47 protein-coding genes (1 of these 47 running past the window's edge) are annotated in these 57671 nt (G+C 48.6%); 4 read left to right on the forward strand and 43 right to left on the reverse strand.

All coding sequences use genetic code 11. The annotated features are described in order from the left end of the window. The 12 genes from BN1360_RS18600 to BN1360_RS18655 all read right to left on the reverse strand — a co-directional run. A protein-coding gene (locus BN1360_RS18600) for a GNAT family N-acetyltransferase (RefSeq protein WP_068781328.1) crosses the window boundary here: on the reverse strand, positions 1-182 show its beginning. The gene continues 289 nt to the left of window position 1, outside the view; only the first 182 of its 471 coding nucleotides appear in the window; its start codon is at positions 180-182; its stop codon lies beyond the left edge, outside the window. 157 nt (positions 183-339) lie between these two features. Then, complete coding sequence (locus BN1360_RS18605) at positions 340-936, reverse strand: C40 family peptidase (protein ID WP_082790118.1); 597 nt, start codon at positions 934-936, stop codon at positions 340-342. A 325-nt stretch (positions 937-1261) separates the two neighbouring features. Then, on the reverse strand, positions 1262-2254 hold the full coding sequence (locus BN1360_RS18610) for an iron-siderophore ABC transporter substrate-binding protein (RefSeq protein WP_068781329.1): 993 nt from the start codon (positions 2252-2254) through the stop codon (positions 1262-1264). 21 nt (positions 2255-2275) lie between these two features. Then, on the reverse strand, positions 2276-3328 hold the full coding sequence (locus tag BN1360_RS18615) for an NAD(P)/FAD-dependent oxidoreductase (RefSeq protein ID WP_068781330.1): 1053 nt from the start codon (positions 3326-3328) through the stop codon (positions 2276-2278). A 52-nt stretch (positions 3329-3380) separates the two neighbouring features. Beyond that, positions 3381-4694, reverse strand: a complete 1314-nt coding sequence (locus tag BN1360_RS18620; protein WP_148466610.1) for an NtaA/DmoA family FMN-dependent monooxygenase — start codon at positions 4692-4694, stop codon at positions 3381-3383. Between the two features lie 214 nt (positions 4695-4908). Continuing rightward, positions 4909-5763 carry an AraC family transcriptional regulator gene (locus BN1360_RS18625; protein WP_068781331.1) on the reverse strand — a complete coding sequence of 285 codons (855 nt, stop codon included), beginning with the start codon at positions 5761-5763 and terminating at the stop codon, positions 4909-4911. 204 nt (positions 5764-5967) lie between these two features. Then, positions 5968-8376, reverse strand: a complete 2409-nt coding sequence (locus tag BN1360_RS18630) for a cellulase family glycosylhydrolase (protein ID WP_068781332.1) — start codon at positions 8374-8376, stop codon at positions 5968-5970. Between the two features lie 174 nt (positions 8377-8550). Further along, complete coding sequence (locus BN1360_RS18635) at positions 8551-9681, reverse strand: NAD(P)/FAD-dependent oxidoreductase (RefSeq protein WP_068781333.1); 1131 nt, start codon at positions 9679-9681, stop codon at positions 8551-8553. A 14-nt stretch (positions 9682-9695) separates the two neighbouring features. Beyond that, the gene (locus tag BN1360_RS18640; RefSeq protein ID WP_068781334.1) at positions 9696-9992 is read right to left on the reverse strand and encodes a hypothetical protein; all 297 of its coding nucleotides are present in this window, start codon (positions 9990-9992) and stop codon (positions 9696-9698) included. A gap of 402 nt (positions 9993-10394) precedes the next feature. Further along, positions 10395-11336: a lipoate--protein ligase gene (locus BN1360_RS18645; protein ID WP_068781335.1), complete on the reverse strand. Its 942-nt coding sequence runs from the start codon at positions 11334-11336 to the stop codon at positions 10395-10397. Then, positions 11329-13035 (reverse strand): dihydrolipoyl dehydrogenase, encoded by a 1707-nt coding sequence (lpdA, locus tag BN1360_RS18650; protein WP_068781336.1) that lies wholly within the window; start codon positions 13033-13035, stop codon positions 11329-11331. Before lpdA ends, BN1360_RS18645 begins: the two co-directional genes overlap by 8 nt. Before the next feature lie 98 nt (positions 13036-13133). Further along, a complete protein-coding gene (locus tag BN1360_RS18655; protein WP_068781337.1) occupies positions 13134-13487 on the reverse strand; it encodes a carboxymuconolactone decarboxylase family protein in 354 nt (117 codons plus the stop codon). Positions 13488-13675: 188 nt separating this feature from the next. Here BN1360_RS18655 and BN1360_RS18660 point away from each other — a divergent pair, with 188 nt between their 5' ends. Beyond that, the gene (locus BN1360_RS18660; protein WP_068781338.1) at positions 13676-15031 is read left to right on the forward strand and encodes a sodium-dependent transporter; all 1356 of its coding nucleotides are present in this window, start codon (positions 13676-13678) and stop codon (positions 15029-15031) included. Positions 15032-15099: 68 nt separating this feature from the next. Here BN1360_RS18660 and BN1360_RS18665 read toward each other — a convergent pair whose 3' ends face one another. Together BN1360_RS18665 and BN1360_RS18670 are read right to left on the reverse strand one after the other, a co-directional pair. Next, positions 15100-15531: a MarR family winged helix-turn-helix transcriptional regulator gene (locus BN1360_RS18665; RefSeq protein ID WP_068781505.1), complete on the reverse strand. Its 432-nt coding sequence runs from the start codon at positions 15529-15531 to the stop codon at positions 15100-15102. A gap of 77 nt (positions 15532-15608) precedes the next feature. After that, a complete protein-coding gene (locus BN1360_RS18670; protein ID WP_420707909.1) occupies positions 15609-16847 on the reverse strand; it encodes an aminopeptidase in 1239 nt (412 codons plus the stop codon). Between the two features lie 1280 nt (positions 16848-18127). Here BN1360_RS18670 and BN1360_RS18675 point away from each other — a divergent pair. Next, entirely contained in the window at positions 18128-18679 is a 552-nt protein-coding gene (locus BN1360_RS18675) for a DUF3658 domain-containing protein (protein ID WP_229521044.1), read from the forward strand. A 47-nt stretch (positions 18680-18726) separates the two neighbouring features. On the opposite strand, the gene BN1360_RS18680 is transcribed toward BN1360_RS18675, so the two are convergent. The 10 genes from BN1360_RS18680 to BN1360_RS18725 all read right to left on the reverse strand — a co-directional run bounded on the left by BN1360_RS18680 (position 18727) and on the right by BN1360_RS18725 (position 31091). Then, complete coding sequence (locus tag BN1360_RS18680; RefSeq protein ID WP_195714279.1) at positions 18727-19725, reverse strand: alpha/beta hydrolase; 999 nt, start codon at positions 19723-19725, stop codon at positions 18727-18729. 172 nt (positions 19726-19897) lie between these two features. Then, complete coding sequence (locus BN1360_RS18685) at positions 19898-21265, reverse strand: sensor histidine kinase (RefSeq protein ID WP_068781341.1); 1368 nt, start codon at positions 21263-21265, stop codon at positions 19898-19900. Beyond that, positions 21262-21936: a response regulator transcription factor gene (locus BN1360_RS18690; RefSeq protein ID WP_068781342.1), complete on the reverse strand. Its 675-nt coding sequence runs from the start codon at positions 21934-21936 to the stop codon at positions 21262-21264. Before BN1360_RS18690 ends, BN1360_RS18685 begins: the two co-directional genes overlap by 4 nt. A gap of 95 nt (positions 21937-22031) precedes the next feature. Then, positions 22032-23168 (reverse strand): glycoside hydrolase family 18 protein, encoded by a 1137-nt coding sequence (locus BN1360_RS18695; RefSeq protein WP_068781343.1) that lies wholly within the window; start codon positions 23166-23168, stop codon positions 22032-22034. Positions 23169-23172: 4 nt separating this feature from the next. After that, entirely contained in the window at positions 23173-24273 is a 1101-nt protein-coding gene (locus BN1360_RS18700; protein WP_068781344.1) for an acyltransferase, read from the reverse strand. Between the two features lie 13 nt (positions 24274-24286). Then, positions 24287-25645: a glycosyltransferase family 2 protein gene (locus tag BN1360_RS18705; RefSeq protein WP_068781345.1), complete on the reverse strand. Its 1359-nt coding sequence runs from the start codon at positions 25643-25645 to the stop codon at positions 24287-24289. A gap of 384 nt (positions 25646-26029) precedes the next feature. Continuing rightward, entirely contained in the window at positions 26030-27340 is a 1311-nt protein-coding gene (locus tag BN1360_RS18710) for an MBL fold metallo-hydrolase (RefSeq protein WP_068781346.1), read from the reverse strand. Beyond that, positions 27340-29019: an ABC transporter permease gene (locus BN1360_RS18715; protein ID WP_068781347.1), complete on the reverse strand. Its 1680-nt coding sequence runs from the start codon at positions 29017-29019 to the stop codon at positions 27340-27342. The genes BN1360_RS18710 and BN1360_RS18715 overlap by 1 nt, the downstream gene beginning before the upstream one ends. 1 nt (position 29020) lies before the next feature. After that, on the reverse strand, positions 29021-30082 hold the full coding sequence (locus BN1360_RS18720) for an ABC transporter substrate-binding protein (RefSeq protein ID WP_420707910.1): 1062 nt from the start codon (positions 30080-30082) through the stop codon (positions 29021-29023). A gap of 37 nt (positions 30083-30119) precedes the next feature. Then, positions 30120-31091: an ABC transporter ATP-binding protein gene (locus BN1360_RS18725; protein ID WP_068781348.1), complete on the reverse strand. Its 972-nt coding sequence runs from the start codon at positions 31089-31091 to the stop codon at positions 30120-30122. Between the two features lie 202 nt (positions 31092-31293). Between BN1360_RS18725 and BN1360_RS18730 the strand changes: the two genes are divergently transcribed. Both BN1360_RS18730 and BN1360_RS18735 read left to right on the forward strand, forming a co-directional pair. Next, on the forward strand, positions 31294-32220 hold the full coding sequence (locus tag BN1360_RS18730; RefSeq protein ID WP_068781508.1) for a LysR family transcriptional regulator: 927 nt from the start codon (positions 31294-31296) through the stop codon (positions 32218-32220). Between the two features lie 115 nt (positions 32221-32335). Continuing rightward, positions 32336-33199 (forward strand): CYTH domain-containing protein, encoded by an 864-nt coding sequence (locus tag BN1360_RS18735; RefSeq protein WP_068781349.1) that lies wholly within the window; start codon positions 32336-32338, stop codon positions 33197-33199. A 137-nt stretch (positions 33200-33336) separates the two neighbouring features. Here the strand turns inward: BN1360_RS18735 and BN1360_RS18740 are convergent, their stop codons facing one another. The 19 genes from BN1360_RS18740 to ptsP all read right to left on the reverse strand — a co-directional run bounded on the left by BN1360_RS18740 (position 33337) and on the right by ptsP (position 57668). Further along, on the reverse strand, positions 33337-35313 hold the full coding sequence (locus tag BN1360_RS18740) for a methyl-accepting chemotaxis protein (RefSeq protein WP_068781350.1): 1977 nt from the start codon (positions 35311-35313) through the stop codon (positions 33337-33339). 164 nt (positions 35314-35477) lie between these two features. Then, entirely contained in the window at positions 35478-36422 is a 945-nt protein-coding gene (locus BN1360_RS18745; protein ID WP_068781509.1) for a VanW family protein, read from the reverse strand. Positions 36423-36628: 206 nt separating this feature from the next. After that, positions 36629-37357 (reverse strand): amino acid ABC transporter ATP-binding protein, encoded by a 729-nt coding sequence (locus BN1360_RS18750; protein WP_068781351.1) that lies wholly within the window; start codon positions 37355-37357, stop codon positions 36629-36631. Continuing rightward, complete coding sequence (locus tag BN1360_RS18755) at positions 37350-38798, reverse strand: amino acid ABC transporter substrate-binding protein/permease (RefSeq protein ID WP_068781352.1); 1449 nt, start codon at positions 38796-38798, stop codon at positions 37350-37352. Before BN1360_RS18755 ends, BN1360_RS18750 begins: the two co-directional genes overlap by 8 nt. Positions 38799-39164: 366 nt before the next feature. Next, positions 39165-41003 carry an ABC transporter ATP-binding protein gene (locus BN1360_RS18760; RefSeq protein WP_229521045.1) on the reverse strand — a complete coding sequence of 613 codons (1839 nt, stop codon included), beginning with the start codon at positions 41001-41003 and terminating at the stop codon, positions 39165-39167. Beyond that, positions 40984-42732, reverse strand: coding sequence for an ABC transporter ATP-binding protein (locus tag BN1360_RS18765; protein WP_068781353.1), 1749 nt, complete (start codon positions 42730-42732; stop codon positions 40984-40986). The genes BN1360_RS18760 and BN1360_RS18765 overlap by 20 nt, the downstream gene beginning before the upstream one ends. After that, on the reverse strand, positions 42719-43093 hold the full coding sequence (locus BN1360_RS18770) for a hypothetical protein (protein WP_068781354.1): 375 nt from the start codon (positions 43091-43093) through the stop codon (positions 42719-42721). Before BN1360_RS18770 ends, BN1360_RS18765 begins: the two co-directional genes overlap by 14 nt. 173 nt (positions 43094-43266) lie before the next feature. Further along, positions 43267-43647 carry a hypothetical protein gene (locus tag BN1360_RS18775; protein ID WP_229521046.1) on the reverse strand — a complete coding sequence of 127 codons (381 nt, stop codon included), beginning with the start codon at positions 43645-43647 and terminating at the stop codon, positions 43267-43269. Positions 43648-43781: 134 nt separating this feature from the next. Beyond that, complete coding sequence (locus BN1360_RS18780; RefSeq protein WP_068781356.1) at positions 43782-44789, reverse strand: ABC transporter substrate-binding protein; 1008 nt, start codon at positions 44787-44789, stop codon at positions 43782-43784. Between the two features lie 61 nt (positions 44790-44850). Beyond that, positions 44851-46566, reverse strand: coding sequence for an ABC transporter ATP-binding protein (locus BN1360_RS18785; protein ID WP_068781511.1), 1716 nt, complete (start codon positions 46564-46566; stop codon positions 44851-44853). 60 nt (positions 46567-46626) lie between these two features. Further along, positions 46627-47685, reverse strand: a complete 1059-nt coding sequence (locus tag BN1360_RS18790) for a FecCD family ABC transporter permease (RefSeq protein ID WP_229521047.1) — start codon at positions 47683-47685, stop codon at positions 46627-46629. Beyond that, positions 47685-48749, reverse strand: a complete 1065-nt coding sequence (locus BN1360_RS18795; RefSeq protein ID WP_068781357.1) for a FecCD family ABC transporter permease — start codon at positions 48747-48749, stop codon at positions 47685-47687. The genes BN1360_RS18790 and BN1360_RS18795 overlap by 1 nt, the downstream gene beginning before the upstream one ends. A gap of 92 nt (positions 48750-48841) precedes the next feature. After that, on the reverse strand, positions 48842-49924 hold the full coding sequence (locus tag BN1360_RS18800; RefSeq protein ID WP_068781358.1) for an ABC transporter substrate-binding protein: 1083 nt from the start codon (positions 49922-49924) through the stop codon (positions 48842-48844). 102 nt (positions 49925-50026) lie between these two features. Next, positions 50027-51622, reverse strand: coding sequence for an AraC family transcriptional regulator (locus BN1360_RS18805; protein WP_068781359.1), 1596 nt, complete (start codon positions 51620-51622; stop codon positions 50027-50029). Between the two features lies 1 nt (position 51623). Then, positions 51624-52631, reverse strand: a complete 1008-nt coding sequence (locus BN1360_RS18810; protein WP_068781360.1) for an iron-hydroxamate ABC transporter substrate-binding protein — start codon at positions 52629-52631, stop codon at positions 51624-51626. A 98-nt stretch (positions 52632-52729) separates the two neighbouring features. Continuing rightward, on the reverse strand, positions 52730-54316 hold the full coding sequence (locus BN1360_RS18815; RefSeq protein ID WP_195714280.1) for an AraC family transcriptional regulator: 1587 nt from the start codon (positions 54314-54316) through the stop codon (positions 52730-52732). Between the two features lie 153 nt (positions 54317-54469). Further along, on the reverse strand, positions 54470-55474 hold the full coding sequence (locus tag BN1360_RS18820) for an ABC transporter substrate-binding protein (RefSeq protein ID WP_068781361.1): 1005 nt from the start codon (positions 55472-55474) through the stop codon (positions 54470-54472). A 203-nt stretch (positions 55475-55677) separates the two neighbouring features. Next, positions 55678-55941 carry an HPr family phosphocarrier protein gene (locus BN1360_RS18825; protein ID WP_068781362.1) on the reverse strand — a complete coding sequence of 88 codons (264 nt, stop codon included), beginning with the start codon at positions 55939-55941 and terminating at the stop codon, positions 55678-55680. Between the two features lie 2 nt (positions 55942-55943). Beyond that, a complete protein-coding gene (ptsP, locus tag BN1360_RS18830; protein ID WP_068781363.1) occupies positions 55944-57668 on the reverse strand; it encodes a phosphoenolpyruvate--protein phosphotransferase in 1725 nt (574 codons plus the stop codon). Positions 57669-57671: the final 3 nt, after the last annotated feature.

Raw genomic sequence — 57671 nt, forward strand, 5'->3', positions numbered from 1 at the left:
CGGTCATCTAGCTCAACGACCCAATACTTGCATCCCTCTGTACTATACAGATGATAGAAATCTCCTAAATTGGGGTCGGCCCACGCTGTGCCCGGTTTATTTGCGCCAAATTCTATCAGACAGGTTCTTATGAGCTGCTCAACCTGCTTATTATCTGTTTCCTCAATTTCTCTTATTAGCATGTATGATTCTCCTCCCCTCAAGAAATAATATAACATGAACTTTATTAATTCATGTAGTGAATAACTTATATGTTTAATAAAAGGATATGCGCAACAAAAAAAGCCGCATTCCTGCGGCTTATCTAAGGTATCGACCAGGACGGTCCGGTTCATATTTCTATTTCAATACGCTGCCTCCATATAGGAAGCGATTTTGCCAGGAGGATGAAAAATCAGTCACAACCACACCGCCCGCTTTTTGCGAGTACGTGTGCAGAAGCTGTCCATCTCCCAGATACATAGCTACGTGAGTAATCCGCTGCTGCGATTTATCGATTCCACTATAGGCGGAGCTGCTCGAGCCTTTATAGCTCATAAAGAACACGATATCTCCACGTTTGAGCTTGTCTATGCTATAGACAGGTGTACTGTTCTCCTTAATCCATGTCCCCTGCTTTCTTGAATCGGTAGGGAGAACTATGCCCGCACCTTCTTTAAAGATTTGCCGAATGAAGTCGGAGCAATCAAATGTTGTCGTCGTGCTGCGGTTAGAGCCAAACTCATAAGGGGTACCCAAATATTTCATTCCCGTTTGAATTACTTTTTCAATCGTAGAACTGGCTGTGGCCTGACTCTGAACATTTTCTGTTGTGGTATAGGATGATGCCATGTCTTTGGCAGATGCTGCATGCGATGGAGTTGGAAGAGTAACGACCGCCGAGACTACTGCAGTAACCACCAGGCTGCCGATCAAGCTTTTCTTAAAATTAATCATATGTTGTTCCTCCTCTGAGATGACAATTTTGTAACCTATAGGGTATGCTCTGCCAAGCAGAAACGAATATCCTAATCTGTGATTCTATTATCTCAGGGTGGAAGCGATAACACAAAGCACTATTTATGCCATTAGAGGATTAATTTAGGGGATTTTAGCGAAAATATACTTTTTATTTCTAATTCATAAAGAATTTGGATGGTAACACATTTGTAATAAAGGGCCATTCCTTACTGCAGCTTTTGCTACAGAGAAATGGCCTTGTGTATATAACCGGCTGCTCGCTATTTGCTTTTGTATACTGTTGGGTCTAAGTTCTGTTGGATTACTGCCCGGCCAACTTCATGAAATTTTCCGCTGCCAGACGAATAGCCAGAATGCTCCCACTGTTCAGAGAATTATCAAAGAATAGAACGTGATTTTCCTTAACCGCTGTGAGCGATTTCCATACGTCCATAGCTTCCTTCTCTTGAACCGCTGCCTGAGCCGTCTTAAGATCATGCTGGATAATAATATAATCGGGATTCATCGCCGACAATGCCTCCAGCGATAGCACTTGCCCTTCTTCGGGATATCCCTCCGGCTTCAACAGGCCAAATCCCGTGACATCATTGTAATAGACTGTATTCTTGGCACCCTGAGCAGTAAAATTAGCTTTTCCGTCAACCCGCAGCAATGCAAAGCTCTTCCCCTTCACCCCGCTCATCTGTTCCTTCGTCTTCGCAATGGTTTCTTTAGTATCGTTGATAAGCTGTTCTGCCAATGATTCTTTGCCTATAACTTGGGCACAGAGCATCGTGGCATTCTCCCAAGTATCTCCATAGTCAATTTGCACAACAGGAGCAATCTTGCTTAGCTCATCATAATTCGCGTCAACATGTCCTTTAAAAGTTACAATCACATCCGGGTTCGCCGCGATCACCGCTTCCAGATTCAAGTCTCTGCCGCTGCCCAAATCAGCGATTTCAACCGTTCCTCGGTATGGCTCCAGGGTTGCAAATTCCTCCAACGCGCTTTTGGCATTACCCGAAGCGACCGGAGGCGTATCCAGCGCCAAGAAGTAATCCAAGTACAGGGGATGAAGCACAACAACGCGCTCCGGCCGTTCCTGGAGTACAATCTCATGACCGACAGCGTCCGTGATCGTTCTGGGCCATACGCCTGTATCCGTTGCTCCAGCTTCAGACGTATTGTTCACGTTCGACTGCCCGTTATTGCTATCGCTCACTGAAGGCGAAGCCGCTGGCGCAGCGGCGCACCCGGCCAACATCGCAGTCACAATCACCAACGCAGCTATACTACCTAACCATCTCTTCATATTGCTTCCTCCAGCCTGTCTTTAACTCTTAATATATAAATGCTGCATCAACTCACGATTCTTTTGCGTAAACAGATCATTGTGTGAGGACACCATTCCATGCTCATTCGCATCTGGTGAAATATACTGCTTGGCCTTGTTCGCCGCGTTCGCGGCATCTTGGAAAGCCCCGGCAATCAGGTGAAGCTTGCCCTCATGATGCAGAATATCACCGGCGGCATAAAGACCCGGCACCGATGTCTCACTCGACGGATTGCCTGCAATCCAGTAATCCTTCAGCTCGATTTGCACCTCGCTGTTGGCCAGCAATTCTTTATCGCGTTCATAGCCATGATTAATGATCATTTCATCGATTTCCAATTCAAACGCAGCGTCCGTCTCATTCGTTCTCAGCGCCACTGTCTCGATCCGCTGATGATCCTCCGACGCAATCAGCTTCTCGATCGATGTATTCAGTAAACATTCCACTGAGCTTCTCTCAAGACGTGAAACCTCTGCCTCATGTCCTTTTAACGTTTCTTTGCGGTATGTCAAATAAACCCGCTTGGCAATCGGCTCCAGTTCATTTGCCCAGTCGATGGCTGAATTGCCGCCGCCAGAGATTAGCACTGTCTTGTTCTTAAAGCGCTCCAGTGATTTTACGGTATAATGCAAATTCGTTACCTCGAACCGTTCCGCTCCCTCAATATCCAGCTTGATCGGCTTCAGAATCCCTCCCCCTATAGCCAAAATGACTGTCTTGGAGTAATGCTTCCGACCGGATGCGGTGTGCAACACGAAATGATCTTCATCATCCTTGGCGATGGACGTTATCTTCTCTCCTAGAACGACTTCCGGTTGAAAGGTCAAACCTTGAGCTACCATTTGTTCAATCAGCTGCGAGCCGGGAAGCGGCGTCAAACCGCCCACATCCCAGATCAGCTTCTCGGGATAGACATGTACTTTTCCGCCCAGGAAGGGCTGAAATTCAACAATTTTCGTCTTCATTTCACGTAACCCACTATAAAATGCGGAGAACAGCCCGGCAGGTCCACCGCCTACAATCGTGACATCAAACAGTTCCTTATTATGCATCTCTCAATCTCCTCGCTTTAATTGGCTATTTCACCGGATTCCTGGGTAGCAGCTAGCATCCACTAATCCCTAGATGCTCCTTCAAAGTTGAACCCGAATATTCACTTCTAAATAAGCCCAGCTCCACCAATCTTGGCATCAGCTGCTCGAAAAACAGCTCCATCGATTGTTCCGAGCCGCCTGGGAGAGCGATAAAACCATCGATGGCCCCTGCTTCATATCTCTGAATAATGTCATTCAATACGTCCTCCACCGTTCCAACCGATACCCAGTGCGCGGAGCCGAGAACTTCCGGTCTTGACAGCACCTCTGCCACGGTCGGCTGGTGGTTGATAATATAGCGGCGGAGCAGTTGGGCATGCGTTCGGCTGCGGACCGGCTGATCCGGATCAGGAAGCAAATCCTCAGTTACTCGATAATCCAGAGCAAAGCCGCTTAAATCCAGGCCCAGCACAGATTTTAACGATGCTAATCTCCGTTCGGTGCTTAAATGCGCATTGGCCGCCTCGAACAGCTCTTGGGCCGCCTCGCGCGTATCGGCCAGGAAGAAATAGAGGCCCGGCAATATTCGGATCGTATTCGGGTCCCGACCGAACTCCTCTGCTCTCCTCCTCAGGTCATGCCGCAACTCAACTCCAGACTCGACGTCCGGCATTGCCGCGAAGATGGCATCCGCAACAGAAGAAGCGAAATTCCGACCGATGTCCGATGCTCCTGCCTGGAACAGCGGGATATTTCCCGATGGATGAGCAGGCAAGGTGAGCGGTCCCTGGACCTTATAGAACTCTCCGGAATGATCGATCGGGGACACTTGCTTAGGGTCCGTAAATTGGCCTGATTCACGGTCAATCAGCACCGCTTCATGCGGGAAGCTGGCCCAGAGCTTAAGCACTATATCAGTAAATTCGCTCGCCCGCGCATATCTCTCTTCCGGGGATGGCATGGCAGCCATGCCAAAGTTCTCAGCTCCTTCGATCGAGGTTACAATATTCCAGCCCGCACGCCCGTTGCTAAGCCAATGCAGGGATTGCAGCTGTCTGGCAACAACATACGGCGGATTAAAAGTAGTGGAGATCGTGGTAACAAGTCCAATCCGCTCCGTCTCACGAGCGATCGCCGCGAATATCATCGTCGGATCAGGACTGCCAAAATTAGCGGAATCGCCCAGCATCTGCGGACTTACATATAGATAATCCGCTCTAAACAGAAAATCGAGCTTGGCCTTTTCCGCCAGCTTGGCTAATTCGATATAATAATCGATCGAACTCATTCTCTCTACGCCGCTATCCGGACGTCGCCAGCCATGTCCCTTCATCCAGGTTGCTGATAAAGAAAATCCGATACATAATTGCCGATGTGCATTCACTTTGCTTCTTCCACCCTTTCCCCACTCTGAAAATCGTCATTCGTTCAGAAATGGCACTAATCTCGAAATGCTTTCAAGAGAACAGAATAATCATTAACCCTTTCGTTATCAATGATTATCATTCTCAATTGATAGTGTAGCAAGGACTCTAGCAAATGCAAATACACAAATAGTAAATGCAGCATGCACAATTATTAAAATCGCTATCCCTGATCTATGAATCTTTTTGCTCGCATCCAGGTGAAACTTGAATGCAAGCTTGCCGCGCGTATACGGATGGGGACACTCCGAATCTTTTCTTAAACGCCCGGCTGAAATAAAGCGGATTAGCATAACCGACACTAACTGCAATATCACGAATCGGGAAATTGCCGACCCGCAGCAGCTCGCTTGCTCTCTCCATCCGATATTGGATAACAAAATCAATGGGACGGACACCTGTATGCTTATGAAAAAAATAAGAAAATTGCTTAGGGCTCATTGCATGTATTTCCGCCAGTTCTTCAAGTGTTAAGGGGTTCATATAATTTCTCTTAATATAGGCAACGGCTTCTTCTATGGCTGCAATGTCGGTCGAACCGCTGAGCTCCCGATTTTTATGCCCAACCAGCACTTGATGCATAATGCTTAGAAACAGCTCCTTCGCCCGAAGCTTTCCCAGCCCTCCAGGGGTATGGATATTCTGCTGAAGCATCAGCAATAATTCTATCACTCGCGGAATCACTCCGGATTCCAGTCTGAAATGAGCATTGCACTCATGATGGCTGTTCTCTGAATAGTACTTATCCAGATTATAGTAAACGGAATAGTACTCAAGCTCAGCTTCACTTGTAACCTGCGCTTCCATCTGCATGCCTGGGGCTGCGTGAAATACAGAGCCCGGCTGCAATTCATAGACGGTTCCGTTGACGTTTATTTGGTTGGATCCACGGGTTATAAAGAGAAATCCATACTTTAAAGTTCTGAACTCCCGCAACAGGCTCTTCGGCTGGATCACCAGACGATATACACTTTGTATCTCATAGGAATCATTAGCGAACACTTCCGCCAACCGCTCCACATTTATCATAGCTTCACACCTGCTCCTCATATCATTCTTGCCACTTGGACCCATTCAACGCTCCAAGTTATTGGCCTACACTTTAGTCTATTATATTTTGAATATAAAATCGTCGATTCTCAAGTCGGACTTTCTTTCTGATCTTCTATCCCCGGTTTTAAATACAAAAACAGCGGGCCGGAGCTTCAGCTCCGCCCGCTGTTTATTCTCGCTTTAATTCACTCCCGTAACCCAGAACGCCTCCCAAGCTCCCCCAATCGTATCACTGGAAGCAAACAGCTTGCCTCCGTTCTGTTGATCCGCCTTAATATATTTGCCGTTGGCAACCGCATAGATTGCATATTCATAATCCTTGATCTTCTCAAGGTAGAATTTCTCCCAGGTGCCAATGCTTGAACTGCGGGCCAGAAGCTGATTTTTCTCATCCACCACCGCGCAGACATATTTATTGTTGGCCATCGATTGGAAGGAGACCGTTCCATCCCCATTATTCACTAACTTGAAGGTTTCCCAGGCTCCACCATTGGAATTCCGATCGGCTACGAGCGGGTCCTTGCCTCCATTCTCCGCACTGACGACCTTCTTGTTTACGATCGCGGTCAACGTATAACCCCCCTCGTCAAAATTCCCGAGGGTTACTTGCTCGACCTTAATCGAAGAGGTCTTGTCATTGAAATCGCCAAGAGACGGCGCATCCGCCAGCAGGACCTTGGCTCCGCCTTTATAAAGATCATCCGCATACAAGGTAACCTTATAGCCTTGCGGAACCTTCAGCGATGAGATTGTATCGTTGCCGATGCCTTTAGAGACCAGATCGTTATAGGTGTATTCGCCCTTGCTCAATTTAATGGACTTGCCTTGATAGCTCGCATGTTCATAAAATTCTGCGGACTTATCGGTTAGAGAGCTGTCAAAGTCCAGTCCGGAAGAGTCGCCCATTTTTGTGATCTTGAAGGCTTCCCAAGCCCCTGCCACCTTATCCTGAGTCGCTTCCAGCCTGCCGCCCGAATTCAGATTCGCCTGGACGAATTTTCCATTGGCCAGCGCCTTGATTCCGTAATCGCCGTTCCCGGTACTAACTAGCTCAAACTTCTCCCAGGTGCCGATGGAGGCGCTGCGAGCCAATAGCTGATTACTCTCATCGATTACCGCACAGACATACTTTTGATTAGCCATCGATTTGAAGGAGACGGTCCCGTCACTGTTATTTTCCAGCCGCAGGGTCTCCCAAGCCCCTCCTACAGAGGCACGATTGGCTGCTAATGGCTCAGCCCCTCCATTCTCCGCGGAGACAACCCCGCCGTTGGCAACCGAGGTCAGATAATATTCCCCATCCGCGAATAACGATGAACCGCCACTGCCGGGATCTGTTGATCCTTGCAAATAAGGCTTGATCACATTGTAGATTTTGCTATTCACCGCACTGTAATTTGCGCCAACCTTGGACCATTTCTGACGGATCGTCTCTTGCGAATCACGGTAAATATCTACCGCTTCCGCATTGAGATTGTAAATGCCCCAAGAGTTGTTGCTGCCTGTGACTTTATAAGTCCAGGTGGTCCAATGCCAGCCCTCGCGATTAAATGTAGACAACGTATTCTTCCAGGCGTCCTCCACATCAAAGGATGTAAATTCCCCTACGAATGTCGGCACTCCATAATTATGGCTGCGGATATCCGCCACTTTGCTCGAAATATAAGCCGCTTGGCCGGGAGCACTGGTCACTGAATCCCACGGGTAATAATGATATTCGTAGACGACGTTAGTCCAGCCATATTCCTGCGGATACGGCAGGTTCGCAGCATCCCAGCAAGATTCCATCATGATGATATGATCACCATCTACTGCCCGAATCCGATTATAAATTTCGTTGTAGAAATCCCATTGCGTACGGCCTGTCGCCGCGGCTTTAATTCCCGGCTCATTCAGAATGTCATAAGCGGCTATAGCCGGATTCCCCTTAAAGTGTTCCGCTATTTTTTCCCATAGCCATAAGGTCTTCTGGCGGTTATTCGGATTTCCGTACAATTGATTGCCATCATTGATCTCTCCGGAATGGTCCATACCGTTCTGAGAACCAAATGCCCCATGCATGTCCAGAATGACATAAATCCCCCGCTGGCGGCTGTTCTCCACAAACCAATCCAGACGCGCCCATGCATCCGCTTTCAAATTTCCGGAATCGTCTACCAAATTCATGTACGTAAAAGGTAGACGGACAACAGTCATTCCCATCGCAGAAATATTATCAAAATCCTGTGTGGTCCAGTAATGGTCCTCATAGACAGAAATAAGCTCATCCCGTGCGGCGGCGCCGAAGCGGTCCTTGAATGTATTCATCATCGTCTTCTGATCCGGAGCGTTCGTTGGATTCATCCACGACTCCTGAACCAGCCAGCCTCCAGCATTTGTACCCCGCAGGTATACATTGCTTCCCGTTCCCTTGGATTTACGGATGGATGTACCGTTCGTCTTCAAAAAATCGCCATCCGACAAACTGCTCGCCGCATTTACCACATCTGTATGCCCCAGACTCCAATCTGCCACAAGGGCCCCCAGCAGCAAAATCGTTGATAGAAAAATTCGAAATCCCTTTTTATGAAATCGATTTCCTTTTACCATACAGTACCTCCGATTTTAAATAGTTATAAGCTTTGGTAAAGTCGCTTAGTTAGATTCACCTCCCACCGACCGGAATAAAAACGTTTTTATTCTCGGCCTAAGAGAAATATAACAGACCCCGATTGTCGAAGTCTGTCATATTTTGAAGTCTGTCGATTTTTTATTATCCCATAGTTATTGCTCTTCTATGGCTGCTCTTAAATCATAGTCATCAAGCTGAATATCCAACTCCATTCCCAAGGCCAGCTTGGCAAGCTGACCTCCGATATATGGACCCATGGTAAGTCCGGAGGCTCCGAGACCATTAGCCGTAATAAGTCCTTCCCAACCAGGGATTTGTCCGATCACCGGCAAAAATCCAGGGGTAAACGGCCGAAAGCCGACTCTAACCTCCTGGAAGGTACTGTCCGCCAAGCCTGGCGCTAATGTTAGCCCTTTGTTCAATATTTCCTGCATTCCACCTGGAGTTATTCTTGTATCATAGCCCTGAACCTCGTTCTCATGAGTCGCTCCAATCACGATCTTTTGGTGCTCGAACGCAAGTAAATATTGATCGGATGGCGGCATAATCACAGGCCAATTCCCTGTATCCTGGCTATGCTCAGCCCGTAAATGCATAATTTGTGCTTTCTGGAAGTGAACGTTAAAGTGAATGCCGAGAGGCTGAAGCAGCTCCCTGGCCCAGGCTCCCGCACAGACAACCGTCATGTCCGCAGTGTAAATGTCTGTACCCACCCGAACTCCTATAATCTGATTTCCCTGGAACTCCAGCACAGCATTTCCCTTAATCCGCTTCGCCCCATGTCTCTCTGCTGAACGCAGCAAGGCATCCCGTAGAGCACGTCCATCTATACGGGCTGCTCCGCTAATATGAACGGAATGATATCCTTCTTCCAATAATGGGAACCTGCGGTGGGTTTCTGTCTCATCGAATCGCGTGATCTCGCCAATCTCCGGCGCATCCGCTTTGCGCTGCCGGGCCCGTTCCTCCATCCTGATTACTTTCTCCAGATCATGGTGAATGCTAAGTGCGCCAACTCTAGCGTAACCTGTCTCTGTCTCCCCCTCGTTCACCAGCTCTTCGATGAATTTCGGATAGAAGCCCGCACCTGCTTTGGCCAGGCGATACCAGGCCTGATTGCGCCGCTGCGATAGCCAAGGGCAAATGATGCCGGCCGCTGCATCCGTGGCCTGTCCTTGTTCTTCACGATCTATAATAAGTACATCATCTGCTCCCATTTTAGATAATTGATAAGCCGTTGATGCCCCCAAAATCCCTGCTCCGATAACAATATACTTCTTCATGATGAGATCCCCTTCTATTTCAACACCTTCAGTGTCAGATCATCTACATATTGCTTGGCTTCCAGTAGCGACATTCCATACAAAGCTCTTGATTTCTTTATAGCTTCGATTTTCTTGCCCTCATGTATTAATCGAATAACTTCATCTTGCCCAGAGTACGAGATTGATCCCTCCGCTTGAGCTGTGGGAACTGCTTGGGTTCCCGGGAACGGCATCGCTTTGATCCGCGCCTCTAAGGCAGATACTTTGTTATACACACTTAGACATGCGATCAAGGCAATAAGGGAGATGAAGAGTGCTAAATATTCCATGAGCCATATCCTCCTTGTCTGTTACGTAAATCCATTATAGCTTATTTAGTCCTCTTCCTTCATTCCAGACGAATATCAGCAAACCCAATTGTTTGGATAGGCAGCCTTGTTGTGAGGGGACATTCGCGTATGATAATAAGCTTATAACGAATTAGTAGTCAAAAACGAGGTGCAAATATCCATGGACATATCCAGGTCTATTGTTGAAGGTCCTTTATTATTTTCAGGATTCTCAATCAGGCTGCAACATCCTGCTCCTCTTAGTCCCTTCGCATAACCGCGGCCTGGCTGTAAACATGGAAATTTCCAGCCTGCAATACGGTTACATACGTAAAACACCCTTGATCATCTATCGGAACCGTTCCGGTTAACCAATGATTACAAGGGTGTCTTCCACTTCTATTATGCTGAGGAGCCAGACTCAAACCAGTCTTCAATTGCAGCAAATAATTGCTCCTCGAAATGCAGGTCAAATACCTTGCCGGTAAATTGCTGTTCAACCTCTTCATAAGGCCCGATCCTAAGGCTGTCGGTATGGATTTTAATCCTCTGGATCAATCCGTTCTCCACATCCAGCAAAGCTTGGATCAACCCCTGCGAGGTTCTTCTCTCCAGTATTACGTCGTATTTCGGGCTCTCGCCGTAGAGCCACTTGGAATCCGCATACAAACTTAACTGCGCCGGAATGTAGTTTTCATTATTATATCTGAGCAGCTGCACCTCTCCATAGCTTTCTGCAAAGCTGGTAACCAGCAGGTCAATCAAATGATCGACTGTACAGGAAGGAGCAAGCTGCTGTAGATTAACGACCCTGCTCTTCACGGATGTGATTCCCTTGGCTTGCATTTTTAGCTTCGAGGGTCTAAGCACCCGCCCTAACTGGCTCAAATCTACATTTACCATCAGAGTTCCGTGATGAAATTCATGACCGTTCTCCGCATAGAAGGCATGTCCGGAAAATTTCTGTCCCTGGATGGTCAGATCATTTCTGCCAGAGCACTCAACCGCAACTCCCAGGGCTTCAACCGCTTTTTTAATCACATCCAACTGCCGTTCCAGATCTTTATGCTGCTCCAGATAAATGAAAGTAAAGTTCAGATTGCCCAGATCATGGTACACGGCGCCTCCGCCCGAGATCCGTCTGGCCAGCCGGACTCCGTTAGTCGCCAGTTGCAGTACATCGCATTCAAGATACGGATTCTGATTTCTGCCGATCACAACCGTCTTCTCATTTTGCCATAAATACAAGATGACCTCGTCCGAGTTAACGCCTCGCAGCAACGCTTCCTCCAACGCCAGGTTATAGTACGGGTTATGCTCTTCGGACAGGATAATCCTATTCATCGTAATGCAGAGCCCCTACTCCAAAGCCGAGTATCGCCTCATGAATCACTTCACCCGTCGTGGGATGTGCAAAAATGGTATGAGCGATCTCTTCCTCAGGAATGCCTGAGCCGATCATGATCGTCAATGTACTGATCAAAGCCGATGCTTCTGGCCCAATAATCGAAGCGCCAATCAGCTTGTTGCTGTCCAGATCCTTGACCAGCTTGATGAAGCCCCGTCCCTCTCTCATCGTTAATGCTTTGCCATTGGCCTGGAATGGGAATTTGCTCACTTGAATGTTCCTGCCCAGGAGTCTGGCCTGGTCTTCATTCAGACCCACCTCAGCGATTTCCGGTGAAGTAAATATTACATTAGGCACCATTTCATAATCCATATGAGCGGCCGTACCCAGAATATGATCCACAGCCGCTATTCCTTCATGGGAAGCGACATGGGCCAGTTGAATTCGGTTCGTGACGTCGCCAATCGCGTAGATATGAGCCAGCGAGGTTTGTAAATGCTCATTAACCGCAATCCCTTTTCGATTGTCGTTCAGCTTGACGCCTGTCTTCTCAAGCTCCAGCCCATCTATATTCGGCGTTCTGCCAATTGCAACCAGTACCTTCTCGCTCGTTATAAACTTTTCGACTCCGCCCTGTTCAAAGATAACGACGGCTTTGCCTGTCTGGTCCTTTTCGATCCGGGTCACCTTGGCTCCGTTAAATACGCCGATTCCCTGCTCGGCAGCAATATGAGCGATCTCTTCCGAGACGTCTTTGTCCACCATCGTCAGCAGCCTGTCGCAGAATTCTAAGACATTGACCTGAATGCCAAAGTTGGAATAGAGAAAAGCGAATTCCATACCGATGACGCCGCCGCCAATAATCGTAACCGAGCTGATATTTTTTCGATAGGCCAGAGCTGAAGTGCTGTTCATGACAAACTCATGATCGATTCCAGGCAGAGCAATATCTGCGATCTGAGATCCAGTGGCAATAATGGTATTGTCGGCTTCGATCGTATATTCATCTTTTCCATTCTTGACGAGCACCTGGTGATCATTTAGGAATGAAGCGTCGCCTTTAATGACGCGAACGTTATTTTTGCCAAGCAGATACTCAATCCCTGACACCAGGCTGCCCTTAATCTCATCCTTCTTATCGATCACCTTGGCCATATCCAGCTCAATTTCCTTCACAGAAAGACCAAAATCATCGGCCTGCATCATTTGGTGAAAAACTTCGGAGGATTTGATTAAGGCCTTGGTCGGAATACAGCCCACATTCAGGCATGTTCCTCCCATGGAATCCTTCTCCACCAGCACGGTTTGAATACCTTTCTTGGCTGCGTAGAGGGCAGCGACATAACCTCCCGGCCCCGCGCCGATAACCAGCAGATCAGTTCGTACATCCTCCTTCTTCCCTTTCAGAAGCCCGCCGAAATAATCCAGCTTCGGTTTTACTTCTGACGGCGCCGCGGCAGTCTCTTCGGCAGTCATCTCAAATAGGCTCTGACCAATTTCAATTTCCTGCCCCTCATCGACCAACACTTTCTCGATCTTGCCTTTATATTTAGAATGTACAGGTGAATTTCCTTTCTTACTCTCTAACTGAAGTAAAGGTTGACCAATTTCAATCTGATCTCCTTCGGCAACATTCAGCTTCCCGATTTTCGCCTGCTTGGCGTGTCCTGTGAGCTGTTCCAGCTTGATAATCATGATGTTCCCTCCGCTGATTCATTAGTGGTTGGCCTTACTTGAAGAAGCAACCTCCCGAACCAGTCAGAAGGTTGCCATGAATCACATCATTATAAGTTTTATTTAAAGTCCTTTTCGAACTCATCAATCGAATCCTTCAGCAAGGTAACAGAATAAGCCATGCTTGGTCCGCCGCCAAATGCCACGGCAACCATAGCCGCTTCAATAATCTGTTCACGGGTTGCTCCTGCTTCGAGCGCTTTATAGACGTGGAACACGATGCAATACTCGCAGCGGTTATAAGCGGCGATCCCTACGCTGATCAGTTCCTTGGTCTTCGTATCAATGGCCCCATCGGCATAGTTGGTTCCCAGCAAGTTCATAAACGCATTAACGCTCTCCCCATTCGTACCGGACAATTCCTGCAATCCACCTGTAAAATCATTCAGCATTTGTCTAACATCTTTCTTCATTTCTGTCAGCTCCTTATTTTTTGTGAAATAATTCACTTGTGATCTAATAATACTTTACACTGCATTAATTGCATTGTAAAGTATTTTGTCGAAAATAAGATTTTCTTTTTTGAAACAATTTTCCATGGTTTTCTTACAAAAATGCAATATAATAAGAAAATATTTATATTAATACTGGGGGAGCTTCTATGACTACACCGAAAAAAGGCCCAGAGATGTCAGGAAAGAACGATCGTTTTTCCTCGTCAGGGTTTATCTTGGCTGCTATTGGCAGTTCCGTCGGGCTCGGAAACATGTGGAAATTTCCGTACATTACCGGCGAAAATGGAGGGGCTGCCTTCTTCCTGCTCTTTATCGTCTGTCTGATCGTGATCGGTCTGCCGGTTCTGCTGGCCGAGCTGGCCATTGGCCGTGCGGGCAGGGGCAGCGCTGCTACTTCGTTTGTGAAGGCCGGCGGTTCGAAAGTATTCGGAAAACTCGGGATTCTGCAAGTTATAGCACCTTTTCTGATCCTGACCTTTTATATTATCGTTGCCGGATGGACGCTGAACTACGCTGTTCAATCCTTTAGCGGTCACTTGTTCAGCAGCTCTGATTACGAAGGACAATTCGCTTCCTTTATTGGCGGGTATATGCCGATTGTGTGGCAAGCGATAGCCATTCTGATTACTGCATTTGTAGTCATCAAAGGGATTTCGGGGGGAATTGAGAAATTTAATAAAGTACTCATTCCCGGGATGATCATTTTGCTCATCGGTCTGATGATCCGCTCCGTAACTCTTCCGGGCGCGGGAGAAGGAGTAGCCTTCTTCCTGCACCCTGATTTCTCCAAGCTGAGCCCTGAATCCGCATTGGTTGCTCTGGGACATGCCTTCTTCTCGCTATCGCTTGGCATGGGGATTCTGCTAACTTATGGCGCTTATGTGGACAAACGTCAATCGCTTGGAACGGCTACGCTCGCTATCGGAGCTGGCGATTTGATCTATGCCTTTGTTGCCGGGCTGATTATTTTCCCGACGACTGCCTCCTTTGGCATTGCTCCCGATTCCGGTCCAAGTCTTGTGTTCATGGCGCTTCCGGCCGCTTTTTCAGCAATGCCGTTCGGATCGCTTTTCGGAGGTTTGTTCTTCATCTTATTAGCCATTGCTGCCCTTACCTCGGCTGTATCGCTGCTGGAAGTACCGGTCTCCTTTACGATGGACCGCTGGGGCTGGAGCCGTACGAAGTCCGTAATCATTATCAGCGCTCTAGTTATGCTTATTGGACTTCCATCCGCACTGTCCTTCGGGATGGTGCCTGCCCTGTCCGATCTGGGCGGCAAGAACTTCTTTGACTGGCTTGACTTCATCACCTCGAATATAATGCTGCCTATCGGCGGACTCATTACGACTTTGTTCGCAGGCTACTTCTGGAAGGGCGCTGCGGAAGCAGCGGGCCTGAAATCGAAATGGTTCAAGATATGGCTGTTTATGCTTCGGTATATCGCGCCGGTTCTTGTTCTTCTGGTTCTTCTGCATACAACAGGTATCATTAAAATCGATTAGCACCAAAAAAGGCAATCTCGCGGCCGCTATAAACAGCGCCGTAGCGAGATTGCCTTTTTAATGATATTTCATTGTTCTTTGGTTACATTCGCAACCATTTTTTCCAGCACGTTCTTGAAAATCTCCAGGTCCCCCACAGGAATCCCATCCGTTGCATCTTCATGGAAGCTTTGTCCTAATGGCAGCAGCTCCGCTCTTAGTTGCGTTCCCTTGGAAGTCAGGTTGACTCTAATAATTCTGCGGTCCGCCGTATCTCTCTCCCTCACGCATAAGTCGTCTCTCTCCATCCGTTCCAATAACCTGGCTATAGAGGATTCGTTGGCGTTCATCTTTTGGGCCAGCTCTTTCTGAGAGATATTTTTCTCCTCACCGATGAAGAACAGAGCAATCCATTTTACTCGCGTAATATTGTTATCCCGCAAGCGTTCATTAAAAGCATCAACTATTTTCTTGGAAGCAGTATTCGTAATAAATCCGATACAATCCGTTAGATTAAACACAATAAACTCCCTTTCCTGGACATTCAGATAGATAGTATTATAAACCAAACCTATGCTTCAATTATCATATCATCCATCTAAAAAGCCCAGTTGCCGTTTCGGAAAATCGCTTCTGTCCGACCATCCTGGGTAATACCATCAATGGATAACTCGGCAGCTCCGATCATAAAGTCGACGTGAATCAAGCTTTTATTTACCCCATGCTTCGCCAGTTCCTGTTCATTCATGTCCGTTCCGCCCTCAATAGTAACCGGGTACGCTTGACCCAACGCAAGGTGACAGGATGCATTTTCATCAAATAATGTATTATAAAAAATGACGTTCGAGTTGGAAATCGGCGAATCATGAGGAACCAGCGCGACCTCACCAAGATATCTTGCGCCTTCATCGGTATCAAGCAGCTTCTGCAGTGCTTCAGCCCCTTGCTCCGCACTGAAATCAACGACCTTCCCCTCCTTGAATGTCAGAGAAAATCCATCGATAATTACTCCGTTATTGTTCAACGGCTTCGTACTGCGTACCGTTCCGTTTACGCCGTTCTTGCTGGGCAGCGTATAGACTTCCTCTGTCGGAATGTTAGGATTGAACCAGATGCCACGGGAATTTTCCTTTGCCCCACCTAGCCAGACATGGCCTTCAGGAAGCTCAATCGTCAGCGATGTGCCGGGAGCTTCATATTGAAGCTGCTTGTAACGCTTATCATTCAAGAAGCTGACCATTTCAGCTAGCTTGGCATTATGTTTGCCCCATGCCTCTACCGGTTGGTCCTGGTCCATGCGAGTCGCATCGATGATGCGTTCCCATAGCTTTTGCTGTGCGGATTCTGGACTTTCGTCCGGAAACACCTTGCTTGCCCATTCCACAGTAGCATAAGAGATCAGCGTCCATGCGTTGTGATGGGCCATCAAATAACTGCGGTACTTGTTAAGCGCAGTGGCAGCCGTCTTGGCCGCGGTGGCGATCCGTGCTGGTTCAACCCCGTTCAGTAAATCCGGGTCCGGGGAGTAAATCTGGATAAAAGCCGCTCCCTTTTCCGCGTATTCCTCCATCGCTTTCGCACGCCATTCCGGATATTCGGAGAATACTGCTTCCGGTGCATGATGATATTTTATTTTGGACAGCTGATCGTCATTGTACTCAACATAGACATTGTGAGCGCCCGCTTTATACGCATGGAGCGTAATCAAGCGAACCAAGTCGGCCGCTGTAACAGGCGCCATGACCACGACCGTTTGGCCGGGCTGAACATTAACCCCTACCTTAACGGCCAGCTCCGCATAATTATCCAATTGCTGTTTCGTTGGATACATTTCCATTCCCCCATATTGGTCAAAGTTATTATTCTATTATATCCTTGCCTGGGCATATCGCGAAATAAATTTACTATGAAAAGAAATGATGGCCCCTTGCTTCCACAGGTTTTGCGAACCTTCCGAGATACATGTTACTGTTGAGAGAGATCTCACACGAGGATTCATCGAAACGCTGCGGGCCAAGCTTCCCTGACCTCTAACGAAACTCCGGAACACTATTTTGGTGAATACCATGTGGGTAACATCAACTTCATTCTAACGAAACTACGTATCGTTATTTGCTCCAAAACCACGGCTAATAAATTCTAACGAAACACCATATCGCTATTCGGGTGAAAATAGGGCTTTGGGCCGCAATTTTACTCAAATAACGATCCCCAGTTTCGTTACAATTTTCGGAGGTCCTTTTTTGCCGGAATAGCGATACCACGTTTCGCTTGATAGTTAGTGGCTAGAAATCGGAGGTTAGAGCAGAGGTTAGTAGCAACAGATCAGAGGTACAGTGGCCAATGACGACCAAAGTTAAATGATCAGAGGTTAGTTGGAAACAGTTCGGACGGTCAGAGGTCATAGCCACAGGTCAGGGGGGCAGAGATTGGCCAGTTGGTCAAAGGTCAGATTGCTGCAAGCTAGTTGGCAAAAGGTCAGAGGTCCAGAGGTACGGTGGTCTGAGACCGGATAACCAGAGATCGATCAGAGGTCGGTAGTCATGGGTTAGTTAGCCACAAGTCAGACGGTCAAAGCCACGGTGGTCTGAGATTGGGTATCCAAAGGTTGGTGGATCAGAAGTTAGTTAGCCACAAGTTAGTTGACCAGAGCTCAGTTGGTCAGAAATCAGAGGTCATCCGAACTTTGATCTTCTCCCCAATCCATGGGACAACGTTGCCGATGGGGGCTGACTGACTCTAACGAAACTCCATATCGTTATTTACTCCAAAACCATGGCAAATAAATTCTAACGAAACACCATATCGCTATTCGGGTGAAAATAGGGCTTTGGGCCGCATTTTTACTTAAATAACGATCCCCAGTTTCGTTACAATTTTCGGAGGTCCTTTTTTGCCGGAATAGCGATACCACGTTTCGTTAGATAGTTAGTGGCTAGAAATCGGAGGTTAGAGCAGAGGTTAGTAGCAACAGATCAGAGGTACGGTGGCCAATGACGGCCAGAGTTAAATGATCAGAGGTTAGTTGGAAACAGTTCGGACGGTCAGAGGTCATAGCCACAGGTCAGAGGGTCAGAGATTGGCCAGTTGGTCAAAGGTCAGATTGCTGCAAGCTAGTTGGCAAAAGGTCAGAGGTCCAGAGGTACGGTGCGGCACGCGATAGATCTGCTCTGTAACAAACCTAATTCCATTGTGGTATATGATGCTGGAGCAGCTGCCGAGGAAATGTTCAATCGCCCCGATGCTTCTATTCACTACAGGCATTCCGGCGAAATCCCCCCGGACAAATTAAGGGAAGTCTTCCTCCGCCCGGACAATCTCGCCATGCTAGCTGCCGATATCAAGCAATTACAGCAAGAATGGCAGTGGATTAGCAAACAGACGGGTACGCTGCGGATCTGGCAGGATAACACCGTACTGGAGGTGCCTGCCAATTATTATGATTCATACTTGCTGGACACTCTGGATAAGCTCAAACCTGCAACCGGCCATAGCGATTTTCTCAAATCAGCCCGGCTGATCGGGGAAGCCATCGGGTATTGTGAGCAGTGTATTGGAGATGCTTATTTTGAATATCGGTTGAGAGAACTTATATATAACGGTATTCTCGAAATTAAAGGAGTTCCCGCGGGGATGCGGTTTTATAGCAACAGGCGCAAGTCCCGATAGGATAGATAACCCCTGCCGGACATCTTATCTGACAGGGGGTAACAAAATTATTTTACTTTTGAACCTATATCATTCATAAATTCCTTAAGGCCTTCGGCGATTTCTATTGAGCGAGTATGGTGCAAATAATGGTCTCCTTCAAGGGGGATCACTTTTCCATATCGGGACTCTTTGGCTTGCTCCTCATGCAGGGATATCCAGTCTTCTCTGGCCATATCATGGGCTTGTACAAATAAGAGCAGAGGAATACTTTCCGGGAATCTCAAATTTTGGGCTGCCACGAAATTAGGATAGATATGTTCCATTTCATTCATGCTGCTGGAATTATACAAGTTTTTGAGCATAATCAGGTTCATTTGTTTTTTGGTCTCATCATCAAAGGGAAGCTGGGCATAAGGGTCGCCCGATACTTTCAACAGCAATCTGGCTAAACCTGAGTTTTTAAGAAATTTAAGCTTATTGATTGGAAATTTAACATCCATACCGCTCTGCGTTGGCACACTGCTGTCGATTCCGGCAAAAGCAATGACTTCATCTGGATATTTGTTCACATAGTCCAGCCCGTAAATTCCGGCGATAGAATGGCCCATCAGAATATACCGGTCAATACCCAGACTTTGCAAGGCCTCGTGAACTTCGCTTACAATATTCGCTGTGCTGCGGTCTTTTTTGGTATCATCACTTAATCCATATCCAAAGGGCTCGACCACGACGACTTTATAGGATGGAGACAGCTCTTCGATTAGCGACTTAAAATCAAGCGCCGGTGCTGCTGTTCCATAACCAGGCAGGAGAACAATCGTCTCCTCTCCTTCCCCTTGAATCAATACATTCATATTTTTCCCATCTATTGATACTTGCTGACCGTAATGCTCGATTCTTTTTTGCTCCGAACGACTGCTGATCTTATCCACTGCAAAAATAACAGCCATAAACAGCACAACTGCAAGGATGATGGCTCCTGCGATTTTTAGCAAAATGCTTCGTACTTTTTGGGCCCTCGTTCTGTTCTTTATATTCATGTCCTCGGTTTGTGGCACGATCATCTTCTCCTATCTATCTCTGTTTATTCAGCCTCCCTGGCTATAAAATGAAGTGTACCTTACGAATATGTACTCCTCATGACGACAATATGAACTGAATATGAACAGATATAAATAAAAAAATGCTACGCTAACATAGCAAGCAATACTTGCTATGTTAGCGTAGCATAGAAAATTACTCTGACGGAATATTCATGGGCAAAGCGACCGTAATCGTTGTCCCCCGGCCAAGCTCGCTTTCTACTAGGAGGTCACCTTGATGAAGAGATACAATTTGCTTCACAATGGCCAGCCCCATGCCGCTGCCGCCATACTTGCGGCTGTGGGAACGATCCGCCTTAAAGAATCGCTCGAAGATACGCTTCTGATCCTCGGCAGAGATGCCTATTCCCCTATCGGTGATTTGCACGGCTACATTTTTGGCCTCCTGCCGGAGGCTGACGGCAATCACACCGCCATCCTCCGAGAATTTGATGCTATTGCCAATGATATTGGTCCATACCTGATTTAGAAGATCATAGTCTGCTGTTACAGTCACTGCTTTTAGATGAAGCTCAAAAGAGATATTGCGTGCCGACCACTGCGGCTGGATCGCCACAATCACACGTCTTATCTGTTCGTCAAGACTATATGAAACCGGATTCAGCTGCTGTGACTGCGATTCAAGCAAACTCAGCTTCAGCAAGCCATCGCTCAGCTTGGACATCCGCTCCGCTTCAGCAATGATAATGTCAAGATATCGGCTTCGCTCGCTATCAGAGATAGATACATGCTTAAGCGCCTTAGCGTAACCAGATATCGAAGTGAGCGGCGACTGAACCTCATGCGATACGTTTGATACGAAATCCCTGCGCATCTGTTCCAGCTGCTGCAGATCATGCATCATCTCTTCAAAACTGCGAGCCAGAGTGCCGATCTCTCCCTGCTGCTTAATGTTCAGCTCGACATTGAAATCCCCGGCTGCGATTTGTCTGGTAGCTCTTGTCAGCTTTTTAATCGGTCTTACCAGAAATATAGAGGCAACCAAAATCAGCAGACTGCCTGCCATTAACGTATAGGTCACAAACGAAGATAACCACTTTATGTTAAAGGAAGCAGCAGGGGGCGTCAGCTGTTCCACAAACATCGCTTTCGTGCCCATTTCCGTGTTCAACGGCAATCCCAGAAGATGCGGGGAAGCCGCACTAGCATCCACTCGAACGGTTTCCCCACCCAATACTTTTTTTACTTGCTCCATCGTCACAGTGGCCGGGGACTGTCCGTTTAGCGCTCCGTAGGACTGGAATTGCCCCGTTTCATCGTAGATGCGAACATGGTAAATATTGAGCTGTTTCATCCCGCTCACATACAAGTTCGCCTCATCAACGGATAGAATCTCGTAAATCCGGACGATATCCTGGCTGAAATTAGATAAGGTGGCATGCATCGTTTCATTCAATTTCTCTCTATATTCCCAAAATGTAATAACAAAACCAATGACCGTCCCCAATAGAATAGCGGCCAAAAAAGTGGCTACAACCCGAGTATATAACGATTTGATCATTCGCAAACCTCAAGCTTGTAGCCTAGCCCGCGCACGGTTTCAATCCGAAAATCGGATATAGTCGCGAACCGTTCGCGCAATCGCTTAATATGCACATCTACCGTCCGTTCATCCCCCACATAATCAAGTCCCCAAATTTGATCAATCAGCTGCTCTCGCGTGTAAACCTGGCCAGGTGTTCCAGCCAGCTTATACAGCAATTCGAACTCCTTGAGCGGCAGAGTGAACGCCTCCGCCCCTCTCGTTACCTTATATGTCAATCGATCGAGGATAACACTGGCGAATTGAATCGTCTGCGTGGAGCCAATTCGGTATCGCTTTAATAAAGCCTTTACGCGAACCGTCAGCTCCAGCGGATCAAACGGCTTCGTCAAATAATCGTCCGTCCCCAGTTCGAATCCCTTCACCTTCTCCCAGGTTTCGCCTCTCGCTGTAAGCATAAGCAGGGGCAGATCGGGATTAGCTCGGCGGAGCTCCTTGCATAAGGTCCAGCCATCCATGATTGGCATCATAATATCAAGCACAACAAGATCCACCTGCGTCGAGCCGTAGATGTTCAGCGCTTCTTGGCCATCTGCGGCCTCGACTGTTGTAAATCCGTCGGTGCGTAGAAATAAACTAACAAGCTCGCGAATATTTGCATCATCATCAGCAACCAGTATAGTAGGCATCCATTACCCTCTCTCTCTGTTCATCCTACATCCCAGTATTTATTATACTATAAAAGATTTATACTGGCCCTGCCGGACTGACTCCCTCCCTTGGATCATTGACGCAGCTGCTCTCCCAGAAACCTTACGATCCCGTCCTCGGCATCCTGGGAGTATTCCCAGACCATCGCGCCACCCAGATTATGCTGCTGGATATACTTCACCTTTTCAAGCAGTGACTGCGGGTCTTCATAGGTGATGAACATATCTCCATTATAGAGATAAGCGGCTTTCGCTTGAGCATCATAGTAGCGCTTGTAACCATTTTTGTTCATATAGGATTTCTGAATCACCTTATAAGTGAGATCCAACCGCTCGATATCAACCGCTTGTCCGGGAGCAAATGCACCGTCATGCTTGCTACCCTTCACCTTCTGCCAGGCATAAGAGTAGGCGGGAATACCCAGCAACAGCTTCTTGCTGTCAATATCGTGATCAAGATACATCTTTATGATCTGATCCACACTCATCTGTGACTTATTCCCGCGGTCCATATATAGATTGGCATTATAGCCGGTCTGCTTCGACCATTGGCCCGTCAAGTCATAGCTCATCACATTGATATAATCGACATATTCAGCTACCTTCTGGACCTCAACGCTCTGAAAATACCAATCCTGCGTACCTGCAGCGAAGGTTAACAGATATCCCTTGCTGTTGAATGGCAGGCGGTACATTTTCTCCCTCAGCTCCCTGATCAGGCTGGTGAAATTTTGCGTATCCTCTGGCCGAGATTTCTGAGTATTCCAGGCATGAAATGCCGGGTACTCCCAATCGATATCCACGCCGTCCAGATCCAGCTCTCGGATCATCTCAAGAATGCTCTCCGTAAATAAATAACGGTTGCCGTCCAGTGCAGCATCGGAGAAGCCATCCACCCCATATCCACCTATCGCCAGCACGAATCGGGTTGCAGGGTTGCTCTGTTTCATTTTCTGAATATTACGTTTTATCTGCTCGTTTGTCGCCTCATCTTCATGAAAATAGAGCTTTGTTCCGGCAATCTTCGCAAAGGCAATATAAGCGATATCCACATTTTTCTCGGATAAACGGACGTTGTCTGCATCCCTCCAGGCTTCCACGTACACTGCCGTCACTTTATGATCCTCAGCGCTTGAGATTTGATAGAAATAAAGGCCCATGCCCGCCAGCAATATTATCACGAACACTTTCGTATATAAACTGATCTTCATGGAGTCACCCTCTTCCGCCAAATAGAATATAGGTTGTGACCTTATTTAAATTCAGAATCTTGACGGTGACATAACTGATTATAAGGATGAGGAAAATATTCGCCAGGAGTCCCAGAATGGCCTCCAGCAACGAAGCCTCAAGCGGTGTCTTGCCCGATACCATCATCTCGATTAACAGATGAATCAAATATACGCTGAAGCTGGCTTTGGAGATGGAGCCAAGCAGTTTTTGTACTTTATGATTCAGTTTCGCGTTCAGCGCCTCCTCTTTAGCCTGGAAATAAACGAACATGCCGACAGCCATACAAAAAGTAGTAATGGAATAGTTGCCGTAGAACATTTCGTCAAGCACGCCTCTCTGTACAGACACAAAATAAGTCGCAACGGGGGCAATAAAAAACGAAAGGACGCCCAGATTGAACATTCTATTCTTCATTCTCACAGGCAGATCGAAATGATATAGATAGTAGCCTAATATAAAATACCCGAGATACCCCGTAAAGAACGGTATGTTTAAGAGCGGTATGCTGATCCCTGTCCCTGTCAGCCGTTCCACGATATCGTTCAGCAAGCGGCCCCCGATGCTTACAGCAAACCATAAGCACAAGTAATATCTCAGGTCCTTCTCGCCGCAAGCTTTGATCCATTTGCTGAGCAACGGAACTGTCAAATAAATGGCGATAATCGCGTAAATAAACCAAAGATGCACATAATTACGATCGGTCAGCAGACGGTAGCCAAAATCGAGCAGAAATTCGAAGCCATTCATCTCGCTTTTCAAAATCACATATTGGTTGTACAACCCGTAGATCAGCGACCAACTGACCAGTGAAATTAATAAGGGTACGATCCGCTTCTTAAAAAAAGCCTGATAGGATTGAACCTCTGTCCGCAGGATCATCGCTCCGCTAATCATAAAAAAGACAGGAACGGCAAACCGTGATATGGAATTGAAAAAATTGCTGATCCACCAGGAAGCCGTATGAAAATCATTCGAGGCAGTAAGTATCTCCGCCGTGTAATGCAGGGCAATCACAGCAATAATCGATAAAATTCTCAAGCAATCTACGTATAGGATTCGTTTGCTTTCCATAACTGTATTCATGGGAGTCCTCCTTCTATCCTGAATGCGATCTGGATGCGATATTTTGACTAATGGCTGCGACGCCTTTTCTCTCCACAAACCCCCAGCCTTCATCATTATCAAAATATTTGAACGTCCCGGCGATATTGATATATAGCAGTACATTGCGATAGGTGAGCAGATCCAGTTGACTAAAAAGGAACATCCTAATATAGTCCTGAATCGTATAGCTGCTGCCGTATTTTCTGCAGAGGCCTAATGAAACTACGATCTGTAGCCCATTGATCACCAGGGTGATTAGAAAGAAGATCAACGCGTGGATCAGATTGCCGTCGGCAAAAAATATCATCTGCACGATATAGACAAGCATCATAAATGCTGAAAAGGTACCCAGCATAAAGCCGTCAATAGCAAAGAACAGGTTTACCCCTACGCCAAAACGGCTCGACAGCCGCGACCAATAGATGAGAACACAATCGATGAACGCCTTCTGCCAGCGGATGCGCTGTTTGTAGAAGTTGGTCAAATTCTCCGGACACTCCGTGTAGCAGACCGCCTCCGGCGCATACACCAGCTTCTTCTTCAAGCGATTGGCCTTCAAATACTCGTGAATTTTCAAGGTAATATCGATATCTTCGCCAACCGTGCTGCGAAATCCGTTCACCTGTACCAGGACATCCTTGTAAAATGCGCCGAACGCGCCGGATATGACGACAATGGAATTAAAAAAGGACTGCGTTAATTTACGTACATAGAAGCCATGTGTATAATTGATAATCTGACTTTTGATCAGCCCTGAGCCCCTGAACTTCTCGACAATAGCTCCGTCCCGCTTCTCCGCGCCTTGTACAATTTTCACGGTGCCGCCGAGGGCGATAATATCGCTGTTATGGAAATATTGATTGACGTATTTCAAAGCATTGGTTTCCAGCATGCTGTCGGCATCCAACGTAATGACAATCTCGGATGCAGCATAATCGATCCCTGCATTCAGGGAATCGGCCTTGCCGCCGTTTTGCTTGTCGATGACGAGGATATGAGGGTAATGGACTGAGCGGTATACGCCTTTAATAGGCTTGTAGGCTAACTGATGCGCGGGAGTCCGGCAGTCAAGTTCGAGCTGCAGCAGTTCGTCCAGCCTGGAAAGGGTCTTATCCTTGGACCCATCGTTAATGATAATAATCTCATAGTTGCTATATTTCAGGTCGGCCATCGCATCCAGACAATTTTTGATCGTCAGTTCCTCGTTATAGGCCGGGACGAGCACCGCTATCGATTTCTCCGCCAGCTCGGGATCGAGCCTTTTTACCTTACTGCAGACAAGGGGGATGACCGTATACAGAGCTTGAAATATAAGAAATACCGCTGCTATTACATACAATAAAAATGACAAGTTGGGTTCTCCTCTCTTTCTCTTTCTAGTTCTCTCATGCTAAGACTAGCCCAATCCTCCTCCCATAGTAAAACCGCTTAATATCGCAAGAAAACGAATACATCGACGATTTTCATATCTATACAGCATTTTGGGTTATATTTCCTATATAAGTTAAATATTATCTTTTTATGTATTATTAGGGATAAATTTGTCTTATTAAGGGGTAAATATCTATCCCTTCTACCTTTATTTAGTGGAACAATTATGTTTCTTTTTATGGCCTCGATCTCCCTGCCGAGTATCTATTTCTTCTTTGCAGGCCGACAAAAGCATCACAGAAGATTCAGCGAGAACGCCAAAAACCCCCGTCAGGCTAACGTCTGACGAAGGATTATTGTATTTCTAAATTGGTAATCTATCTCCCGCCTGCAAGGAGTGCAAACCGGGGTAGCCTTTCCCAGCCAGGCGAGCAACGACCCGGTCGGTCTCCGGCTTAGGAGCATGAACCAACACGGTGTGACGGCTGGGAACCTCCTGCAGCATATAGCGAACATCTTCCAGGCCCTGATGGATTTTGTAACCCATCTGTACTGTCTCGCAGTAGGTCTCCTCCGTCTCGCCCCGGAGCAGCCGCCTAGCAAAGGTGCCGTCACTGGCATGGCCCGTAATGACGATCGCATGAGCGGATGATAAGGAGAGGCGTTCCGCATACCAGCGGGCACGGGCCGATTCCATCATGCCATCCGTCGTGAAGATGATAAGCGGCTCCTCTCTCTCCAGCAGCCGCAGCCTTTCCTCCTGAGTGTCCGGAACATACACATGAGGTGCAAGTATCGCTTCCTCTATCGTATGAAGGCTCCCCGGTTTTAGCCAAGCTTCCCATTCCGCCATCTGTCGCAGCCCTTCATAGATCGCTCGTTCCAGCAGGACCGGCTGATCCGAAAAGGTGCCGAGCGCCCATACCAGCAGCTCCTGTCCTCGTCCAAACGCAGGGACCGGCAGGAGCACATGTCCTCCACGCCCCAATACTTCAAGCGTAAACTGCCGGAGTGCATTCAGTTTCTGCTCCTGGGATTCATCATCCATTCCGTATGCATTATCCATAATGGATAAGAGGGTCTCTGACATGGACGACGCAGAAGCAGTAGGGCTCTCAGGAAGTGGTGCACGTGGCGAATCAGCGGCCAGCAGAGCAGATTCCCGGCTGAAGTCTCCTGAGAAGAACAGCAGCTGCCCTTCCATTTGAATCCGGAACCAGACCGAGCCGAGCATATGACCGCTCCTCCCCCACTGCAACTGCAACCCGTCATTTAGCTGCAACCATTGTCCTGCCGGGACCTCATCCTCCAAGATACGGAATTTGAGCGCCGCGATATGTGCGGGTTCATAGGGAAGCTCCCCATTACGGCTCGCCACATATTTACCCCAATTTGCAAAATACAGCTCCAACTGAGATACCGTTGGCCCGGTCGTCCAGATCTCTCCTTGATAACCGTGTTTATATAGAAGCGGCAGAGCCATAGAATGATCCTCATGCGCATGCGACAGAAATACGGCCGTCAGCTCAGGAATCAGATGGACATCAAGCAGGGGATATTGCCCCGTTCCCTCCTTCTTGACACCGCAATCGAGCATAATCCGATGCTGTTCTCCTGTTAGCACATAACAAGAACGGCCATGCTCCCCGGCTCCACCCCATATTTTCAGTTCCATTAGGCCGTGTTCCACTTCTTCCGGGAGCCGAGGACTTCCAGCAGCATAAGCAGGATCGTCGTGATTCCCACGGAGATCACAGCCATTGCCATGCCGAGCGATACTTGCCCCTGCTCGAACTGGGCGTAAATATACGTCGCCGAGGTCTGCACGGACGGAGGCAAGATCAGCAAAGAGCCAACAAGCTCACGCGAAGCAATGGTGAAGGTCATCATCCATCCGGCCAGCATCCCCGGAATGATGAGCGGCAGCAGCACTCTGCGGAATATATATCCCGGCTTTCCACCAAACACCTGACCGGCCTGGAATAGCGAAGGGTCAATTTGAGTGAAGGCGCTCTTGACGTACTGCACTGTATAAGGGACAAATAATACAACATAGGTGAGGATAACCATACCGTAGGTGTTATACAGCGGAATCGGCATCCACGGGGCATTCCAGAGCAAAATCAATCCTACGACCAGGACAATTCCCGGCACTGTATTAGGCAGCAGGCTGAACAGATCAATTGACTGCTGCAGACGAAATTTGGAGCGCCCGATTGCTACAGCAAACCAGGTGCCCAGCACCACGGCAATCGTAGAAGCAACCAAAGACAACCATAAGCTATTTAACAAAGCTTTCATGCTGGGTGAATTCCAGCGCAGAAGCTCCTTGTAGAAATCGATCGTAAAGTTGTTCCAGGCGAGCCCTACTCCGCGCAGCTTCATCGTAGAAGCCGCGATGATGGAGAAATACGGGATGCCCACAGATATAAGCAGAAGCAGAACCGCATAGATTCCCCCTGCCCATTGCAGCCAGCGGCCGCTGTTCATCGAGGAGTGGCGAACACCTTTTCCCCCAACCAGACCATAAGTATATTTGCGGTTCAACAAAGATTGCGCATACCAGATCAGCAAACAAGTCGTTAGCAGTACAGATGCCAAAGAGGTCGCCTTGCCGAAATCGATGGGCCAGCTGGAAATATACTTATGAATCTCCGAGGTCATCACTTGGTAGCCTATGCGTTTGCCAAACGTAACCGGCGTACCGAATTCAGCAATCGTCTTCACGAAGACAAGCATGGCTCCCATCCCAAATGCCGACAGCAGCAACGGAGCAATCACGCGGCGGAAGCGATACAGGAAGGACGCACCCATAACCGCTGCCGCTTCCTCCATATTCCCACCGATCCGCTCCAGCGCCCCGCGCAGCAGCAGGTACAAGAAGGGATACAGATGAAGACTCATAATCGCAACCATACCTCCGAAGGAGAAGAAAGACTGGCCTAATCCTGCGAGACCAGGAGCAAGCTGCTCCAGATAGCCGTTCTTCTGCATGAATAGAATCCAGCCCATCGAACCGATGTAAGGCGGTGTCATGAAGGGAACCAAGAATACGATCTCCAGCCAGCGCAGCCGTCCCAGCCTGGTGTTAACCATGACCCAGGCGAGAGGCAAAGCGAGCACGGTCGTTCCTAGAATGACGCATACACCCAGCCAGATCGAGGATAACAGCACGGCCGCCATCTCGGAATTTGCCAGCGTGCGGAATGGGGCTGACCATGTCAGCTGCCCATCCCGGTATACGCTTTGTATGAAGATTTCGGCCAAAGGCACGACGATGAGGAGACCAAGAACCAGAAGCGCAAGCACCATCGACCAGATTTTAAATTGACGCTGCAGTACCGTATTATTCATATTATTTGAACAGCTTCGTGAACTGATCGGTTACTTCCGGACCATGCTCGCCCATCCATGCCCAATCAGTCGTAAGCAGCGGAATTTCATCTAAGTTAGCGCGGTTCTCGGCCTTCACATCTGTGCGTCCTGGCAGAAGTGCTGCATCGGAGACCAGCCTCTGCGCTGAATCGGAGAGCAGATAATCAATAAATGCCTTTGCATTCTCTTCATGCTTGGTGGACTTAAGAATAGCTGCCGGACGCGGACTGATCACCGTTCCTTCTTGCGGATAGACAATATCGATCGGCTCACCCTTGGCCTTCGCTTTATAAGTCATGTAATCCACCGCGCTTACCACAACGCTCTTCGCGCCGGTAATAACCGGATCAAGCGCTTCTTGATTGGCGCCAGCCATCGCTGCGCCATTCGCTTTGTACTGCTCGAACAGAGACCATCCGCCCTCTCCCTTATCGCTAAGATAACCTGTAATGAAATCCAGCGCAGATCCGGACAGCGACGGGTCGGGAATGTTCACCTGGTTCTTGAACTCCGGCTTAGCCAGGTCGCTCCAGGAAGTCGGCGGGGTCGTTACCAGCTTCGTATTATAAGTGATGCCAAGCGCCGATGCGCTTGTGCTGAAGTAATGGCCTTCTGAATCGGACCAATCCTTATTCAGCTTATCGGCATTTTTGGCTTCCGGGTAAGCAAGCGTCAATCCTTCGTTCTTCAGACCTTGCGCTGACGGCAGCGAAGCAAGGATAACGACATCGGCTACCGGATTGGCTTTCTCTGCTTCCATACGGGCCAGGATTTTACCGGTGGTGCCTTGGAACATCTCCACCTTTACCCCCGACTGCGTCTGGAATTCCTCAATCAGCTTATTCGCTAGTCCCTCCGGGCCTGCGGTATATACCGTAAGAACCTTGTCCGCAGCTTGGGCCGGCTTATTCTCTGCGCTTGCCGGAGCTGCTGTATTCTGGCTGGCATCGCCGCTTCCGCAGCCGGCTAATGCGGCGCCAAGCGCTAAGGATAGAACGAGCGCGCTTCCTTTTTTCCAGGCGTTACGTGTTAAATTGAACATGATCATTTCCCCTTTAATCATTTTTAGTAACTTTTGATTAGCCTTCATTCAAGCGGTGAATGCATCGCTGTGGTACATGGATGGTCAGCTCTGTCCCTTCGCTCAGCCGCTCCGGATAGTAGGCCAGCCAGAGCTCGGTCGCGTCATTCGTCTTCAATCGGACCTCATAACGATCCCCAACATAACTTACCTGAGTTACGACAGTTTGATAGGACTGAACCTCCTGTTCGCTGCCTGGTTCAAAGCGGATATGCTCCGGCCTGAACATGGACTGCCCGTCAGCCAGCCAGTTTGACTTCCCAATGAACCGGGCTACAAAAGGGTGCTTGGGCAAATTGTAGATTTCCTCAGGCGAACCCTGCTGTAATACTCGCCCGCCTTGCATGACAATCACTTGATCGGACATGGACATGGCCTCCATCTGGTCATGAGTCACATAGAGAGCGGTAAGCCCCATTTCGCGGACCAAGTACATCATTTCCAGGCGCATCTCATCCCGCAGCACAGCATCAAGCGCACTCAGCGGCTCGTCAAACAGCACCAGCTTCGGCCGGGTTGCCACAGCTCTTGCGAAGGCCACCCGCTGCTGCTGACCGCCTGACAGCTGATGAGGATATCGCTGCTCCATTCCGGCGAGCTTGACCTTGTCCAGCGCCTCCATGACCCTGTCCTGAATCCCGTCCTTGCGCCCGGTCGCCCGGAGCCCAAAGGCTACATTCTCAAACACGGTCATATGGGGCCACAGAGCGAAGTCCTGGAACACCATCCCGAAGCCGCGCCGATGAGGCGGCACTTCCTTGCCGGCGCTGTACAGCACCTCTTCGCCGAAGCGGATACTGCCTGTATCCGGCTGTTCCAGCCCGGCGATCAAGCGCAGCAGTGTAGTCTTGCCGCAGCCCGATGGGCCAAGCAGCGTAGTGAACTTCCCCTGACGGATGCTCAGTTCGGTTGGATGCAGCGCGACAGTGCCGCCAAAGCTCTTGCCAAGACCGCTTATGTTCAAATCCATCTGATGATTTCCCTTCCTTGTTCGCATTTGGTACGTTTTCTTGCTATTTACGTTCCTACATAAGTTAGTCTACCTGCGGGAATCAAAGGGAGTATTAGAGTTATGTAAAATGAAAATTAATTATTTCAATGAACTGCGTTTATATTCATAGATTAAATCTATAGGGAGAGAATCTAAGACTATAAAGGCGGGAATATAGATGATGAACCTTAATTTATTGAAGCTGGAGATTATAGAACTGCTGGAGAAGCACCATAAGATCACCACTGTCGCTGACCTGCTTGGACTTAAACAGCCTACGGTCACCTTTCATATGAAAAATCTGGAGCGCGACTTTGGCGTAAAATTATTCGATACTCGCATGGGGCGAATTATACTAACGGATGCCGGCTATGCCCTGCTTCATTACGCAGCCAAAATCAATGCACTCGCCGCAGAAGCCCAACGGGTCGTCAAAGACTTTGATACCCTGCGGCAAGGAACGCTCTCAATTGGGGCCAGCTATGTACCTGCAACATATATCCTGCCGAAGCTGCTTGATGAATTCTCCAAGTCCTATCCCGGCATTCATCTCTCTCTATCCGTCAAAACGGCTCCGGCCATCACTCAAATGCTGCACTCGCATCAAATCGATATCGGCATCATTTCTACCGGCTCCTTCCATGAAAATCCGTTAAAGGCTTATGCGCTATGCAAGGACGAGCTTGTATTGGCCTGCTCCCCCGCCCACCCCTTCGCCGTCTCAGAGGAATGGACGCCGGAACTGATCGCCGCCTCTTCGTTCGTCCTGCATGGCAGGGCATCAAGTACTCGGCGAATAACGGATCAATGGCTGGAACAGCATGGGATTAGCCCCTTCTCCAGACTAGAACTCGATTCTCTGGAAGCGATCAAACAGGCGGTTATGCTCGGCGAGCACATCTCTTTCATTTCCAGAATGGCTGTTCAATCGGAGGCTGACCGCGGCTTGCTGCAGATATGGCCAATCCCCGGCCTCCCCGCCGAACGCCAGGTATATGCCATCACTAATCAGGACCGCTATATGTCTGCTACAAGCCTCCGGTTCATCGAGCTTCTTCAAGAATGGAGCCGTTCTGTCCAAGAGCCGCTCTTGGGCGACCAAGAATAAATCTTGTAATTTTTGATCGGAATCCGCCGTTCATTTCATCTGAAATTGACACTTCAGCCTTAGGGTAGATATAGAACCATAGATTTCAATATTGCAATTTAAAGGAGCTGAAATGATGAAGTTGAACAAGATCAAGTTGGGCAAATCCTTCATGATTGCCGCATTAAGCGCGGTAATGTTGGCTACAGGCTGGCAATCCCCGGCTAAGGTTGAGGCCGCAGCCAACGCCGTGCCAAGCTATGAAGTCAAATTTCTGCTAAGCAACGATGCTGTGTTGAAGCCGGATTTTACGCTAAAAAATGAGGTCAAAGATGCTTTTCAGATGAATGAGCCTGCCGCAAGAATGCTGGTAGAATATTTCGATACAACGGATCTGTCACTAAACGATTCAGGCTGGAACGTGCGTTTCCGCAAAAAAGAAGATAAAAAGAAATATGAATTGACGTATAAGAAACGCTATGCCGTGGTGAATGGAGATATCAACGCTGCTTTGACCCAGGCTAACCTTGATGGCTTCAGCGCGGCCGACACGAATTACGAAGCTGAGGTCGATTGGGGCTACAGCAAACAGACGCTGAGCTTCTCGAACGATAAAGAAGAATCGACCTCCAAAGGGCTGAATTTGCCTAATGAAGCCGAGGCGCTCAATTTGCTGGTAAGCAAAATCCCTGGCAAGCTTGATAAGACGAATGCGCCAGGCTGGGGAACGGCCCAATTGCTGCAAGCCTATGCGCATGGTCCGATTTTGGCCAGCAGATACAGCGGTACCTTTGAAGGACTGGAGACAGATATTGAAGTGTGGCCGATTATCGGCGCAAACGGCAGCGAAACGGAATATGTGGTGGAAATTTCTTTCAAGACCGACGATTACCAGACGGCAGCCTCCAAGCGTACTAACCTGATGAATCTGCTCAATAACAAAGGATGGCTCGTGCCTGCCGATTCCTTAAAGACAAATCTGGTGCTGGATCGTTATTGACGCGCCTATTCCAACGGTTACTCATCTGCCACGGCTTGCGCCATGATCTCTGGCGTCCACCCCCATTGTGCAAAAAAACAGCGGCAGTTCCAAGCTATCAAGTCTGGGACTGCCGCCGTTTTTCCTATTGATTGATCCTATATCGTAAATCGCTTGACTAATTGCTCTAATTCGCTGCTGGACTGACTTAAGTCTTCCGCGGCTTGCGAGACCGTATCGATCGCCTTCAGCTGATCCTGCGTTGAAGCGCTGACTTCCTCCGCAGCGGCTGCCGATTCCTCTGAAATCGCGGATAGACTTTCGATCGAATGTACTACATCATCCTTTAATGTCACGGTTTTCTTCATTTCATCAGACATCTGATTAATAGACAGAATGACTTGATTCATCAATTCCTGAATCGTCATAAAAGCCGTCTCTGTATCTTTAACCGCTGCATTTTGTTCTAGTGTAATCTCCTTCGTCTTGGTCATCGCTTCTGTTGCATTTTCTGCCTCTTCGACAATGCCAACGATCGTGTTGCGAATATGATCGGCATGTTCGGCTGATTTCTCAGCCAGCTTGCGAATCTCCGATGCTACCACCGAGAAGCCCTTGCCGGCTTCCCCGGCTCTCGCCGCCTCGATAGAAGCGTTCAGGGCCAGCAGATTTGTCTGTCCGGAAATGCCGTTCATCGTTGCCGCTACTTCTTTGATATCATTAATTTTCTCAACAAGGATGCTTAATACCTGCTCAATAGATTGGATTTCACGGAAGGATTCATCGGAACGCGTCTGGAGAACAACCAGTTTATCCCTGCCGTCCACGCTTGCCTCCTGCGTCTTGTTGGAATTATCCTGCATTTCATCCATCGTATCTTGAATTAACGTGAACTGCGAATCGAGGTCCATGGTCACGCGCTGCATATTTTCTATATTGGTCGCGCCTTCCATCGAACCCTTGGCCACATCGGTCATCGCATGAGCAATCTCTTCACTGGTTGCTTTCGTCTCCTCAGATACCGCACTGAGACTAACCGCCGAATCCGATAGCTTCTCCGAGGAATCAATAACCCGAGATATCACCTCGCGCATTTTTTGCGCCATTAAATTGAAGTGAGCGGTTAATTGCCCGATCTCATCTTTGGATTTAACCTCGCCTTGAACCGTCAGATCGCCTTCGGCCATTAATTGCACGCTTTTCGTTAATTGAGTGATGGGCTTCGTAAAGAATCTGGCTACAAAATAAACGATAATGCTGGCTAGGATAATAGCGATCAGCGTAATGATTAAATTCGCCTGCTGGATCTGATTGACTAGCGTCAGCAGTTCTTTTTCCTTATATATAGCACCGATCTTCCAGCCTGCCAGATCTGAGGTTGTATAATATGTAATCTTCTTCGTTCCCTCATCGGTGTACTGAATTTTACCTTTATCCTTTGTATACATTTCTGCAACATAAGGCTTGTCCATTTGATTCTTGCCGTCTGAGTTTGGCAATACCACCGGATCTCCCGCTGAATCCAGAATGAATCCGTAGCCATTGTATCCAACATTGGTCTCATTAATTTGATTCGTAATATGCTCAAGATCCAAATCAAGCGCGATGACGCCGAGAACCTGATTATTCTCTACAATCGCTTTAGAGATCGCAACTTTCATTTTGTTGGTTATCAAATCCACATAAGGCTGACTGATCTGCACATGCTCTTTATTGTCATTAGCCAGCTTGTACCATGGTCTGGACTGTGGATCATAGGTTGACTCATATACATTCCCCTCAGGATCATACATATTCTTTTTGGAGTCCGCCATATAAATCGCAGATACCTCCGGGTTATTCTTCGTATAGGATTTCATTTCATTTGTCATGGATGAAGTAAGCGTGCTTTTATTCAATAGAATATCTCTTATCTCATCCTGTTCACTGAATTGCAAAATATCCTTGGCGAAATTATCAATACGCAAATCCGTTATCTGCTTGAGCGCCACCGCTTCTTCAGTGCCAATTGAATCCAGTTCCTTTTTAAAGCTGCTGCTCATTTTATAGCCGGTCATAAATTGCGAGGCAACCATAGCTACAATAAGCAATAACGCAAAAATAAGAATAAGCTTGGTCTGTAACTTTTTAAACATGATGAATCCCCCCTATGAATGTCAGCGTTACAAAACCATTACTGATTATGTAGAAATATGTCAGCAATGACGTAATAACGTTCCACAAAATATTAGCATAATTTGACTATGTATAACATGTCTTTTTCTTTAAGGTGATCCACAATTTTTGAGCATTTTGTTGTTTATCTTCCCGAAACTGGTTCAGGTTGTATACGGATATCTTTCATTTCTTCCGGAAGCCGATCGGACATGCTAGGAATCTTTTTGGGGGAATATTCAATGACATCGGATGAGAAAATATTCACAACCATGCTTCCACCCCCGGCGAATGCACGAATCAGAATGGGCTGGTTGTATTCATTGTCAAAGACAAAGTCAGGACCTCCCCAGCTGACCGTAGCATCCCTGCCGGGAGGTACATATGACACATGGCGACTGTGGGAATAGCGCTGAACCACCTTCAATCCGGCCCGGTCAACAGCGTTAAATAACGTCGAGGATACCTGACAGATCCCGCCTCCCACGCCCTCTGACATTTCTCCTCTTACGATAACCCCCGCCCGTTTATACCCTTTGTCGGTCGTACGAATTCCAACTACCTGATTGAAGGAAAAGGTCTCTCCGGGAAATACCACCGTGCCGTCAATTGCTTTGGCTGCCAAGGCGATATTATAAGAACGATCGGCATTACCGGAGTTGTAATAAGTTATATAGTAGCCAATCTGCTTGGAGCGCAGCGAAGCAAGCAGCTCCGTATCCACCCGTGGATAGACCGGATAGGTCGGCAACTCGATCGTAGTAGAACCGCTGCTATACATATATTCATAGTAGGCTTTCAAAAATTCTTTTCTGTTCAGCTTATAGCCATTTTGCCCCGGATCGATTTTTCCTGAACTGTTAATACGCGCATTAGTTGCTTCCCTATAAGTAATCCGATCTAACTCATCCATCCATCGTTCATATCGCCCCATATCGAGCAGGGGAAAAACCGGCAGACGATGAGCCTCCCGGGTCAGGCTTGAGATGGGCTTCCCTTCGTGAGTTATCGTCAATTCATCCTGCTCTGGAGCAGCTTCAGGGCTCTGCAGCAGCAAGAGAAGCAAATAGGATACGGACGTCCATTTCAAAGGAATCACTCTTTCTGATTATTCTTAGGGGAATTCAGATTCTTCCTGATAGTATGATTGGATTTCCAGCGATTCATGCAATAGGGTTGTACGCACCAGCTTTATCGTCAAACCTATCCGACGGTTTATAAAAACTATACAAAAATCCCCTCATGGTGAATAAATGCCTGGCTCAAGCACTTATTCACTATTAGGGGATTCAGTTATTACAGCACCTTCTCCAGGAAGCTGATGGTACGTTCGTTCTTCGTATTACCGAACACTTCGTCCGGCGGACCTTCTTCAACGATATACCCGCCGTCCATGAATACAACCCGATCGGCCACTTCACGGGCAAAGCCCATCTCATGCGTAACGATCACCATCGTCATCCCTTCGCGGGCCAGATCCTTCATAACGCCAAGCACTTCACCAACCATTTCCGGGTCAAGTGCCGAGGTTGGCTCATCAAATAGCATAACATCCGGGTTCATCGCCAACGCGCGAGCGATCGCAACACGCTGCTTTTGCCCGCCCGACAGCTGGTTGGGAAAGACATCGGCTTTATCCGACAGCCCGACTCTTTCCAACAAGCGCAGCGCGGTATCACGTGCTTGCGCCGCATTCAGCTTCCCTAGCTCAATCGGCGCGAACATAATGTTCTTCAGCACGTTGAAATGTGGAAACAGGTTGAAGTGCTGAAATACCATGCCGATATTTTCGCGGGCTTTATTGATATCTGTCTTCGGATCATTAATGTCCTGATCATCCACGATAACCCGTCCTGCCGTAATCTCCTCCAAACGATTAATGCAACGAAGAAAGGTACTCTTTCCCGAACCGGAAGGCCCGATCAAGCAGACGACTTCCCCTTCCCGGACCTGCATATCGATTCCTTTCAGCACCTGATTGGTGCCATAGCTTTTCTTCAAGCCTTCGACACGAATCTTACCCACGGCGCACTCTCCCTTCCAGATTACCAGAAATTTTCGTTAGAATGGTGATAACCACTAAATACATCATTGCGACCACCAGCCAAATATCAAACGAAGCAAATGTTCTGGCAATAATAATCTTGCCGGATTGCGTCAGCTCGACAAGACCGATCGCAGACAAGATCGAAGTGTCTTTAAGTGTAATCACTAGCTGGTTAATAAATGCCGGAATCATTACACGAATCGCTTGCGGAATAATGATCTTCATCATTGCCTTGCGATAAGGCAGACCCAGCGAACGAGCCGCTTCCATCTGTCCCCGGTCAACGGATTGGATACCCCCGCGGATAATCTCTGTCACATAAGCGCCTGCATTCAGACTGAGCGTCAGAATTGCCGCCAGGAACAACGGCATTGTGAAGCCAAGCGCTTGCGGAATTCCGAAATAAATGAAGAAAGCGAGCACGATGAGCGGAATACCGCGGAACAAATCGACGAATACAGTAGCTGCGCCGCGCAAGAAGCGATTTCGACTCACCTTCATAAATCCGAAAATAAGTCCCAAAATGAAAGCGAAAAATAACGAGACGATCGTATACAGCAACGTCTTGCCCAGACCTTTAAGAAGCGCCGGCAGGGATTCCTGTACCAGTCCCCAGCGGCTTTGACTTACCGGTGCAGAGCCATCCTCGCCGAGATATTTGCCTAATATCGTCTGATACTCCCCGCTTGTCTTGAGATTTGCGAGACCGGTATTGAACTTATCCATAAGCTCCTGATTCTTGCCCTTGTTCACAGCAAAACCGTAGGAACCGCCCTTTTCCATATCGGTTACGATTTTCAGACCATTTTTCTGCTCCACTCCGTATTTTAAGACCGGATAATCGTCGAAGCAGGCCACGGAATTCCCCGTCTTCACATCGTCATACATCTGTGAGGATTCATCAAATGGCACGATCCTGAAGCCGTATTCCGCCGCGATGGATTCCGCGAACCGATAGCCTTCGGTCCCCGTCTTGACTGCGACCTTCTTTCCTTTTAAATCTTCATAGCTTTTGATGCTTTCATTATTTTCTTTAATCCCCATCACTACGCCGGAATTATAATACGGTTCAGATAGATTGAACTTCTGCTTTCGCTCATCGGTAATACTCATCCCCGCGATGACACCATCAACCTGCCCTGACTCCAGCGCTTGAACCGCTGCATTGAAGCCGAGCGGCTTCACTTCATACTTGAAATTCTGATCCCGGGCAATGGCCTCCAACAGATCCATGTCAATCCCCACAAATTGCCCGCTCACGTCCTGAAATTCAAACGGTGCAAACGTAATATCTGTACCGATCACATAAGTTTTGCCGGAATCCGGCTCTGCCGCGGCAGCTCCTCCCCAACCAGACAAGCCGGTCAGCATGAAGAGCAGCAATGTTATAGTAAACCATGCGAGCTTTTTAGCCTTCATATGTTCTCCCCTTTTCAGTCCCACGCCCAAAATTTCTCCGCTTCATCCTCATGGCAGGTTTCCTACCATCAGATAAGTTATTTTAACAAATAATATGTTAATCCTGAAAATACAATTTCAACCAGCAGGGTAAACCATACGATGTGCCTAAGCTTGGAAAGCCGCGTCACTACGCTGTTATTAGTAATTTTTGCACTTGTAAAAAGGCTGGTGATCAAAGTTTTTTATAACACTTATAACCGCTTCACTCCGTTCACTATTTCACAAATTTGTGCGATCCTCCCAGGGTAAAATTAACAAAAAGACCAGACTCAGGAGCATGAAAATATGCTCTGAACCGGTCTTTTATCAATTCCCTAAAGTTAATTACAACTCCGCCCTTTTAAATTGGCTATTGTACAGTTCGTTATAAACCCCTTGAAGCGCAAGCAGCTGCTCATGATCGCCCTGCTCAACAATACGCCCCTCCTGGATGACCAGTATCCGGTCCGCATCCCGGATCGTTTTAAGCCGATGGGCAATCACGAAGCTGGTGCGTCCTTTCATCAGCAAGCTCATCGCCTTCTGGATATGCATCTCGGTTCGCGTATCAACACTGCTGGTTGCTTCATCGAGAATGAGAATGGCCGGATCGGCGAGAATCGCCCGGGCAATGGTCAGCAATTGTCGCTGCCCATGGCTTAAATTGCTGCCTTCCGCACTTAATTGCGTCTCATACCCGTGCGGCAGTCTTGCAATAAATCCATCCGCATTGGCCAGCTTGGCTGCATCCTCCACCTCCTGATTACTTGCATCAAGGCGCCCAAAGCGGATATTGTCGCGAATCGTTCCCGAGAAAATATGCGCATCCTGCAGGACAATCCCAAGCTGTCTGCGCAGTGCATTTTTATCCAACTCCCGAATGTCCCGGCCATCGAGAAGCAGCGAACCCTCCTGGACCTCATAGAAGCGCGTGAGCAGATTGATGATTGTTGTCTTGCCCGCACCTGTCGGTCCAACTAACGCGATCTTCTCCCCGGGCTTCGCCGTGAAGGTAACTCCCGTCAGGATGGGGCGATCCGAATGATAGCTGAAGGACACATCCCGGAATGCTACTTCTCCGCCCAGCCTCGGCAGTTCCTCCTTAACCTCATGACTGTATTCAGATATCATATCCATCACTTCAAATACACGTTCCGCCCCGGCAATCGCCGACTGAATCAGGTTGTATTGATTGGCAAGCTCGGAGATCGGCCGTCCAAACTGCTTGGAATAATTCAGGAAGCTGACGATGACTCCGACCGTAGCCAGACTGTGATATGCCATCCATCCTCCGACACCGGCAATCAACGCAAAATCAAGATTGTTGATCATATTCATAGCAGGACCGACAAGGCCGGACACGATCTGTGCCCGAATCCCGGCCCGATTCAGTTCCCCGCTGATCTTACGGAACCGTTGCACCTCGGCTTCTTCTCTGCGATACTGCTTGACTACCTTCAGTCCGCTTACCGTCTCCTCGACAAGCCCGTTAAGCTCGCCTAAATGCTGCTGCTGCTTTTTGAAATAGTTTCGGCTTAACCCGGCGATTTTCCGGCTTGATATTAGGGCGAGCGGGATGATTAGCATAGCTACCAGAGTGAGCGGAATGTTGAGTACCATCATAATAACGAGCGAACCGCTGATCATAATAATGCTATTCAATAGCTGAGTTACGCTCTGATTCAACGTATTCGCTACATTATCGATATCATTGGTTGCCCGGCTCATAAGCTCTCCATTGCTGTGTGTATCAAAAAACTGAATCGGGAGCTGATGATATTTGGCGAACAGATCGCACCGCAGCTCGTTTACGGTATTTTGCGAGACAGCGGTCATGACATACGCCTGAATCCAGGCAACTGCACTGCCTAACAAATAAATACCGAGAATAAGCAGACAGAAACGGATAAGCAGGCTGTAGTCACCCGGTATGATCGCGGTATCGATTGCCTTGCCTAGCATATACGGCCCGATTAGGGACACAAGAGCGTTCAGTATCGTGAACACATACACTGTTACGAGCCCTGCACGCTGGCGGTTCAGGTACCCCCAGATACGTCTGATCGTAGCCCCCCGATGTTTGGCGCGAATGATCGGTACAGCGCCGCGCCCTGGGCCACCTCCGCCAAAGCCGCCGGGACGTCCGGGAGTTGGCATAGCTATTCTATGATTGAGGTTGGACATAAGTCTCCTCCTCTCCCTTTAGCTGCGACTGCAGTATATCCTGATATATTTCACTGCTCTGCATAAGCTCAAGATGCGTTCCTTGCGCCACGATTCGACCGTTCTCCAGGATAAGAATGCGATCAGCATCTATCACTGACGAGACCCGCTGGGCAATTATAATGTTGGTACTGCTGCGCATTTGCTCTTTAAGCTGCTGCCTGATTCTTAATTCTGTGGTCGCATCCAAGGCGCTGGTGCTGTCATCCAGAATAAGAATCATTGGCTGTATTAGCAGCGCCCTGGCGATCGACAGCCGCTGCTTCTGCCCCCCGGACAAGTTAATGCCGCGCTGTCCAAGTAAAGTATCATACCCATCCGGGAACCCTCTGATAAAGCTGTCAGCTTCCGCTCTAACTGCGGCTTGCTGTACGTCCTCATCCCCCGCCTCAGGACGGCCATAGCGGATATTGTCACGAATCGTACCGCTGAACAGAATCGTCTGCTGCATGACGAATCCGATCCGGGTTCGCAGATGATCCAGGCTAATCCCCCGAACATCCGTGCCATCGATCTTGATCGAACCGGACGTAGCCTCATAGAGCCTTGGTATTAGACTGACAAGCGTAGATTTGCCGGCACCCGTAGCACCAAGAATCGCCACTGTCTCGCCAGGCTTGGCAACGAAACTGATATCCTCAAGAACCAGGTTTTCATCGGCATCATCATAAGCGAACGACACATGATTGAACTCAATCCGTCCAAAATGTATAACATCCTGCCCAGCATCTGGCAAGTCAACAATGTCATCGGCAGTCTCCAGCACTTCGTTCACCCGATCCGCTGACACCTTGGCCCTGGACACAAAGGTCAGTGTATTGCTCAGCATTACCATCGACATTAGCAGCTGTGTGACATAGTTGATAAAAGCAATCAGCTCGCCGACAGCCAGCTCGCCATTCCAGTGCTGGAGGCCTCCGAACCATAACACAGCGACAATACTCGCATTTAAGATCAATGTCATGATCGGCATATTCAGCGCCATTAGGCGAATCGCCTTAATTGCCGTGCGGGTATATTCCCTATTCGCCGCATTGAAGCGGCGCTGCTCTTGCTCCGAACGAACAAATGCCTTGATCACACGGATCCCGGACAAATTCTCCTGGAGCACTGTGTTGACACCGTCAAGCTTTACCTGCATTTTCGCAAACAATGGAAAAGAAAGCTTAATCAGCACATATAAAAGGATAAATAGCAGCGGAACAGATACTAACAGGATAAGAGTAAGCTTGGGACTGATCCGAATCGCCATCACCAGACTGCCAACCAGCAGCAGCGGTGATCGCACAAAAGACCGCAAAATCATCTGTACAAACGTCTGCAGCTGCACAACATCATTCGTTATTCTTGTGATCAACGATCCTGTCTTTATCCGGTCCAGATTGCGATTCGAGAACGACTGAATATGCTCGAACAGGCGGATTCGCAAGTCATTGCCGAAATTCTGTGAAGCGATGCTTGAGAACAAGGTACAGCCTGCGCCCCCAAGCAAGCCGATCAATGCCACTCCAAGCATCGATAGACCGGTTGTAATGATATGCGCCTGATCATTCTTCATTAACCCCTGATCTACAATGCTCGCCATCAGTGTTGGCTGGAGCAGATCCATAAACACTTCGACTACCATTAGCAGAGGGGCCAGTGCACACCATAGTAAATAAGGCTTTAAATAACCTTTAAGCTTCCTCATGCTGTTCACCGGGTGGATTATCGTCATTTGGCAGATCGTTCCCGCCAGTTTCCTGTTCATTTCTGGTAAGAGATTCGCGCAGCTCAAAGGTATGAATAAACTCCTGGATAATCGCATCCGTCGCCTTCAATTCCCCGCTAATGATCGTCTTGATCGATTCAAATTCCGGCTGCTCCATTTGCCGCTGCAAGCTTGCCCGCCGCAAGTTCAGCTTATCCAGGAAAGCGAGTGCTCTTCCTCGGCGGAAGGTCTGTGCTCTTGAAGGCGGCCTCTTGTCGGCCTCTTCATTGCGCTTCCCCCTCCTCTCCCTATGTTCTTTGTAATTGTAATGCTCCCGGCGCTCCTGTCTTCCTTCTCGCATTTCAATTTCCTCCTTCGGTTGTATACAAACGTATACATCGCTTATTTGTATACAAATGTATACGAAATACAGACGGATTGTCAACATTTTTTCTTTTTAGGCACCAAAAAAAGCAAATGATTTCTCATTTGCTCTCTTTCTGTTCTCTTGTAGTAAATGAAGGCGCTGCTTATTTATTCCTTCTTACAAGAATGCTGCTCGTTCTCCAGGTATGCCTCGCGAAGCTCAAATGTATGGATAAACTCCTCAATAATCGCATCCGTCGCTTTCAATTCTCCGCTAATGACCGACTTGATCGATTCGAATTCCGGCTGCTCCAGCTGCTGTACTAATGTCGAACGCTTTATATTTAGCCTTTCCAGAAAAGCGAGCGCTCTTCCTCGGCGAAAAGTCTGCGCATTTTTAGAATGCTTCTTGTTCAAGCCTTCGTGCTCATGGTCCCGGTTATCCCTGTGCTCTTGACGCTCATGAGGCTCACGATATCCAAGATTGTCCTTGCGCATACTGCTCTCCCTCTTCTCTTGTATGTAGTACGGACTATATTCCAAAGTCAAAGAATCCGCCCTGGCGATATATTTTACTACAATTATACACTACATCGCTAATCCACGGCTTTCTGCGTCAAAAAAAGCCCCTCAACCACAGGTTGAAGGGCTTTGCACATCCGAATCTATCGTATTATTCCGGATTATTTGCTGAGCAGTCTGATGGCATCTTCCAATTGGGCCTTCAAAGACATGACGTCATATGAAAACCAGAGACCATCATCAACAACGTATACCTTACCATTCTTCACAGCAGGAAGATTCCTCCAGAGCGAACTGTCGTCCACTTCTTTCACAAAATCAGGATCATTGTCAAACTTGACGACGAACAGGCGATCTGCAGAAGCATATTCCGGCAGCTTCTCCATTGAAATACTAACCCCGGCCTCATGATTCCCCTTCTCCCATTCCTGCTTGACCATATCAGTCATCGGAAATTTCAGGGCGTCGAACAAGGTGTATCCGACATTACCGCTTCCATAGACTCTCAGTTGCCCTTTCTCATATCCACCGATTACAACGACACCAAAGGTTTCTTTATCGTCTACATAAGCTGACAGCTCAGCTCGCACATCTTCTGCCCTTTTATCGAAGTTCTGAATCCATTCGTCCGCTTTATCTGATTGGCCCAGTACATCAGCAACCGCTTTGAAATGCTCGAAGGCATCCTGTCCTTCCCATTGAACCACAACGGTAGGGGCGATCTTATTCAGCTGATCCAGTTGATCCTTATTGTACTCATTAGCAATAATCAGATCAGGCTCAAGCGCCAGTGCCTTCTCAAGATCCAGCGCATTTGCGGCCCCGATATCTTCGATCCCGCCGATCTGGTCCTTAATGGACGCAAAGCCGGTTAGCAAATGCGTAGCCGCGCCTGCCGGCTTCATCCCGATTGCCAGCATCTCCGGCAAATATTGGGTTGTCAGTACCCGTTCAGGGTGAGCTGGAATGGTGACCTCTCGGCCAAGCGCATCTGTATACACTCTGGTCCCCGCCTTCTCACCAACATTTGCTGCCGCAGACTCCTTCCCTGTGTCAGCCTCCTGCTGCTGCGCACTCCCCGGTGCCGATTGGCCACAAGCGGACAGCATCACAACAAATAAAATAGCAATACAGGATTGCCATAAATAACGCCTGGTGCGATAAACCATGAAGCGTCCCCCTTTTTTTCAGTCTGAATTCTCTATTAAAACGATCTTGTTCAAAAACCCTTTATGACCCAAATTGAGCCTCATGCAGCTTGCTGTACACTCCACCGGCTGCCACCAGGTCCTTATGTCTGCCCTGCTCGGCGATTCCCTGTTCCGTAACTACAATAATCCGGTCCGCATTCTTGATCGTAGCCAGGCGGTGCGCGATAACCAGTGTCGTCCGGCCATCCGACAGCTCGCTAAGGGATTGCTGAATCGCTTTTTCGGTCTCTGTATCCAGGGCTGATGTCGCTTCATCCAGGATGAGGATCGGTGGGTTTTTCAGGAACATGCGAGCAATCGCCAGCCGCTGTTTCTGTCCGCCGGACAGCTTCACGCCGCGTTCCCCGATCACCGTCTCCAGGCCATCAGGCAATGAGGCGATAAATTCATCCAGCCGGGCTCGCTTGACGGCTTCCCAAATTTCCGCATCCGCTGCGGTCAGATCGCCATAGGCTATATTTTCACGAATGGTGCCCGAGAATAAGAAAACGTCCTGCTGAACAATCCCGATCTGCTTCCGTAGAGAAGCTAACTTCATCCGGGTAATGTCGATGCCATCGACGGTAATCATGCCTGATTCCACCTCATAAAAGCGCGGCAGCAAGCTGCACAGCGTCGTCTTGCCGGCACCGGACGGACCAACAAAAGCGATCGTCTCCCCGGCTCTGATCCTTAGATCGACATTTTCCAGCACTTTGGCTTCATTCTCATAGCCGAACGTAACTTGATGATACTCAATATCGCCGCGCAATTGATCAACCTCAATCGCATCCGGGCTGTCATCGATATCCGGCTCGGTCTCAAGCAGTTCTATGTAGCTCTTGAAGCCAGCCATCCCCTTCGGATAACTCTCGATTACGGCATTGATCTTGTTGATCGGTCCGAGGAACACATTGGATAACAGCAGGAATCCGACGAATTCGCCGCTCGTCATCTCCCCTTTAATGACAAACCAGGTACCACAGACGAGGACGAATAAAATGACGATCCTCATCAGGAAATAGCTAATCGAGAGGTTCTGAGCTTGAATCTTATAAGAGAAAAACTTCGTCTGCCGGTACTGCTCATTATTTTCAGCAAAACGCTCGGCTTCGAATTTCTCATTAGTAAATGCTTGCACCACGCGAATCCCGCCAATGCTGTCCTCCACCCGGGCGTTAAACTCGCCAATGTCTCGGAACATGCGCTGGAACGCGTGAATCATCTTCCGGTTGAAATAGAGCGCCAGATAGACCAGTCCGGGAATGACGACGACGGCAAGCAGCGCCAGCTTCCAGTTGATCGTCAACATCAGTGCAAATGCGCCGATCAGCGTCATGGCCGCGATGAATAAATCCTCCGGACCGTGATGGGCCATCTCTCCGATTTCCATCAGATTGCTGGTCATTCGGGCCATCAGATGTCCGGTCTTGTTATTATCGAAGAAGCGGAAGGATAGCTTCTGCACATGGTTGAACAACTTGCTGCGCATATCGGACTCAATATTGATGCCCAGCCGATGCCCCCAATAGGTGACAATATATTGCAGCAGGCTATTCAGCGCATACACTGCGAGCAGTCCGAGACAAGCCCAGAAGATCAGCATCCAATCTCCGCCTGGCAGCAAATCATCGACGAACTGGTTCACGACAATCGGGAAGAACAATTCGAGTAACCCTGCGACAACGGCACAGCAGAAATCAACCAGGAACAAGGTTTTATACGGTTTATAATAGGAGAAAAACTTACTTAGCACAGAGTATACGCTCCCTTCCTGCAAATTTAGGATAAAACCCCCATCGCAAATTCGGCTCTATTATCGTGAATGAGCTAGCAGGTATAAAAAATATGGCGCCCCGACAATGGCGACGATAATCCCTGCCGGTATCTCGGACGGTTGCAGAATCAAACGGCCCAACATGTCCGCTACGATAACCATGAACGATCCGGTCAAAGCGGAGGCCGGCAATAACGCTTGATGCTTCGGCCCTACGAGCCTTCTCGCCAAATGCGGTCCGATCAAGCCAACAAAACCGATGCCGCCGCTGACGGCTACACAGGAGCCCGCCAGTCCTACAGCAGCTGCAAGCAGAACAATCTGCTCTCTGGACACCTTCGCACCCAGACCGGTTGCGGTCATCTCCCCCAGATTGAGCACGTTCATCGTCCGCGCTTTGGAGAATACAAACGGCAGCAGAATCACGATGAATGGAAGCAGCGCCAGCACAAACTTCCAGTTCGTTCCCCAGATACTTCCGGCCATCCAGGTCGCCACGAACTGATACTTCTCCGGGTTAATTCGTAGTGTAATAACAATCGTCGCCGCGCTGATGCCAGCGGCAACGGCTACACCGGTCAGCAGCAGACGCGTTGGCAGCAAACCTTTATGCCGCTTATAGGATAAGGAGAAAATAATCGCTGCCGTCACCCCCGCGCCAATCCATGCCAGCACAGGCAGCAGAAATATCGAAGCGGTGCCCATATTCGGATAGTAGGCAACGAAGATCAATACAACCAATCCGGCTCCGGCATTAATGCCCAGGATTCCCGGATCAGCAAGCGCATTGCGGGATATGCCCTGCATAATACAGCCAGACACGGCCAATCCGGCGCCAATCAGCACGGAGATTACGATGCGGGGCAAGCGAAAATCAAATAGAATCAGTTGTTCCTTCTCGGTTCCTCCCCCGAACAAGGTACGGATCGTATCCAGTGGCGAGAGGCGGATAAAGCCGGTGTTCATGCTTAGTACAAAGGCAATGATAATAAGCAGCCCAAGCGTTAGCAGAACGATAACGCTTCTTCTATGCTGACGTCTGTCTGCAGATGAAATATCCGATTTTTGATTGTCCATCTCTAATGTTGGCTGCGTCATTACAGCTCCCTCCCTTCCTTGCGTGAAATATAGAGGAAGAAGGGTACCCCAATCAGTGCGATCAGAGCACCAAGTGGAGTCTCATACGGCGGGTTGACCATTCTTGCCGCCAGATCCGCAAACACAACGAGCAAAGCCCCAAGAACGGCGGAGCACGGGATAATCAAGCGGTAATCCACTCCAACCAGCTTCCGGGTCAGATGAGGGATTACCAGGCCTACAAAGCCGACAGCGCCTACTACCGAGACCGCAGCTCCGGCCAGAATCAGCACAATAACAGCGCCGAACAACTTCACCGTGCCACTGCGAAGTCCCAGGCCCCTGGCAACATCATCGCCCAGACTAAGCATCGTGATCGAGCGGGACAAAATAATCGCTCCAATGACAGCCACAAGCACCCAAGGGAACATGATTTTAAGCTGCATCCAGCTCGTACCGGCAACACCGCCTGCATACCAAAAAGCGAGGTCCTGCCCGATACGGAAATAAAGAGCAATTCCTTCGCTAAGCGCGGACAGCAATGCGGATACGGCCGCTCCGGCCAGTACAAGACGCAATGGTGTTAGTCCGCCTTTGACCATAGAGCCGATGCCGTAGACAATCCCTGCCCCGACTCCGGCTCCCAGGAAGGAGTACAGAATCAGGTACATAAATGGCAGGCCCGGGAAAAAGGCAAAGCAGAGCGCCAAGGCAAACCCAGCGCCGGCGTTCAAGCCAAGCAGACCTGAGTCGGCCAGCGGATTGCGCGTCATTCCCTGCATGATAGCGCCGGCCACGGCGAAGCAAGTGCCAACCATCGCTCCGCCGAGAACGCGCGGCAGCCGGAGTTCCTGAATTATCTGATGTTGTGTCAGGTCGGAATTGTAGCGAAATATCGCCTCCCAGACGGTTGTAAACTTGATATCCGCCGCCCCAAAGGATACGGACAGACCGATGCTTAGAATCAGCGCCACTACGCCTCCAATCAGAATGATGGCTGCCGCCCACGGGTGTGAACGGAACGTCACTTTCTTAACCTCTTCATTCTGTTGGGTGAGATTTATATCTATCTTGCTAAGACTCATTTTAAGCCACCTTTACCTATCAGAATTGCAGTTCAGCATAAATGACCGCTTAATGAAGCGGCCATTTATACTTGCATTGCTGCGGGCAATCGCTAGAATTTGTCGGTCACTGCATTCACGACATCGTCCGCTTCCATGCTCTCCGCAATCGGCCCTGAAGACATCCAGTGTCTGGATGACACTTTAAAGACCTGATTCTTCTTCACAGCAGGAAGCGACTTCCATATCTGCAGTTGTTCAATCTGCTTTGCAGTTCCTATCGCCTCTTGATGCGCGTCTTCTGTGTCGATCGAACCGCCGTAGATCGCGAACACGTAATCAGCAGTAATCAAAGGCAATTCTTCTAGTGATAGATTAACTCCCCAATCATCCTCAGACTTCTTTTGAAGCTCTGCGATGCTGGAATCTGGCTTCAATCCGAAGTCGGTATAGACCAGATTGAAACTTGGGAAGAACACTTGCAAATTCTTGTCCGATGGACGGACAAAGGCTACTGTCTTATCTGAACCCACCGCCTGAATAATGGTATCCTGTGCCTGTTTGAGCTTCTCCTCATAGGCCTGAATCACAGCTTGTGCTTTATCCTCCAGCCCTAATGCCTTGCCGATCTCAACGATCGAGGACTTCCAATCATCCGGTGCGAATGCGATCGTTGGTGCAATTTTGCTCAGCTCAGCGTATCCCTTCTCATCGGTGGAATACTGCTGAACAATGATCAGATCGGGATCGGCTTCAAGAATAGCTTCCGGGTTCGGCTTGAAGTCAGCGCTGCCCGACAGGGAAATATTCAGCTTCTGCAATTGATCATCCAGATAGTAGCCTTTGAAATCATAAGCGTACACCATCGGCGCTTCCAGAGACAGCATAATATCCTCCAGCCCGAACACCGCAACTCGCTGTGGATGTACAGGAACCTCTGTTTCTCCAAACCCATGTTTGATCTTAATGGTGTTCCCTTTTTCATTCTCTTTGGACGACTCAGACTGGACCGCAGCTTGTGTATTGGCTTCCGTCTTGGCGGCGCCCGGATTTTCTTCCGGCTTCTCTTTACCGCCACAAGCCGATAACATCGTAATGACTAGAATCACTATCAGCAGTAGTGCAATCCCCCGAAATTTTCTGTATTCAGTGGTCGCAGTCCTTCTTGCAACCGCTTGTCTTTCTATTGATAACATCCTGTCCCCTCCATTACTGATATTGATTATCATTATCGATAGGGACATTATATATCATGCTCGACACGCATAGGAATACGAGATAATGCTATATATTTCTGCTTACAGCGCACTAAATAACTGATCCAGTTCCTGCAATAAAAGCTCTTGGCGATTCGCTGTATATTCGAGAATCGGTTCAGCCATCCATGCAGCATTTGATGTCTGCAGCACCTGACCATGGCACACCGGCTTGAGCCTTCCCCAGTCCTCGGACAACCGGGTCTTCTGCCACAGGCTTTGCGATTGCGCATCCTTAAGCACATGAACCAGCATTACATCCGCATCAAATCGCCCCAGCTGCCCGACCTCCTCAAATGTTGTAAATTCGATCTGTTCAACGCCTTTAGCGCAAGGAAGCTGGAGATCGTCGTACAGAACTGTGCCCGCTCTTCTTCCCCATATTTTTATTCCTCGCGGGCAGAGAGTGAGAATAAGCCAGGCCCCTGCTTGAAAATCTGTCGGAACCTTCATGCGTATGGCTGCTGCCTGCTCATCATAACGGGCCAGCCATTTTTTCGCTTCTGCTTCGCGGTTCAAGAACTTTGCAGTCATCTGCAAATGAACTCTCCAGTCCGCACTATGCCAAGGCAGGAATAAGGTCGGCGCAATCTGTTGCAGCCGGGCCTTCTCTTCATCCGGGATCATCTCTTCCAGGGCAATGATCTTGTCGGGACGAGCGCGCCACAGCGCCTGCCGATTGAAATCATAATCATGGCTTAAGGGAACCTTGACGTCAAAGCGATATTTTCTCCGGTATTCATCCGCCCAGGACTGATCGATCGGAGCTGCATAGGGTATGATCTGCAGCGACAGCAGGTGGCCGATATTAGGCCAGCTGTACGCAGCGATCCTCTCCTTGCGGTTGGCAACATAGACGCTTGGCGACATGCCGGAATATTTGCTGAATTGACTGCTGAAATATTGCGGGTCTTTATACCCTACCGCTTCTGTAATTTCACGCAGTACAAAACCTTCCTCCATCAGCTGCTTGGCCTTGTTCATCCTGATTTCCGTCAGATATTCCATGATGCTCTGCCCGTATCTTTCCTTGTAGGACCTCATGAAGTAATACCTGCTCATTCCAGCCATGCCTGCCAAATAGTCAACAGTAATAACCTCTGTATAATGGCGTTCCAAGAAAAGCCGCACCTGCTCCAGAACATCCCCGTACCAGCCTTGTCTCTTCAACAGCAAATGTAGCAGATCCTGAAACCCCGCTTCACTAGCCAGGCGGTCTGCCGCATCATCGGTATGCCAGTGTTCGACGATTTTCTGACAGAGGCCAAGCAGCTGTTCCTGGGAAGACACCGCAGCGACCTGCGGCAGCCGCCGAATTGCATCGGCACCTATATGGCTGCCTTCCCCTGCAGACATCTCATAATAAAACAAATACAAAATCTGCTGCCCTATAAAAGGATAGTCTATCTCAACCCGTTGTCCCGGCTGGATCACAAACACCTTATCCGGGGACAGAGGGTTGAGAATCCCGTCTATCACAATGGAGCCATGCCGGTAATGGGAGGCGAGCAGTATCGGAGCCGGACAGGCCTTGAACAACAGCTGATAGCTATCACCGCGGCTTTCGATCATCACCACCTCAGTCAATCTGAACCGGACATAATACAGCCAATCCGCATCATTTGCTGGACTGTTCATCCTATTTTACTGATAACAGACTGTTCGAGATGAACTCTAACTGTGCTTCAAGCGTTACCGGATCATTGTACGTATCGCCGTGCGGATCCAGTTGGAATACGTGGCCTGCTTTTACGCCGGGGAGTCCTTTCCAAATCGCGCTGTCATAGACAATCTTCGGATCGCTTGTATCGCCGGCCCAAGGGCAAGTGAAGATGATATCGCCCGCATACTCCGGCAGCTTCTCAAGCGAGATGGAAGCCCAGCCTGTGCCGCTGTCGATCGCTTCCTTCTGCGCTTCAGGCGGCGCCTTAAGACCAAATTCGTCATAGATAATCTCTCCGCCACGACCATAGTTGTGGCCAAAGACATACAATCCCTTGGCGTATGGATTAAGAATAGATACGGTTTTATCCCCGACTGCCGCTTGTACCTTCGGCTTCAGTTCATCAACTTTTGCCTTCCACCCGGCTACCCAATCCTCAGCCTCTTTTTCTTTACCAGTCAGCTTGCCGAAATCGATGATCTGATCCTTGTAATTCTTCTTCCCGTAGTCGATAGCTACGACGGGGGCAATCTGCTCCAGCTTGTCGATTCCCTCGCTGCCGGTGAAAGTAATGATTAAGTCCGGATTAAGCTCAAGAATCTTCTCCGGCGAAGGATCCACTCCGAGATCCTCCGTCCCGTCCAGCTTCCCTGCAAAATACGGATTCTCCATCGCTCCGGAGAGTACGCCGACAGGTTTCACTCCCATCGCCAGGAAATAGCCAGTATAGAAATTCGTCAAATCGACGATACGCTGCGGATTTTTAGGAACTTCAACGTCTCCGTTCCCAGCCTGGAATATGAACGTCTCCGCTGAATCGGAGGCATTTGATGATGAAGCTGCCGGAACATTACCTGAAGTATTGTTCTTTTCCCCTTGGCCAGAGGAAGATGAATCCCCTGCAGACTGTCCGCATGCTGCCAATAACACAGCTAATCCTAGCAGACAGACTAATAAAACATACAACCTTGAAGATTTATGCAAGATATATCCTCTCCCTTTTATAGTTGATACTGATAATCATTATCAATTTACCATGAGATAGATATACAGACAATCCTTTTTTTCTGTAGAGAATAAATCTAGCCTGAAGTTAGCGCCGCCAGCACGTCATCTATTTTTTGGCGGTGTGATAGAATTCCATAGTTCATCCATGTGTAAAAATCCACCTCATATACGTAGCCGCCCTTCACCACTCGAAGCGACTGCCAAAGTGGCGAGTTCAGAATCTCCCTCTCTTCCCTCTCTCTTGTAGAATGACGCTTATCGAACGTTATAAACAAATGATCCGCATCTAGCTCCACTAGCTCCTGTGGCTCCAGCAATACTTTTCTCGAATCCCGGGTCAATTTCTTCACAAGCAACGGAGGCGTCAGACCGAGATCACGGTACAGGATCGGGCCTGTATAGCCATGGTCTTCACCCCCGTATAGACTGATCCCCAGCGCTGAGATGCGCAGAAAAGCTACGCTTTGTCGATGCAGCAAAGGTTTGAGCAGCTTACGCGCCTTATCGGATCTTTGCTCATAGTCTCCGATAATATCGACAACCTTTGATCTGCAATCTAGTAATTCTGCGACAGTCTCTAAAGTGGAACGCCAATCTTCTCCAGGATGAGAGAGACTGTACATCGGCGCGAGGCTTCCCAGCACATCTGAAGCAATCCAGCGACTGAACCCGCCGTCCATGATAATGATGTCAGGCTTATGTGACGACAGCGCCTCCATATCTCCCGCTCCGATATCAAATACAGGCACATTAGCCAGTTTGAGATACTCTTGCTTCCCCCATTCGGCCTGAGTGCACTGTATGAGAGGGGTGACGCCAAGGGCCACCAGGAAATCCTCCAAAAATGGCGCAAATACCCGTTTCTTGCCCCTATAACTGCGTCGATACTGTCCAGGCGACACGCCCACCGACTTCTTGAAACGGCGGTTGAAATAATATTCATTATTAAACCCGACGTTCTGCGCAATCTCGAATAGGCGGTCTTCCGATATTAGCAGTTGCTGCTTGGCCCGGTCCATTCGGAAATCATTAATATATTCCAGCGGCACCTTACCGGTCATTTCTTTAAAAAGGCGTGTATACTGCCAGCGTGTGATATTCGCCTGCGTGGCCAGGTAATCTACCGTCAACGAATCTTGATAGTTCTGTTTAATATGCTGAATCGATGCCTCCACAGCTTGTCGCATATCCCTCTCCGTGCCCGCAAGCCCATTTTGCCTGAAAATGAATCGCAGCCACTCCTGGAACCTGATCTGCTGCTCAAAGAGCTCAAGCTCATCGCGGCAATCCCTCATTTGATACAATACTTCAAGGCGATCTATGCATTGGGAGAACGGTTGACAGTTCAATTCACCTGGACGCAATATCCGCTCCGGAATGACTTCTTCCCCAGCGGTGCTGCCGTCTTCTCCCAACCTCAGCATCCCGAACAGTACCCGATAATAGCTAACCCCTTCCTTGCCCGGCCTGATGCGATAGGCCGAGCCGGGTGGGATTAAATAGCCTCTACTATGCTTCATATTTAGAGAGGCCTCATCGATAGTGAGGCTTCCTTCTCCGCGAACTGTAATGAGTATAATATGATGCTTCGCTGTCATCGCCGTATCGGCTAATTCAAAGGGCAAATAGCAATAATCCAGACCAAACATAGAAAATAACATGGAGTAGTGTAGGTTTATTAATCCTGCGTGGCTCATCGTATCCCTTTCCTATCAATAGATATATAAAAATAGATATAACAAACGCCAAGAAAGCTCAATCCAAATACGGATTCGCTCTCCTGACGGTATTTTCTTCAATTCTGATATCACGAATTATTTAATGAAGATATTCAGCAAATCATCGATTTTCTTCATATTCGCGTAGATCGCACCGGATTGCCAATGCGTCCGGTCGACCTGATATACATGTCCATTCTTCACGGCAGGCATAGACTTCCATAACGGGCTGTCGAACCATTTCTCGGCTTCTCTATTTTCTGCCGAATCCCAATAGCCGTTCGAAGGGAACACAATGATATGATCCGCATTTAATTCCGGAAGCGCCTCTTCTGAGATAACCGCATGGAAATCCTTCATCTCGCTCACCATGGTTGGAGGCGTCAGGCCGATTTCCTTATAGATATTGCCTGTGTACCGGTTTTCAAGGCCAAATAAGGCAAGTGTCTTATCCCCAATATTCAGACGGATAACGGCCACTGTCTCATCCCCGATTGCGCTCTTCAATTTCTGTTGGGCATCGGCGACTTTCTGGTCATATTGCTTAAGCACTTCTTCGCCCTTCTCTTTCTGATTCACCAGATCCGCGATTGTCCGAAGAATTTCCGGAGGATTTTGCAGTATATTCTCAGGCAAGCGATAGGTGGGAGCGATCTTGGAATATATTTCGTACTTGGCGGCATCGACAACTCCATCTACGATAATCAGATCCGGGGACGCGTCCAGCAAGGCTTCAATGCTGCCCGTAATATCAAATTGGGGAACATTCAGATCGAGATAGTCCTGCTTGCCCCAGGAGGGATGATACCATTGAACGACCGGTGTTATGCCAAGCGCAACCAAATAATCCTCCAAATAGATTCCGGCAATTCGCTGAGGATGGACAGGGATTTCAACCTCTCCGAATTCATCGCTTACGGTTCGGGTGCCGCTTGATGGTTGTTCCCCCACAGGATTGGTCTGCTGCTGAGCAATCCCTTCTTTGCCGGATTGTCCAGCCTGCTGATTTGACTCCCCTTGCTTGCCGCATCCGACAAGGGCCACAGACAGGCTAAGCAGAATAGCCAGGCAGACCGCTGCCCATCGGCGAGATTTTCCCATAACATGATCCTCTCCTATATAAATGATCAACGAAACAATCTATCGATCGATAATGATTCTCAATCTCATTTCGTTCATGGTTATTTTATACTCCTGTTTCGGTATCTGCAATGCACATTTTCGACGTCATTTTTATACATACACAAAAACAACCGTCCCGGCCTTCTGAAATCATAGGCCAGGACGGTTGCTTATCGTTAATTCTATTCCTCGTAAATTTGCGTTAACATACGGCCAAGCTCCCGGAAGGCCTGCACTTCTTGCTCGCCTTTGACCTCAAGTCTAATCTCATCCCCGGCTGAGATTCCAAGCGTCAGCAGCCCAAGCGGACTCTTCCCATTAGCTTGCTTATCACCTTTATATAAAGTCACCTGACAAGGAAATGAATGGGCCTTCTCGGCAAAGGCTTTGGATGGTCGCGCATGAAATCCTTGCGGGTGTATGACGGTAAATACTTGCGATATCATCGTTATGCTTCACTCCTCAGCTGGTTATTTACGAAATCAAGCACCTCTTGTTGACTGCTCATGTTCAGCGCTTCTGCGGCAAGCCGTGACCATTCCTGCCTGGACAACCGTGACAGCAGCTCCCGTGCCGGAAGCACCGATGATGCACTCATGCTGAGCTCATGCAGGCCAAGACCAAGCAGCAGTGGAATCGCTGACGCATCCCCCGCCATTTCCCCACACATCCCCGCCCATTTCCCATGGCGATCCGCAGCTTGAACGACGAGCTGCACCATGCGAAGGATCACCGGATGATGCGGCTGGTATAAGTAGGAGACGGATTCGTTCATCCGATCCGCAGCCATCGTATATTGGATCAGATCATTAGTCCCGATGCTGAAGAAATCTACTTCCTCTGCTAATCGATCCGCAGCCAGGACAGCCGCCGGAGTCTCGATCATGATGCCAACCTCAAGCTCGCTTGCGACCATAACTCCTTCTTGCTCCAGACGAATCCGCTCTTCCTGCAAGATCCGCTTCGCTTCACGCAGCTCACTCAATAGGGAGATCATCGGGAACATTATAGCCAGCTTCCCATGCGTGCTTGCCCTGAGTAATGCTCTTAGCTGCGTACGGAACAGTTCCTCCCGATCCAGACAGAGACGGATAGCCCGAAGGCCAAGGAACGGATTCATCTCTTGCGGCAGCTGCATGTAACTCAGCTCCTTGTCTCCCCCGATGTCGAGAGTGCGGATGACGACCCGTTTGCCGCTCATTTTCTCCAGTACATGCTTGTAGACGGAATACTGCTCCTCCTCCGAAGGGAACGTTGAACGCCCCATATACAGAAACTCTGTGCGGAACAATCCAATCCCATCGGCACCATTGGCCAAAACCTTCTCCAGATCCTCGATCCCGCCGATATTCCCCGCTAATTCCACGTGCACTTTATCCGCAGTAAGCGAGGGGCGATCCACATAGCTTTTCATTCGCCATACATTATCTTCATATTTACGCTTGCGCTCGAAGTAATCTTCTATTTGGTTGCGCGAAGGATTTACAATAATCTCGCCTCGCGTTGCATCCAAAATAACGGTGTCGCCTGTTTTGATATATGATGCATCGCTCCCTGCGCCAACTACAGCTGCAAGCTCTAGGGAACGAGCCATGATGGCAGAATGTGAGGTACGGCTGCCGATTTCCGTAACAAAGCCGCGTATATAATCCATATTCAGTTGGGCCGTATCCGATGGAGTTAGGTCCTTGGCAAATAGAATGGCCTCGTCATTCAACTCGGAGAACGCATGATGCGCACGTCCCTCCAGCTTGTCGATGACTCGTCTTGTAATATCCCCGACATCCGCCGCCCGTTCGCGCAGCATTTCATTGTCCATGGAGCGCAGCGCGTCCATTATCGCTGCCGCCACTTCATACAAGGCATATTCCGCGCAGACGCCCTCGCGCTCGATCCGAGCCAATGCCGCATCGCTCAATTCCGGATCATCCAGTAGAAATAGATGCGCTTCGAATATTTCTGCCTTTTGCGGCCCCAACCGTTCCAGGGTCTGCTGCCTGATCCGGTCGATATCAGCCTTTGCTGACTCAATGGCCTCTTTTAGACGCTGCATTTCGGCAGCTCTGTCTTCAATCTCTTGACGCTGTGGTATGGATTCTTCCATTTCCAGCCGGTAAGCCTTCGCGATAGCAATCCCTGGTGAAGCAGGTACGCCAGTCAGTAAATGGCCCATTCC

Origin of the sequence: Paenibacillus sp. GM2 (assembly GCF_900069005.2) — a bacterium.
GTDB lineage: Bacteria > Bacillota > Bacilli > Paenibacillales > Paenibacillaceae > Fontibacillus.

What these genes read in the sequence shown, in the direction of transcription:
- BN1360_RS18645 (WP_068781335.1), bottom strand. Translation starts at nt 11,336, where the DNA reads ATGAATAGGATTATCCTGTCCGAAGAGCATAACCCGTACTATAACCTG.
- BN1360_RS18660 (WP_068781338.1), top strand. Translation starts at nt 13,676, where the DNA reads ATGACTACACCGAAAAAAGGCCCAGAGATGTCAGGAAAGAACGATCGT.
- BN1360_RS18700 (WP_068781344.1), bottom strand. Translation starts at nt 24,273, where the DNA reads ATGAATACAGTTATGGAAAGCAAACGAATCCTATACGTAGATTGCTTG.
- BN1360_RS18640 (WP_068781334.1), bottom strand. Translation starts at nt 9,992, where the DNA reads ATGGAATATTTAGCACTCTTCATCTCCCTTATTGCCTTGATCGCATGT.
- BN1360_RS18755 (WP_068781352.1), bottom strand. Translation starts at nt 38,798, where the DNA reads ATGAAGGCTAAAAAGCTCGCATGGTTTACTATAACATTGCTGCTCTTC.
- BN1360_RS18735 (WP_068781349.1), top strand. Translation starts at nt 32,336, where the DNA reads ATGAAGTTGAACAAGATCAAGTTGGGCAAATCCTTCATGATTGCCGCA.
- BN1360_RS18670 (WP_420707909.1), bottom strand. Translation starts at nt 16,847, where the DNA reads ATGGAAATGTATCCAACGAAACAGCAATTGGATAATTATGCGGAGCTG.
- BN1360_RS18605 (WP_082790118.1), bottom strand. Translation starts at nt 936, where the DNA reads ATGATTAATTTTAAGAAAAGCTTGATCGGCAGCCTGGTGGTTACTGCA.
- BN1360_RS18720 (WP_420707910.1), bottom strand. Translation starts at nt 30,082, where the DNA reads ATGTTCAATTTAACACGTAACGCCTGGAAAAAAGGAAGCGCGCTCGTT.
- BN1360_RS18740 (WP_068781350.1), bottom strand. Translation starts at nt 35,313, where the DNA reads ATGTTTAAAAAGTTACAGACCAAGCTTATTCTTATTTTTGCGTTATTG.
- BN1360_RS18805 (WP_068781359.1), bottom strand. Translation starts at nt 51,622, where the DNA reads ATGAACAGTCCAGCAAATGATGCGGATTGGCTGTATTATGTCCGGTTC.
- BN1360_RS18610 (WP_068781329.1), bottom strand. Translation starts at nt 2,254, where the DNA reads ATGAAGAGATGGTTAGGTAGTATAGCTGCGTTGGTGATTGTGACTGCG.
- BN1360_RS18825 (WP_068781362.1), bottom strand. Translation starts at nt 55,941, where the DNA reads ATGATATCGCAAGTATTTACCGTCATACACCCGCAAGGATTTCATGCG.
- BN1360_RS18715 (WP_068781347.1), bottom strand. Translation starts at nt 29,019, where the DNA reads ATGAATAATACGGTACTGCAGCGTCAATTTAAAATCTGGTCGATGGTG.
- BN1360_RS18795 (WP_068781357.1), bottom strand. Translation starts at nt 48,749, where the DNA reads ATGAGTCTTAGCAAGATAGATATAAATCTCACCCAACAGAATGAAGAG.
- BN1360_RS18765 (WP_068781353.1), bottom strand. Translation starts at nt 42,732, where the DNA reads ATGAGGAAGCTTAAAGGTTATTTAAAGCCTTATTTACTATGGTGTGCA.
- BN1360_RS18655 (WP_068781337.1), bottom strand. Translation starts at nt 13,487, where the DNA reads ATGAAGAAAGATGTTAGACAAATGCTGAATGATTTTACAGGTGGATTG.
- BN1360_RS18635 (WP_068781333.1), bottom strand. Translation starts at nt 9,681, where the DNA reads ATGAAGAAGTATATTGTTATCGGAGCAGGGATTTTGGGGGCATCAACG.
- BN1360_RS18630 (WP_068781332.1), bottom strand. Translation starts at nt 8,376, where the DNA reads ATGGTAAAAGGAAATCGATTTCATAAAAAGGGATTTCGAATTTTTCTA.
- BN1360_RS18760 (WP_229521045.1), bottom strand. Translation starts at nt 41,003, where the DNA reads ATGTCCAACCTCAATCATAGAATAGCTATGCCAACTCCCGGACGTCCC.
- BN1360_RS18690 (WP_068781342.1), bottom strand. Translation starts at nt 21,936, where the DNA reads ATGCCTACTATACTGGTTGCTGATGATGATGCAAATATTCGCGAGCTT.
- BN1360_RS18680 (WP_195714279.1), bottom strand. Translation starts at nt 19,725, where the DNA reads ATGATCGTGCCACAAACCGAGGACATGAATATAAAGAACAGAACGAGG.
- BN1360_RS18710 (WP_068781346.1), bottom strand. Translation starts at nt 27,340, where the DNA reads ATGGAACTGAAAATATGGGGTGGAGCCGGGGAGCATGGCCGTTCTTGT.
- BN1360_RS18780 (WP_068781356.1), bottom strand. Translation starts at nt 44,789, where the DNA reads ATGGTTTATCGCACCAGGCGTTATTTATGGCAATCCTGTATTGCTATT.
- BN1360_RS18685 (WP_068781341.1), bottom strand. Translation starts at nt 21,265, where the DNA reads ATGATCAAATCGTTATATACTCGGGTTGTAGCCACTTTTTTGGCCGCT.
- BN1360_RS18695 (WP_068781343.1), bottom strand. Translation starts at nt 23,168, where the DNA reads ATGAAGATCAGTTTATATACGAAAGTGTTCGTGATAATATTGCTGGCG.
- lpdA (WP_068781336.1), bottom strand. Translation starts at nt 13,035, where the DNA reads ATGATTATCAAGCTGGAACAGCTCACAGGACACGCCAAGCAGGCGAAA.
- BN1360_RS18730 (WP_068781508.1), top strand. Translation starts at nt 31,294, where the DNA reads ATGAACCTTAATTTATTGAAGCTGGAGATTATAGAACTGCTGGAGAAG.
- BN1360_RS18615 (WP_068781330.1), bottom strand. Translation starts at nt 3,328, where the DNA reads ATGCATAATAAGGAACTGTTTGATGTCACGATTGTAGGCGGTGGACCT.
- BN1360_RS18770 (WP_068781354.1), bottom strand. Translation starts at nt 43,093, where the DNA reads ATGCGAGAAGGAAGACAGGAGCGCCGGGAGCATTACAATTACAAAGAA.
- BN1360_RS18625 (WP_068781331.1), bottom strand. Translation starts at nt 5,763, where the DNA reads ATGATAAATGTGGAGCGGTTGGCGGAAGTGTTCGCTAATGATTCCTAT.
- BN1360_RS18820 (WP_068781361.1), bottom strand. Translation starts at nt 55,474, where the DNA reads ATGGGAAAATCTCGCCGATGGGCAGCGGTCTGCCTGGCTATTCTGCTT.
- BN1360_RS18800 (WP_068781358.1), bottom strand. Translation starts at nt 49,924, where the DNA reads ATGTTATCAATAGAAAGACAAGCGGTTGCAAGAAGGACTGCGACCACT.
- BN1360_RS18725 (WP_068781348.1), bottom strand. Translation starts at nt 31,091, where the DNA reads ATGGATTTGAACATAAGCGGTCTTGGCAAGAGCTTTGGCGGCACTGTC.
- BN1360_RS18790 (WP_229521047.1), bottom strand. Translation starts at nt 47,685, where the DNA reads ATGACGCAGCCAACATTAGAGATGGACAATCAAAAATCGGATATTTCA.
- ptsP (WP_068781363.1), bottom strand. Translation starts at nt 57,668, where the DNA reads ATGGGCCATTTACTGACTGGCGTACCTGCTTCACCAGGGATTGCTATC.
- BN1360_RS18815 (WP_195714280.1), bottom strand. Translation starts at nt 54,316, where the DNA reads ATGTTATTTTCTATGTTTGGTCTGGATTATTGCTATTTGCCCTTTGAA.